53 protein-coding genes and 5 pseudogenes (1 of these 58 cut by a window edge) are annotated in these 57089 nt (G+C 69.3%); 30 read left to right on the top strand and 28 right to left on the bottom strand.

Going from position 1 to position 57089, the window contains the following annotated elements; translation table 11 throughout:
• Positions 1 to 174: 174 nt before the first annotated feature.
• The 3 genes and pseudogenes from QC180_RS25495 to QC180_RS25485 all read left to right on the top strand — a co-directional run bounded on the left by QC180_RS25495 (position 175) and on the right by QC180_RS25485 (position 3922).
• Positions 175 to 2318 (top strand): annotated as a pseudogene (locus QC180_RS25495) (catalase).
• Between the two features lie 67 nt (positions 2319 to 2385).
• Positions 2386 to 3195 carry a nucleotidyltransferase gene (locus tag QC180_RS25490; protein ID WP_278265348.1) on the top strand — a complete coding sequence of 270 codons (810 nt, stop codon included), beginning with the start codon at positions 2386 to 2388 and terminating at the stop codon, positions 3193 to 3195.
• Positions 3196 to 3202: 7 nt separating this feature from the next.
• Positions 3203 to 3922, top strand: coding sequence for a metallophosphoesterase family protein (locus tag QC180_RS25485; protein WP_278265347.1), 720 nt, complete (start codon positions 3203 to 3205; stop codon positions 3920 to 3922).
• Between the two features lie 43 nt (positions 3923 to 3965).
• Here QC180_RS25485 and QC180_RS25480 read toward each other — a convergent pair whose 3' ends face one another.
• Entirely contained in the window at positions 3966 to 5540 is a 1575-nt protein-coding gene (locus QC180_RS25480; RefSeq protein WP_278265346.1) for an ABC transporter permease, read from the bottom strand.
• Between the two features lie 50 nt (positions 5541 to 5590).
• A pseudogene (locus QC180_RS25475) lies at positions 5591 to 6274 on the bottom strand (ABC transporter ATP-binding protein); the annotation flags it as partial.
• A gap of 132 nt (positions 6275 to 6406) precedes the next feature.
• Here QC180_RS25475 and QC180_RS25470 point away from each other — a divergent pair.
• Positions 6407 to 7189 (top strand): helix-turn-helix transcriptional regulator, encoded by a 783-nt coding sequence (locus QC180_RS25470; protein ID WP_278265345.1) that lies wholly within the window; start codon positions 6407 to 6409, stop codon positions 7187 to 7189.
• Positions 7190 to 7314: 125 nt separating this feature from the next.
• Complete coding sequence (gene gdhA, locus QC180_RS25465) at positions 7315 to 8664, top strand: NADP-specific glutamate dehydrogenase (RefSeq protein ID WP_278265344.1); 1350 nt, start codon at positions 7315 to 7317, stop codon at positions 8662 to 8664.
• A gap of 26 nt (positions 8665 to 8690) precedes the next feature.
• Here gdhA and QC180_RS25460 read toward each other — a convergent pair whose 3' ends face one another.
• From QC180_RS25460 to QC180_RS25450, 3 genes are all read right to left on the bottom strand, one after another.
• Positions 8691 to 8981 (bottom strand): hypothetical protein, encoded by a 291-nt coding sequence (locus QC180_RS25460; protein ID WP_278265343.1) that lies wholly within the window; start codon positions 8979 to 8981, stop codon positions 8691 to 8693.
• Between the two features lie 17 nt (positions 8982 to 8998).
• Positions 8999 to 9694, bottom strand: a complete 696-nt coding sequence (locus QC180_RS25455) for a PAS and ANTAR domain-containing protein (protein ID WP_278265342.1) — start codon at positions 9692 to 9694, stop codon at positions 8999 to 9001.
• A gap of 308 nt (positions 9695 to 10002) precedes the next feature.
• A complete protein-coding gene (locus QC180_RS25450) occupies positions 10003 to 10533 on the bottom strand; it encodes an STAS domain-containing protein (protein ID WP_278265341.1) in 531 nt (176 codons plus the stop codon).
• A gap of 329 nt (positions 10534 to 10862) precedes the next feature.
• Here QC180_RS25450 and QC180_RS25445 point away from each other — a divergent pair, with 329 nt between their 5' ends.
• Together QC180_RS25445 and QC180_RS25440 are read left to right on the top strand one after the other, a co-directional pair.
• Positions 10863 to 11030, top strand: coding sequence for a DUF4236 domain-containing protein (locus QC180_RS25445; RefSeq protein WP_278265340.1), 168 nt, complete (start codon positions 10863 to 10865; stop codon positions 11028 to 11030).
• Positions 11031 to 11047: 17 nt separating this feature from the next.
• Positions 11048 to 11725 (top strand): hypothetical protein, encoded by a 678-nt coding sequence (locus QC180_RS25440; protein WP_278265339.1) that lies wholly within the window; start codon positions 11048 to 11050, stop codon positions 11723 to 11725.
• Between the two features lie 319 nt (positions 11726 to 12044).
• On the opposite strand, the gene QC180_RS25435 is transcribed toward QC180_RS25440, so the two are convergent.
• Positions 12045 to 12476 (bottom strand): anti-sigma factor antagonist, encoded by a 432-nt coding sequence (locus QC180_RS25435; protein ID WP_278265338.1) that lies wholly within the window; start codon positions 12474 to 12476, stop codon positions 12045 to 12047.
• A gap of 280 nt (positions 12477 to 12756) precedes the next feature.
• Here QC180_RS25435 and QC180_RS25430 point away from each other — a divergent pair, with 280 nt between their 5' ends.
• The 3 genes from QC180_RS25430 to QC180_RS25420 all read left to right on the top strand — a co-directional run bounded on the left by QC180_RS25430 (position 12757) and on the right by QC180_RS25420 (position 14537).
• Positions 12757 to 13173, top strand: a complete 417-nt coding sequence (locus tag QC180_RS25430) for a phage holin family protein (protein ID WP_278265337.1) — start codon at positions 12757 to 12759, stop codon at positions 13171 to 13173.
• A complete protein-coding gene (locus QC180_RS25425) occupies positions 13170 to 13475 on the top strand; it encodes a DUF3618 domain-containing protein (protein ID WP_278265336.1) in 306 nt (101 codons plus the stop codon). Before QC180_RS25430 ends, QC180_RS25425 begins: the two co-directional genes overlap by 4 nt.
• A gap of 381 nt (positions 13476 to 13856) precedes the next feature.
• Entirely contained in the window at positions 13857 to 14537 is a 681-nt protein-coding gene (locus tag QC180_RS25420; protein ID WP_278265335.1) for an AIM24 family protein, read from the top strand.
• Positions 14538 to 14562: 25 nt separating this feature from the next.
• Here QC180_RS25420 and QC180_RS25415 read toward each other — a convergent pair whose 3' ends face one another.
• Positions 14563 to 15537, bottom strand: a complete 975-nt coding sequence (locus tag QC180_RS25415) for a hypothetical protein (RefSeq protein WP_278265334.1) — start codon at positions 15535 to 15537, stop codon at positions 14563 to 14565.
• Positions 15538 to 15742: 205 nt separating this feature from the next.
• Positions 15743 to 15958, bottom strand: a complete 216-nt coding sequence (locus QC180_RS25410; protein WP_474646532.1) for a hypothetical protein — start codon at positions 15956 to 15958, stop codon at positions 15743 to 15745.
• Between the two features lie 12 nt (positions 15959 to 15970).
• Here QC180_RS25410 and QC180_RS25405 point away from each other — a divergent pair.
• Positions 15971 to 16507: pseudogene (locus QC180_RS25405) on the top strand (aldehyde dehydrogenase family protein); the annotation flags it as partial.
• Positions 16508 to 16602: 95 nt separating this feature from the next.
• Here QC180_RS25405 and QC180_RS25400 read toward each other — a convergent pair.
• Genes QC180_RS25400 through QC180_RS25385 form a run of 4 tightly spaced genes read right to left on the bottom strand, consistent with a single transcriptional unit; the run spans position 16603 to position 22772 of the window.
• A complete protein-coding gene (locus QC180_RS25400) occupies positions 16603 to 17679 on the bottom strand; it encodes a family 2 encapsulin nanocompartment cargo protein polyprenyl transferase (RefSeq protein WP_278265333.1) in 1077 nt (358 codons plus the stop codon).
• On the bottom strand, positions 17676 to 19067 hold the full coding sequence (locus QC180_RS25395) for a family 2B encapsulin nanocompartment shell protein (RefSeq protein ID WP_278265332.1): 1392 nt from the start codon (positions 19065 to 19067) through the stop codon (positions 17676 to 17678). The genes QC180_RS25400 and QC180_RS25395 overlap by 4 nt, the downstream gene beginning before the upstream one ends.
• A complete protein-coding gene (locus QC180_RS25390) occupies positions 19064 to 21346 on the bottom strand; it encodes a terpene synthase family protein (RefSeq protein ID WP_278265331.1) in 2283 nt (760 codons plus the stop codon). The genes QC180_RS25395 and QC180_RS25390 overlap by 4 nt, the downstream gene beginning before the upstream one ends.
• Before the next feature lie 4 nt (positions 21347 to 21350).
• Positions 21351 to 22772 (bottom strand): family 2B encapsulin nanocompartment shell protein, encoded by a 1422-nt coding sequence (locus QC180_RS25385; protein ID WP_278265330.1) that lies wholly within the window; start codon positions 22770 to 22772, stop codon positions 21351 to 21353.
• Between the two features lie 303 nt (positions 22773 to 23075).
• On the opposite strand from QC180_RS25385, the gene QC180_RS25380 reads away from it, so the two are divergent.
• On the top strand, positions 23076 to 23246 hold the full coding sequence (locus QC180_RS25380; RefSeq protein WP_278265329.1) for a hypothetical protein: 171 nt from the start codon (positions 23076 to 23078) through the stop codon (positions 23244 to 23246).
• A gap of 697 nt (positions 23247 to 23943) precedes the next feature.
• On the opposite strand, the gene QC180_RS25375 is transcribed toward QC180_RS25380, so the two are convergent.
• Positions 23944 to 24696: a bestrophin-like domain gene (locus QC180_RS25375; protein ID WP_278265328.1), complete on the bottom strand. Its 753-nt coding sequence runs from the start codon at positions 24694 to 24696 to the stop codon at positions 23944 to 23946.
• A gap of 699 nt (positions 24697 to 25395) precedes the next feature.
• Here QC180_RS25375 and QC180_RS25370 point away from each other — a divergent pair.
• Entirely contained in the window at positions 25396 to 26295 is a 900-nt protein-coding gene (locus QC180_RS25370; RefSeq protein WP_278265327.1) for an AraC family transcriptional regulator, read from the top strand.
• A 528-nt stretch (positions 26296 to 26823) separates the two neighbouring features.
• On the opposite strand, the gene QC180_RS30430 is transcribed toward QC180_RS25370, so the two are convergent.
• On the bottom strand, positions 26824 to 27090 hold the full coding sequence (locus QC180_RS30430; protein WP_474646537.1) for a DUF2510 domain-containing protein: 267 nt from the start codon (positions 27088 to 27090) through the stop codon (positions 26824 to 26826).
• Positions 27091 to 27356: 266 nt separating this feature from the next.
• Here QC180_RS30430 and QC180_RS25365 point away from each other — a divergent pair, with 266 nt between their 5' ends.
• Positions 27357 to 27908, top strand: coding sequence for an SRPBCC family protein (locus QC180_RS25365; protein ID WP_347567354.1), 552 nt, complete (start codon positions 27357 to 27359; stop codon positions 27906 to 27908).
• A gap of 3 nt (positions 27909 to 27911) precedes the next feature.
• Here the strand turns inward: QC180_RS25365 and QC180_RS25360 are convergent, their stop codons facing one another.
• The 8 genes from QC180_RS25360 to QC180_RS25325 form a co-directional block, all read right to left on the bottom strand.
• Entirely contained in the window at positions 27912 to 29084 is a 1173-nt protein-coding gene (locus QC180_RS25360; protein WP_278265325.1) for a lipase family protein, read from the bottom strand.
• Positions 29085 to 29386: 302 nt separating this feature from the next.
• Positions 29387 to 29764, bottom strand: coding sequence for a DUF5313 family protein (locus QC180_RS25355; protein ID WP_278265324.1), 378 nt, complete (start codon positions 29762 to 29764; stop codon positions 29387 to 29389).
• Positions 29761 to 30222, bottom strand: coding sequence for a MarR family winged helix-turn-helix transcriptional regulator (locus QC180_RS25350; RefSeq protein ID WP_278265323.1), 462 nt, complete (start codon positions 30220 to 30222; stop codon positions 29761 to 29763). The genes QC180_RS25355 and QC180_RS25350 overlap by 4 nt, the downstream gene beginning before the upstream one ends.
• 50 nt (positions 30223 to 30272) lie before the next feature.
• The gene (locus QC180_RS25345) at positions 30273 to 31082 is read right to left on the bottom strand and encodes an ABC transporter ATP-binding protein (protein ID WP_278265322.1); all 810 of its coding nucleotides are present in this window, start codon (positions 31080 to 31082) and stop codon (positions 30273 to 30275) included.
• A complete protein-coding gene (locus QC180_RS25340) occupies positions 31079 to 32110 on the bottom strand; it encodes a FecCD family ABC transporter permease (protein WP_278265321.1) in 1032 nt (343 codons plus the stop codon). The genes QC180_RS25345 and QC180_RS25340 overlap by 4 nt, the downstream gene beginning before the upstream one ends.
• Positions 32107 to 33063: an iron chelate uptake ABC transporter family permease subunit gene (locus QC180_RS25335; RefSeq protein ID WP_278265320.1), complete on the bottom strand. Its 957-nt coding sequence runs from the start codon at positions 33061 to 33063 to the stop codon at positions 32107 to 32109. Before QC180_RS25335 ends, QC180_RS25340 begins: the two co-directional genes overlap by 4 nt.
• A 97-nt stretch (positions 33064 to 33160) precedes the next feature.
• A complete protein-coding gene (locus QC180_RS25330; protein ID WP_278265319.1) occupies positions 33161 to 34138 on the bottom strand; it encodes an ABC transporter substrate-binding protein in 978 nt (325 codons plus the stop codon).
• Between the two features lie 32 nt (positions 34139 to 34170).
• On the bottom strand, positions 34171 to 34827 hold the full coding sequence (locus tag QC180_RS25325; RefSeq protein ID WP_278265318.1) for a TetR/AcrR family transcriptional regulator: 657 nt from the start codon (positions 34825 to 34827) through the stop codon (positions 34171 to 34173).
• A gap of 58 nt (positions 34828 to 34885) precedes the next feature.
• On the opposite strand from QC180_RS25325, the gene QC180_RS25320 reads away from it, so the two are divergent.
• The 12 genes and pseudogenes from QC180_RS25320 to QC180_RS30425 all read left to right on the top strand — a co-directional run.
• A complete protein-coding gene (locus QC180_RS25320) occupies positions 34886 to 36718 on the top strand; it encodes an ABC transporter ATP-binding protein (protein WP_278265317.1) in 1833 nt (610 codons plus the stop codon).
• Positions 36715 to 38424, top strand: a complete 1710-nt coding sequence (locus QC180_RS25315; protein WP_278265316.1) for an ABC transporter ATP-binding protein — start codon at positions 36715 to 36717, stop codon at positions 38422 to 38424. The genes QC180_RS25320 and QC180_RS25315 overlap by 4 nt, the downstream gene beginning before the upstream one ends.
• A gap of 131 nt (positions 38425 to 38555) precedes the next feature.
• Positions 38556 to 39506 (top strand): ATP-binding cassette domain-containing protein, encoded by a 951-nt coding sequence (locus QC180_RS25310; protein ID WP_278265315.1) that lies wholly within the window; start codon positions 38556 to 38558, stop codon positions 39504 to 39506.
• On the top strand, positions 39503 to 40312 hold the full coding sequence (locus QC180_RS25305; protein ID WP_278265314.1) for an ABC transporter permease: 810 nt from the start codon (positions 39503 to 39505) through the stop codon (positions 40310 to 40312). The genes QC180_RS25310 and QC180_RS25305 overlap by 4 nt, the downstream gene beginning before the upstream one ends.
• Positions 40309 to 41106, top strand: a complete 798-nt coding sequence (locus QC180_RS25300; RefSeq protein ID WP_278265313.1) for an ABC transporter permease — start codon at positions 40309 to 40311, stop codon at positions 41104 to 41106. Before QC180_RS25305 ends, QC180_RS25300 begins: the two co-directional genes overlap by 4 nt.
• Before the next feature lie 420 nt (positions 41107 to 41526).
• Complete coding sequence (locus tag QC180_RS25295) at positions 41527 to 42690, top strand: type III PLP-dependent enzyme domain-containing protein (protein WP_278265312.1); 1164 nt, start codon at positions 41527 to 41529, stop codon at positions 42688 to 42690.
• Positions 42687 to 43952 carry a GNAT family N-acetyltransferase gene (locus tag QC180_RS25290; protein ID WP_278265311.1) on the top strand — a complete coding sequence of 422 codons (1266 nt, stop codon included), beginning with the start codon at positions 42687 to 42689 and terminating at the stop codon, positions 43950 to 43952. Before QC180_RS25295 ends, QC180_RS25290 begins: the two co-directional genes overlap by 4 nt.
• A gap of 3 nt (positions 43953 to 43955) precedes the next feature.
• The gene (locus QC180_RS25285) at positions 43956 to 45401 is read left to right on the top strand and encodes a class I adenylate-forming enzyme family protein (RefSeq protein ID WP_278265310.1); all 1446 of its coding nucleotides are present in this window, start codon (positions 43956 to 43958) and stop codon (positions 45399 to 45401) included.
• Positions 45398 to 46576, top strand: coding sequence for an FAD-dependent oxidoreductase (locus QC180_RS25280; protein WP_278265309.1), 1179 nt, complete (start codon positions 45398 to 45400; stop codon positions 46574 to 46576). The genes QC180_RS25285 and QC180_RS25280 overlap by 4 nt, the downstream gene beginning before the upstream one ends.
• A gap of 11 nt (positions 46577 to 46587) precedes the next feature.
• On the top strand, positions 46588 to 47118 hold the full coding sequence (locus QC180_RS25275; RefSeq protein ID WP_278265308.1) for a hypothetical protein: 531 nt from the start codon (positions 46588 to 46590) through the stop codon (positions 47116 to 47118).
• A gap of 61 nt (positions 47119 to 47179) precedes the next feature.
• Complete coding sequence (locus QC180_RS25270) at positions 47180 to 47725, top strand: hypothetical protein (protein WP_278265307.1); 546 nt, start codon at positions 47180 to 47182, stop codon at positions 47723 to 47725.
• 122 nt (positions 47726 to 47847) lie between these two features.
• Positions 47848 to 48052: pseudogene (locus QC180_RS30425) on the top strand (hypothetical protein); the annotation flags it as partial.
• 129 nt (positions 48053 to 48181) lie between these two features.
• Here the strand turns inward: QC180_RS30425 and QC180_RS25265 are convergent.
• Both QC180_RS25265 and QC180_RS25260 read right to left on the bottom strand, forming a co-directional pair.
• On the bottom strand, positions 48182 to 48787 hold the full coding sequence (locus QC180_RS25265) for a DUF8020 domain-containing protein (protein WP_278265427.1): 606 nt from the start codon (positions 48785 to 48787) through the stop codon (positions 48182 to 48184).
• 179 nt (positions 48788 to 48966) lie between these two features.
• Positions 48967 to 49623, bottom strand: coding sequence for a MerR family transcriptional regulator (locus QC180_RS25260; protein ID WP_278265306.1), 657 nt, complete (start codon positions 49621 to 49623; stop codon positions 48967 to 48969).
• Positions 49624 to 49850: 227 nt separating this feature from the next.
• Between QC180_RS25260 and QC180_RS25255 the strand changes: the two genes are divergently transcribed.
• Together QC180_RS25255 and QC180_RS25250 are read left to right on the top strand one after the other, a co-directional pair.
• A complete protein-coding gene (locus tag QC180_RS25255) occupies positions 49851 to 51518 on the top strand; it encodes an ABC transporter ATP-binding protein (RefSeq protein ID WP_278265305.1) in 1668 nt (555 codons plus the stop codon).
• Positions 51515 to 53347 carry an ABC transporter ATP-binding protein gene (locus tag QC180_RS25250; protein WP_278265304.1) on the top strand — a complete coding sequence of 611 codons (1833 nt, stop codon included), beginning with the start codon at positions 51515 to 51517 and terminating at the stop codon, positions 53345 to 53347. Before QC180_RS25255 ends, QC180_RS25250 begins: the two co-directional genes overlap by 4 nt.
• A 186-nt stretch (positions 53348 to 53533) precedes the next feature.
• Here QC180_RS25250 and QC180_RS30420 read toward each other — a convergent pair.
• Positions 53534 to 54190 (bottom strand): annotated as a pseudogene (locus QC180_RS30420) (glycosyltransferase 87 family protein); the annotation flags it as partial.
• A 244-nt stretch (positions 54191 to 54434) separates the two neighbouring features.
• Here QC180_RS30420 and QC180_RS25245 point away from each other — a divergent pair.
• Positions 54435 to 54959 carry a hypothetical protein gene (locus tag QC180_RS25245; RefSeq protein ID WP_278265303.1) on the top strand — a complete coding sequence of 175 codons (525 nt, stop codon included), beginning with the start codon at positions 54435 to 54437 and terminating at the stop codon, positions 54957 to 54959.
• A gap of 66 nt (positions 54960 to 55025) precedes the next feature.
• Here the strand turns inward: QC180_RS25245 and QC180_RS25240 are convergent, their stop codons facing one another.
• On the bottom strand, positions 55026 to 55613 hold the full coding sequence (locus QC180_RS25240) for a TIGR03086 family metal-binding protein (RefSeq protein WP_278265302.1): 588 nt from the start codon (positions 55611 to 55613) through the stop codon (positions 55026 to 55028).
• A 75-nt stretch (positions 55614 to 55688) separates the two neighbouring features.
• On the opposite strand from QC180_RS25240, the gene QC180_RS25235 reads away from it, so the two are divergent.
• On the top strand, positions 55689 to 56282 hold the full coding sequence (locus QC180_RS25235) for a TetR/AcrR family transcriptional regulator (protein ID WP_278265301.1): 594 nt from the start codon (positions 55689 to 55691) through the stop codon (positions 56280 to 56282).
• A 121-nt stretch (positions 56283 to 56403) separates the two neighbouring features.
• Here the strand turns inward: QC180_RS25235 and QC180_RS25230 are convergent, their stop codons facing one another.
• A complete protein-coding gene (locus tag QC180_RS25230) occupies positions 56404 to 56949 on the bottom strand; it encodes a hypothetical protein (protein ID WP_278265300.1) in 546 nt (181 codons plus the stop codon).
• Positions 56946 to 57089, bottom strand: the 3' portion of a protein-coding gene (locus QC180_RS25225; protein ID WP_278265299.1) for an alpha/beta hydrolase. Its footprint extends 837 nt past the window's final position; the window shows 144 of its 981 coding nt (coding positions 838–981); its start codon lies off the right edge, out of view; its stop codon occupies positions 56946 to 56948. The genes QC180_RS25230 and QC180_RS25225 overlap by 4 nt, the downstream gene beginning before the upstream one ends.

Genomic DNA, 57089 nt, shown 5'->3' with positions numbered 1-57089 from the left:
CCAGCAAACGGGCGAGCCACACTGCTGGTCGTTTGCTCGCGGGGATGCGGGGAATGCGCCGTGTTGACCCGCCGGTGGCGACCACAGCCCCTCGCTCCGACGGTTCGGGCGTGTTTCCGACCGACCCGAGAACGGACCCTCTCGTTCTCGCCCCGCGCGAAGGGACGACCGACCATGACCGACGTACCCGCCGAATTCACCCGCCCGCTGCCGCCACCGGACGAGGACCCGGACAACCCGTGCGGTGAGCCGGGTCCCGCCCCCGACCAGGAGGGGCCCGCCCTGCGTGGGCCCACCGGTGAGCCGATTCCCGGCGACGCTTCCGTCCGCGCTCAGCAGGGCGGCGCGCTGACCACCGCGCAGGGCCTGCGCATGGCCGACACCGACCACGCGCTCAAGGCGGGCCCGCGTGGCCCGGTGCTACTGCAGGACTTCCACCTGCGCGAGAAGATCACCCATTTCGACCACGTGCGCATCCCGGAGCGGGTCGTGCACGCGCGCGGCGCCGGTGCCCACGGCGTCTTCGTCGCCAATGGCGCGGCCGCGTCGCTCACCCGCGCCCGGTTCCTCGCCGCCGACGCGCGCACGCCGGTGTTCGTCCGATTCTCCACCGTGCTCGGTTCCCGGGGTTCGGCCGACACCGTGCGCGACACCCGCGGCTTCGCGGTGAAGTTCTACACCGAAGAGGGCGTCTACGACCTGGTGGGCAACAACATCCCGGTGTTCTTCATCCAGGAGGCCATCAAGTACCCCGACGTCATCCACGCGGGCAAGCCGCACCCCGATCGCGAGATCCCGCAGGCGCAGTCCGCGCACGACACGTTCTGGGACTTCGTCACGCTGCACACCGAGGCGACCGCGCACACGTTCTGGAACATGTCGGACCGGGGGCTGCCGCGCTCCTACCGGATGATGGAGGGCTTCGGCGTCCACACCTTCCGGCTGGTCGCCGCCGACGGCACGACCAGTCTGGTGAAATTCCACTGGAAGCCGCGCCTGGGCGTGCACTCGCTGCTGTGGGAGGAAACCCAGCTCACGGCCGGATTCGATCCCGATTTCCATCGGCGCGACCTGGCCGACGCGATCGCGGGCGGATTCGCGCCCGAATGGGACCTGGGCGTGCAGGTCTTCCCGGACACACCCGAGCACGTCTTCGAGGGGATCGATCTGCTCGACCCGACCAAGATCGTGCCCGAGGAGATCGCGCCCGTGCAGGTGATCGGCACGCTGCGCCTCACCGCCAATCCGGTGAACTACTTCGCCGAAACCGAACAGGTCGCGTTCTGCGCGAGCCATCTGGTGCCGGGGATCGAGGTCACCGACGACCCGCTGCTCCAGGGCAGGCTGTTCTCCTATCTGGACACCCAGCTCAGCAGACTGGGCGGTCCGAACTTCGCCCAGCTGCCGATCAACACCCCACACACCGGCATCGACGACATGTTCCGCGACGGCATGCACCAGACCGCCGTGCACCCGGGCGTGGCCCCCTACAAGCCGAATTCCCTGGGCGGCGGCTGCCCCTATGCCGCGAGTCTGGCCGGTGAGGCCTACGTGGAATCACCGACACCCATCCCACCGCCGACCGCCAAACTGCGGACCTCCGCCAACACCCCCGACACGGTCTCCTTCGCCGACCACTACTCCCAGCCGCGCCTGTTCTACCGCAGCCTCACCCCGGGCGAACAGCGACGTCTGGCCGATGCTTTCGCCTTCGAGCTGGGCAAATGCTCCGCCCCCACGATCCGTCAGCGCGGTCTCCAGATGCTCGTCAATGTCGATGAGGAACTCGCCGCCTACGTCGCGGGCCAGCTCGGCCTGGACACCCCTGCTCCCGATGCCGAACGCGTCGAGCTGGCGCCGAGCCCAGCACTGTCGCAGCGAGACGCGGCGCGTTCCCGCTCGACGGCCGCACAGTCGCGATCGTCGTGGACGACGCGACCACTTCCGCGACACTCGAGCAGGTCCGTACCGCGCTGCAACAGGCACACGTCCGACCGCTGTTGGTCGCCGCGCACGGTGGGGAGATCGCCGGTGCCCCGGTGGATCGGACCTTCGCGACCATGCGTTCGGTGGAATTCGACGGGGCGCTGTTCCTGTCGGGTCCGACCGATCCTCGAGTCGATCTGCTCGTCGCCGAACTGTGGCGCCACGGCAAGGCGATCGCCGCCGTCGAGACGGCGGTACCGGTCCTGCGCGGCGTCGGCGCCGATCCGGAGGCACCGGGCGTCACCGTCGGTGAGCCCGGCCCCGCCACCGATCAGCTGCTGACCGACGTCGGCGAGCACCGCGCCTGGGCTCGAATCGAGGAGTCCTCGTGACCTGATCGAACGCACCGTCGCCGGGTAGGGCGAAGGTGTGGCCGTCCAAGCGAAAGGTGGCGCGGCGATGAGCGCCGATATGGACCAACTCCTGCACACCGCGACCCTCGTGATCAACACCCTGCACGACAACGGCATTCGCTTCGCCGTTGGCGGGGGTTGCGCCGTGTACGCGCGGGGCGGGCCAGCCTCCGACCACGATGTCGACATCTTCGTCCGCCCCGAGGACAGTGCAGTCGCCCGATCGGCGTTGGTGGCGGCCGGTCTGCGCGCGGAGGACCCGGCCGAGGACTGGCTGACCAAGGCGTACCACGGTGACGTCCTGGTCAACCTCATCTTTCGGACCAACCACCACACCGTCGACGACGCCCTGCTCGACCGCGCCGAGACCATGCGCGTCGGGCCCGCGACCGCGCCGGTCCTGACCGGAACCGATCTGTTCATCGACAAACTGATGGCCCTCGACGCCCACCGCCTCGACTTCACCCGACTGCCGCAGTCGGCCCGCGCGCTGCGCGAACAGGTCGACTGGACGCAGGTGCGCCGAGAATGCGCCGAGTCCCCCTATGCCAGGGCATTTCTCGCGCTGATCACCGATCTCGGCATCCAGGTGCCCGACACGACCCGCGACGAGCCGCCACAGTACGTGGTCGCGAATCTGCGCAGGCTCTTCGCCGAGGATCCGCGGACCGCGACGATGACCGTCCATGTGACCGTGCGCGGCGACGTGGTGGTCCTCACCGGTGAGGTCGCCGATGAGCAGAGCAGGTCGGCGCTGGAGACGGTGCTGCGCGAACGGGTCGGCGGGCTGCGGATCCACAACGATGTCCGGGTCGGTCGGCCGGACACCCCCACCGACCCTGAACTGCTCAGATGAAGGAAATATGAGGATAGCCGCCGTAGGAGACGTCCATCTCGGTGCCGAGTGTCGGGGCCGGGTCCGGCCCGCGCTCGCCGATCTCCCTTCCCGTGCCGACGCGTTGCTGCTGGCGGGAGATCTCACCCGGCTCGGCACGACAGAAGAAGCCCGCTCCGTCGCCACCGAATTCGGCGATCTGGGCGTTCCTGTCGTCGCCGTGCTCGGCAATCACGACTACCACAGCGACCAGGTCGAGGCGATCACCGCCTTGCTGGTCGAGCACGGCATCATCGTCCTGGAGGGCACCGGCGTCACGCTGACCATCGGCGACCGGACCCTCGGCATCGCAGGCACCAAGGGTTTCGGCGGCGGCTTCGCCGGGAAATGCGCGAGCGCGTTCGGCGAACCACTGATGCGCGAATTCGCCGGTCACACAGTGGAACTGGCCGAACGTCTCCATACCGCGCTGCGCGCCTTGCGGACCGACGTGACGATCGCGCTCACCCACTACTCCCCCGTCTCGGACACCCTGCACGGCGAACCACCCGAGATCTACCCCTTCCTCGGTTCCTACCTGCTCGGCAAGGCGATCGACGCCTGCCCGGTCGACCTCGCCCTCCACGGGCACGCGCACGCGGGCACCGAGCGCGGCACGACCCCCGGCGGGATCCGGGTCCGCAATGTCGCCCAGCCGGTCATCGGCACCGAATACGCGATCTACGACCTCGAACCGCGACCGTCCTAGTCCTTCGGTCGACGCTCACGTCTATCGTTCGAGACCCACAGCGTCAGTCCAGGTCGCGCCGGGCGAATCCGATGATGCCGAGCAGGGCGAGGGCGACACCGGCGGCGCCCACGGTCAACGTCGGCAACACGTCGACCGCGACACCCGGGAGGTGCGGAATGTGGTCGAACACGGACAGATTCATCGTCGCGGCCGACAGCTTCATCGAAGGACCGAGAACCGACACGACAGCCGAACCGGCCAACACCACCCAGGGCACCCACGCGAGCCGTGGCGCGACACCGATGACCGCCATGGTCACCCCGATCAAGAACAGCAGGGCGGGCAGGTAGGCCAGCGAAGCACCCAGCACCCGGAGCACCTGGCCCGGATCACCGCTGCGAAGTCCGTGCGCGACACCGATTCCGAGCCCGGCCGCCGTCAACAGCACACAGCCCATCGCCACCGAGATCGCGAGGTGGGTGGCGGCCAGTCGCCGGGCACGCAACGCCCCGGACAGCAGCAGGTCGGCCCGACCGGCGAGTTCCTCGGCACGCAGCGTCAGGACATGGGCGATGACGGCACCACCGGCCACCAGGGCCGTCAACAGCACCGACATGGCGAGGAATCCGTCGATGACGTTCACATTGAATCCGGCCAGCAGGTTCAACATGCCCTGGGTGCCCGCGGCCACGTCGCCCGCGTCGCGGGCGGCGGCCCCGAAGCCGAGACCGAGTCCGGCCGCGCTCGCCGCCCACATCGCGGTCGCGGTGCGGGCGTTGCGGGTGATCAATCCGGGGACCGTCCGCGTGAATCGCCCGGCGGTGGCCGCGCCCGGCGACGGCCGCAGCACCCCCGCGTCGTAGTCACGCACGCGCTCGAGCAGCAGCGCGACCGCCAGGGCCGCCACGGCCACGCCGGAGCAGAGCAGCAGCGGCCACCATCGCGTCTGGCCGAAGGGATGGATCGCCTGCGCCGCGCCAAGCGGCGATATCAGCCGGGCGATCTCGGAGTCGGAGGCGTCCCCCGAAGCCCGCACCACATACGCCGCACCCAGTGCGCCGCAGGCGATTCCATAGGCCCCCTTCGCGTGCTCGGTCACCTGCGCCGCGACCAGGGCGAGCGCGGCGAACACGGCACCGATGGCGGCGGTGGCGATGCCGAAGGCGACCGCGCCGGAACCATCCGCACCGGCGGCCACCAGCGCCCCGGCCACACCGAGACCGAGGAGAACGTCGACGCCGACCGCCAGCAGCAGCACCGATACCGAGTTCGCGTGCACGCCGAAGCGCCCGGCGCGCAGCAGCTCGAGTCGTCCCGCGGCTTCCTGCGCCCGGGTATTGCGGATCACGACGACGATATTGATCAGCGCCACCGCGATGGTCAGATACCAGCCGACCTCGAAGACCGCGATGCCCCCGACCGTGGTGAGGCCGACCCCGGGCCCCTGCAACGCCTTCTGCGAGATGAGATCGGCCGCGATGGAGGCATACGCGGTGCGGTCCAGCGCGGTCGGATAGAGCGCGCCGATCCCGCGGGCACCGGCGTACATGCAGCCGATCACGGCGAGGACGGCCGCGGCCAGGCCGCGATAGTTGAGGCGGATGCCCACCGTCAACGCGGTGGCGAGCCCGGTCATCGGCCCGCCTCCCCGGTCTCGGCGGTGATGTAGTGGCGTAGGAAGAGCTCTTCGAGTTCGACCGCACCGCCACCCAGCGATCGCAGGTCGTCGAGACTCACCGATTCGACGGTGGCTCCGGCCCGCACGATCGTGACCCGATCGCAGAGCTTGTCGACCTCGGACAGGATGTGGCTCGACAGCAACACCGTCCGGCCCCGGTCGGTGGCCTCGCGCACGCACTCGGTGAATCGGCGTTCCATCAGCGGGTCGAGTCCGCTGGTCGGTTCGTCGAGCACGAGCAGTTCCACCTCGGCGGCGAACGCGGCCACGAGTGCGACCTTCTGCCGATTCCCCTTGGAGTAGGTGGCGCAGCGACGCGTCGGGTCGAGTTCGAACCGTTCGATCAGTTCCCCACGCCGCACCTGGTCTACGCCGCCCCGGAGTCCCGTCAGGATGTCGATCACCTCACCGCCGGTGAGGGCGGGCCACAGATTCACGTCACCGGGGACGTAGGCGAGGCGGGCGTGGATGTCCATGGCGTCGCGTCGGGGGTCGGCCCCGAACACCCGCACCACGCCGCTGTCGTAGCGGAGCAATCCGAGCAGCGTGCGGATCGTCGTGGTCTTGCCCGCGCCGTTCGGGCCGAGGAATCCGTGCACCTCCCCGCGCCCGACCCGCAGGTTCAGACCGCGCAGCGCCACGACCTTCCCGTAGCGTTTCACCAGTGACTCGACGTCGATGATCAGCGACATCACACCCCTCCTCGGTAGGTTCCGAGGTCAGTGTGTGGCGCGAAACAGGCTGGGCGCTTGTATGAATCGGGCATCGACGGAAGTCGTCGAGCACCTCGACCACCTTGCGATAATTAGGGTAGCCTAAATCGCATGACCGGCGAATGGATCGGCGACTGGCGCCTCGGCCCCGGCCGACTGGCGATGATCGGGCGCTTCGGCTCCACCCACCCGCATCGCCACCCCGCGGTGCAGGTGACCGTCGCGCTGACCGGCGAGTTCGTCGCCTCCGACGACAGCGAAAGCCGCACGTGCCGAGCGGTTCTGATCCCGAGCGGGGTGCGCCACGCGCTGGCCCCGGCGGACGACGCCACCCGCGTGCTCTCGATCTACCTGCACCCGGCCTCGGTGGATGCCAGGCGCTCGGCCGCGCTCGTCGGCGAACGCACCGGTCCCGCGGCCTGGTCGACGGCCGCCGACGCCGCCCTGGGCGCCGAACTCGACGAAGACCTGTCACTCGACGCGATGACCGACGCGGTGCTGGCCGCACTCCGCGGTCGGACACCCGCCCCCGACACGGTCCCACCCAAGCTGCGCAACGCCTTCGAACTCCTAGGCGCCGCGTTGCCGCGCACACTGTCCCTGCGCGATCTCGCCACCGCGGTCGCACTCTCCCAGAGCAGCCTGAGCAGGCTGTTCGCCGCCGAGACCGGCGCCAGCTTTCCCGCCACCGTCCGGTGGGCCCGGTTGCTGCACGCCATGGGCGAAGTCGGCGCCGGGCGCAACATCACCGAGGCCGCCCACGCCGCGGGCTTCACCGACAGCGCCCACGCCACCCGCGTCTGCCGGGAGATGACCGGCGTCGCTCCCGGCGTGCTGGTCCGCGCGACCAGACGCCCGGTCGACGCCGCAACGCGATCTTCGAAAGCGCGCTGACCTGGGCGAACACACCTGTGACCCCGACCTCACAACCCGGACGGCTAGCGTGTGAGGTGCGGCCGGTACCGGATGACCGAAGGCGGTCGGGCCGCGAGCAACGACGACGACAAAGGAGTCCGCGGGTGCCTGTCCTGGACGCGAAGCTGAGCGACATCTACGACGAGGTGTTGCGCCGCAACCCCGGCGAAACCGAGTTCCACCAGGCGGTGCGTGAGGTGCTCGACAGCCTCGCGCCGGTGGTCGCCAAGCACCCGCACTACGCCGACGCGGCAGTGATCCGTCGCCTGTGCGAGCCGGAACGTCAGATCATCTTCCGGGTGCCGTGGGTCGACGATTCCGGTGCCGTGCAGCTCAATCGCGGCTTCCGGGTGGAGTTCAACTCCGCGCTCGGCCCCTACAAGGGCGGGCTGCGCTTCCATCCCTCGGTGTATCTGGGCATCGTGAAATTCCTGGGCTTCGAGCAGATCTTCAAGAACTCGCTGACCGGGCTCCCCATCGGCGGCGGCAAGGGCGGCTCGGATTTCGACCCGAAGGGCCGCTCCGAGGGCGAGGTGATGCGGTTCTGTCAGGCGTTCATGACCGAGCTGTACCGGCATCTCGGCGAGCACACCGATGTCCCGGCCGGTGACACCGGCGTCGGTGGCCGCGAGATCGGCTACCTGTTCGGCCAGTACAAGCGCATCACCAACCGCTACGAGTCCGGTGTCCTCACCGGCAAGGGCTTGACCTGGGGCGGTTCGCAGGTGCGCAGGGAGGCCACCGGCTACGGCGTGGTCTTCTTCGTCAACGAGATCCTGGGCGCGGCGGGCCGGACGCTGGAGGGTCAGCGGGTGGTGGTGTCGGGCTCGGGCAATGTCGCCATCTACGCGATCGAGAAGGTCCACGAGCTCGGCGGCACGGTGGTGGCCTGCTCGGATTCGAGCGGCTACGTCGTCGACGAGCAGGGTATCGATCTGGCTCTGCTCAAGGAGATCAAGGAAGTCCAGCGCGGCCGGATCGCCGACTACGCCGAGGCCCGGCCGGGTTCGGCGCGCTTCATCGCGGGCGGTTCGCTGTGGGAGGTGCCCTGCGATATCGCGCTGCCCTGCGCGACCCAGAACGAACTCGACGGCGCCGCCGCGGGCAAGCTCGTCGCCAATGGCTGCCACATCGTCGCCGAGGGTGCCAATATGCCGTGCACGCCGGAGGCGGTCCGGGTCTTCGGCGAGGCGGGCGTGACCTTCGCACCCGGTAAGGCGGCCAACGCCGGTGGCGTGGCGACCAGTGCGCTCGAGATGCAGCAGAACGCCTCGCGCGACTCGTGGAGCTTCGAACACACCGAGGAGCGGCTGGCCGAGATCATGCGCGGCATCCACGACCGCTGCCTGGCCACCGCCGACGAATACGGCGTGCCGGGCAATTATGTGGCCGGTGCCAATATCGGCGGGTTCATCCAGGTCGCGGACGCGATGCTGGCGCTCGGCGTCATCTGAATCCGGCGCCCGCGGGTATCGGGGCCTTACTCTCCCGCTACCCGCAGGGGCTTGCCCAGCGTCACCCGCTTCGCCGCGGCGGATCGATCGGCCGGGCTGACCGGCCAGACCGTTTCCGGGATATTCGTCCCGGCTTCGGTCCGGTAGGACTCGACCACGAGGACATCCTCGCCCCGCGCGTCGGCCTGCACCGTCGCGCGGGCCGTGCGTCCGTCGATGAACTCGACATCGAAACTGTCGGCGGGCAACTCGATCGTCAGCCCCGGGAACAAGTGGGTGTAGGCGACGGTGGCGGCGGGCACTTCGGGCTCCGGCATCGATCCGTCCTCTCTGTCTACGAAGCCTCCCCGGCCGGGTCGGATTCGAGCGGCAGGTGTGCGGTGAGCAGTACGTGATCGAACCGCGTCCGCAGTTTCGCCTCGTCGCCGGAGATCCGCGGCAACTCCGCGACCACGCGCTCGGCGATCTCCCGCAGCTTGACATTGGTCTCCTGCGAACGCCATCGCAACACGCGGAAAGCCTGGTCGGCGTTCACGCCATAGGCCAGCATCATCGCGCCCTTGGCCTGCTCGATGACGACCCTGGCCTCCACCAGGCGGGGCAGCATGTCGTCGATCACCTCGCGGCGGTACTCGTCGACGGTCTCGGTGACGTCGACGTAGTACCCCTCCGTCCCGATCACGCTGCCTTCCTCGTCGATCATCAGATCCGACACGACGAGCACCTCGTGCACCTGACCGGCGGTGTCGATGATCCGATGGCGGCTGGAGAAGGCTTCGCCGTCCTCGACCGAGGTGATGGTCGCCTCGACCCGATCGCGGTCGTCGGGATGCTTGTGCGACAGCAGCAGCTCGGTGGTGGGCACGGTCCCCGGCGGGTAGCCGTGCATCTGCGCGACCTCCTCGGACCACTCCCACTCCCGCGAACCGAACCGGTACTTGAACCGGCCGACGGCGCGCGGGTCACCCACGCCGACGACTTTCTCGACCTGCGCGCGCTCGGTGTCGGAGGTTTCCGATCGGTCGGTCATAGCTGACATTATCCCCGCGACGGACCTGTCGCTCGCTCAGTCGGCCCGGGACCGGTCGGGCGCGGGGTCAGATCTCGCGGTCGACGCTGTCGTGGCGTGGTCGCGACGACCGCGATTGTCCCCCGTCGCGGCGGTTCCTGGGCGGGATGACGTGATCGTGCACGACCTGGTCCCACCACGACTGCAGGGGGCTCGGGTCCGGCCACGACACGATCGGGTCGTCGTCGGACGAGGCCGGTGGATGTTCGGACTGTTGCGGCATACGGTTTTCTCGATTGCTCCGGAAGTTCCCGCCGAGGCGGCCGACTTCAGCGACGGATGATCGGGACGGATCGCAGCCGTTGTCGTCGACGTGGCCGCAGCCGTGCCAGCCCGTGCTGCACGATGATCTCGCGAGGTCGCGGAACTCCGTTGCCGGTCGCCGCGAGGGCCTCGTCGAGGTCGGGGTAGATCGACAGGTACTCCGTCAATCCGGCGATCTCGACGACCCGGCCCGCGGTCGCGTAGGGCTCGGCGTCGATCACGGCGATCGCCACGCGCCGCCGATTCCCCTGCCTGGCGAGTTCGGCCAGTGCCAGGACAGCGCGCAACGACAGGAACTCGACATCGGTGAGGTCGATGATCAGCTGGCGGCCGTTCTCGTGCGCGGTCGCGCCGATGGCCGAGTCGAGCAGGCGCCGGAATCGGGGCAGGGAGTAGGCGTCGACGGGGCCGTGGAACTGCAGGATCGCGACACCGGCGCAGTATCGGGTGTCGGCGTGCACGCGCAGCGGCTGCTCCGAGATCTCGGGGGCGACGAAGCTCGACCAGCGACGTGGATGGCGGGTGGTGGTGTACATCGAGTACTCATTTCCTCGGCACCGGCAGACCAGCTACCGCCCGACCACTGCTGTAAGCCTCAACAACCGCCGGTCACCCATTCCATCACACTCCCGACGATCGCGCCGCCGGTGTAATCAATCCGCCACCATTCACGCTGGTCAGAGCCATGTTTTCGCAAGATTGCGGACGGGCGGGAGGGGCCTGTCCAGCGCATTCGGAACACGTCTCCGGACCAGCCGCGAGCCGGTGCGCGACCGGCTCGACAGCCCCCTCGACACCAGCCCAGCTCGGAACCGTTTGCGCCCCAGGCAGATCGGATACCCTGACAATGATCCAGGAGGTTCCCATGCCCATCCGCTTCCGTCAGCGCAAGTCCTTCGGCCCACTGAAGTTCAATTTCACCCAATCGGGCCTGTCCTCCTGGGGCATCAAGATCGGCCCCTGGAGCTGGAACTCCCGCACCAGAAGAAACGCCGTCGACCTCCCCGGCCCCCTCAGCTGGCGCCAACGCTGACCGCCCACCGGGCGGTCATGGTGCCCACCCCCGAGCAGGTTCGCCTGCTGTCCGCGGCTTGTGAACGGTTCAGAGGCGTCGAGGCACCGATGGGCTATCCCAACGGCCTTGCCCTGTGCGTCATCGACTCGATCCAATCGACCGGCGTCACCTACTCCAGCGTCGAGAACGTCATCGGCAGGTACTGCGATTTCCGTCGAGAACTGGGTCGCGATCCCTATACCGACGGCGCGCACGATCTCATCGCCACCTTCGAGGACGTCGGCGGTTCCGCCGCCTGGGCAGGCCGAATCGGCAATCGGAACAAGACATCTACCCATGCGGGCGCACCATTGAAGGCGGTCGCTGTTCGCCTCGCGGCGCAGGCGATGATCGACGGATCGGTGGTGACCGCACAGGATCTCCGCGACGCCGCGGTGGATACCGCGCGCCTGCAGCAGATCCGGAACTCGTGGCAGAAGGTTCCCGGCCAGCGGTCCGGTGTCACCTGGCATTGCGTTCAGATGCTGGCCGGGATCCCCGGAGTGAAACCGGACAGGATGATCATTCGCTTCGTGGCCGACAGCCTCGGGATGCCACACAAAGACGTGACAGCCCAGTTCGCATGGGAGGCCGTTCATTCCGCGGCGGAAGCGTTGGACATGTCCCCCAGGGATCTGGACCACGGGATCTGGCAATGGCAGCGCCGCCACTGACGCGAGACGGGCACCGAGGCGAACGTGGATCGCAGGGCCTGAGCCAGGCGATCGGGTTCGGTGTCGGTGGGACGCGCTACGCTTCACGAAATTGCAGTTCATCTACTATTTTTCAGGGGGACGAGATGACCGACCCGTTTTCGACAGCAGCTGGTGCCGTGCCAGAGTCGGCCGGGCTACCGGTGTTCAGCTCACCCGGTGACAACGAAGGAACGCCGCTGCCCGTGGGGTCGGCCACCGACAACGCGTTACCGGTTTTCTTGGCCGCCCACCATGATGGCGCGGCCTGAGCGGGGTGCCGCCAATCGCGTGGACGCGCTCACGCGCCGGGTGCCAGTGGGAGATGTGTGGTCAGGGCTTCGGGCAAAGAGGTGTGGATCGGTAGCCAGGTGCTCAGGCCCGCTACGTCGATGATGCGGTTCACGACGCCGGGGACCGGGTTGTAGATCGCGACCCGGATGCCGCGGGTGAGGGCTTGTTGTGCGCGGTCGGCGAGGTCCAGGATCGGGCGGCAGCCGAGGAACTCGGTGTCGCTGAGGTCGACGACGAGGTAGCCGGTGGTGGCCTCGGCGAGTGCGGCGTCGAGGATACGGCGCCATCGCGACAGGGTGTAGGCGTCGGCTTCGCCGTGGACGTGCAGCAGCACGGCCTGCGGGCGCAGTTCGAGCTCGGCTTGCAGTCGCAGACAGAGGTCGGCGGATTCGCCGACGGCTGGTGGGAACGGGGTCACCCGGTGAAGGCGGGGCCTCATCGACGACACTCGGCATCCTCGAAGCAGGGGCACGCTTCGACATTGCGTGGCCGGTCCTGTGGTACTCAAGACCGGCCGACACCCTATTTCAGCACGTCATCGGATCATCGGCCACCCTTGTGATCGTGTCGATGCTGGCCCGTGGGCCGACAGCGACACCGGTCAGAACTCCGCGCTCGCGCAGGCGCGCACGAGGCGCCGGATCGTCCGGGTGCGTTTGGATCGCCGTCTACGTGGCATGGCCTGAGAAAGGACCGATTGCCGACAAGGAGATGACGACATGGCGGATACGCGGACGGGACCGCCCACCACGCACGACCGATCGGTGTCCGAACTGGTCGGGGACGCGTCCCAGCAGATCACCCGGCTGGTGCGCGACGAGATCCAGCTCGCCCGGATCGAGATGCAGGACCGGACCAAGGGCCTCGCGCTCGGTGCCGGTATCGCGGGCGCGGGCGGCCTGCTCGCCTTCTACGGCGGCATCGCCCTGACCGCGGCCGCGGTCTTCGCCCTGGCGCTGGCCGTGCCGGACTGGGCCGCCGCCCTCATCGTCGGTGCCGCCCTGCTGATCGTCGGCGGGGGCCTCGCGCTGTTCGGCAAGAAGAAGGCCACCGACGCCGCGCCGCCGGTTCCCCGCGACGCCGTTCATGGCGTGAAAACCGACCTCGACACGATCAAGGAAGGAGTCGCGCGATGAGCGAACCCGTCGACCCCGAGGACCTGCGCCTCGACCGCGACCTGACGCGCCAGGAACTCGGTGAGACCGTCGCCGCACTCACCGACAAGCTCGACGTCCCGGCCCGGGCCAAGGACAAGGTCCACGCGACCACCGAAGCCGCGAAACAGCAGGTCACCGACGCCAAATACCAGGCGCTCGCCACCGCCGACCAGGCCCGCGATATGGCCGGTCAGGCGGCACGCACGCCCGCGATCCCGCTGGCGGCCGCCGCGCTCGCCGCCGGTGTCGCGGTCTGGCTCATCGCCCGGCGCCGACGCTGAGCGCGCGGGGCACTCGGCGACGCCCGCGCTTTTCGCAGCGACGCCGCCTACAACCATCACCGGGGCCACACCGCACTCGGTGGACACCCACCAGCCACCCGCGTGCCTAACCTCTCGGGTCAGTACAGGTAGGCGGTGGATTTCTCCGGCTCCGACCACATGCCCTGCTTCTCGCGCATGGCGATGAGCTCGTCGGCACCGGACATGATGTGGTCGCGCATCGGCTGCTCGCCGTCTTCGCACGCCGCTTCTGTAGTGCTTCGTGGATGCGCGGCCCACTCCCCCGAATCCCTAGCGACCCGCACCGACCTCTGACCGCGCCGATCCGGTCGATCGGTATCGTGGCGGCAGTTATCCCCACGGTCAGGAGCGCCGACGCGCATGCGCAGTGACATCTTCCACGCGAACAACACCGCCCAGCAGGCCACCCAGCTCGGTATCACGCTGCAACACTCGAGGTGCGTGAAGGCGTGCGTGAACGGCGAGGTCTTCGCCCGCCAGGGCGCCATGATCGGCTACCGAGGACAGTTCGCGTTCGAGGTCAAGAGTCAGGGATTGGGCAACCTCGTCAAACGGTTCGCCACCGGCGAGGGTGTGCCGCTGATGACCTGCCGGGGACAGGGCGAGGTGTGGTTCGCGCACCATTCCTCGGACTGCTTCCTGATCGATCTCGATCCCGGCGACGCGCTCTCGATCAACGGCAAGCACATTCTCGTCTACGAGCCCTCACTCCACTACGACATCCAGATGGTGGCCGGGGCGGGGGCTTTCGTCGGCGGCGGCCTGTTCAACTGCGTCTTCCAGGGGCAGGGCCGCCTGGCGATCACCAGCCACGGCCAGCCGATCGTCATCCCCGTCAGCCCCCAACAACCGGTATTCGCTGATTCCGACGCCCTCATCGGCTGGTCCGCGGGCCTGCAAACCTCCCTCGTGCGCACCCAGAGTTTCGGGTCCATGCTGCGCGGCGGCTCCGGCGAGGTCGCCCAGGTCCGCTTCGACGGCGCGGGATTCATCATCCTGCAGCCCTCGGAGTTCAACTTCGGCCTCGCCGCCGCCCGCTAGCCGTTGCGCGATCGTCAGCGGCCGCTCAACCCTGTTCGCCGAGCATGGCATCTGCCCAGTCCGCTTCGACCAGAGATCCGTCGCGAAGCATCTCGATGCCACGTTCACGAGCGGAGTCGATGCAGTGGTCGATCTGCTCACCGAGACCGATAGTGCGCCCAGAGGACGCATGGTCTCGGACCAGGTCAGCGATCTCATGCAGTATTCCGACCTTGACCCCGAACCCGCCGAAGTGCGCCTCCTCGACCAGGGTATTCGACACGCGAGCAGGTCGATCCCCCGCCTCGATCGCCTCGAGGAATGGCAGATAGTAGGCGTACAAGTACTTGTCCCTCGTCAGCTGGTCCAGAACCACCGCGTCCTCAGCCGGCTCCTCGGGATCGAAAGCGTCGACAACCATGTCTCGGCCGTTGGGAAACGAGGCGACGCACCCCAGCGCAAGCCACGGTGGGGTCGATTCGATCGAGCGCACTGTTCGCTTCTGTTCTACGAGTTTCGTACGCAGCGCCCGCTCCATCGCGCGTGAACGACCTCTGGCTTCGGCCACCACCCAGCCCGACGGAGAACGCCCTATCAAGTCCGCTCGCTTGCGTCCGGGACTGAAATCGACCCCGTAGGTCGATGCGTAGCGATCGATGTGCAGCAGATGACTGACGCCCAGCACTTGGTCGCAGAAAATCGCCGTCATGGCCGTCCCGAGGGCGTAGGACAGCCCCACAAGCTCTGATCGGTCGAGTTCGGCTGCCAGCCGGGAACGCGTGAGACCGCCATCGTGGCCGCGGCGAAGGTACGCCGGGATCAGCGATGCACGGTGCAACCACTCCCACGTCGATGCTCTGCCGTACCGGAAGCGGTCCGCGGGAGCACGACCGGTGGTGAACAGCGCATGCGCCAGGTCATCGGTGCGGAACGTCAGTTCGCCGCTCGAAACGATCGAAGATGGGAAGTCGAATGCGTTGTACTCCACCCAGAATTCTGGCGATACCGGAATGGTGGTCATGCTCTGACTACCCCTGTCCCCAACGCACGCGAATCGCCGACGATATCGCGAGCGTGCCCTCGTCTACGCGCAGAATACCTACTCTTCCAATAGGATTGGGCACTGGCGGGACCTTCTCACACAAATCCGCGCGTGCTTGTGGCACATGTCTGACAGGGAGACGCGGTAAGGCGATGGCGCTCTGATCGCAGGCCGTAGAAGCCGGTTATGAGCGAGGCCGAGCCGTCGACCATGGCGGCGTCGACGGTTTGGCCTGGCGGCCGGACGTGCGGGCTTCGCGGCGGGCGGCGACGACGCCGAGGGCGAGATACAGGGAGCCGCCACCGAAGTCGCCCGCCAGGTTGAGCGGGATGGTGGGTGGTTCGCCCGCCCGGCCGACGAGTTTCCGTACGGCGGCGGACTTCTTCAGGTCGACCATCACGCGGCGTCGGCGCCGGTCACCACCGGCTGCACCGCGGTGCTCGAGCCCGCAGAGGAGACCTCGCTCTCGGTGCTGTGCATCGCGGAAGTGATGGCCGAGGCTGGCGTGCCCGACGGCGTGATCAATGTCGTCACCGGCTACGGCGCCGAAGCCGGTCAGGCGCTGGCCGAGCATCGCGATGTGGACCGGTTCGCGTTAACCGGCTCGGTCGGCACCGCGCGCTCGATCGTGCGAGCCTCGGCGACCAGCTTCAAACGCCTGCAGTTGGAGCTGGGCGGTAAGTCGCCCGATGTCGTCTTCGCCGACGCCGACCTGGACAAGGCGGCGCTCGGCGCCACGATGCGCGTTCACACCAACAGCGGCCAGGTCTGCGTCGCCGGTTCCCGCATTCTCGTGCAGCCTCCGATCTACGACGAATTCGTCGCCCGCATCGGCGAATTCACCAAGACCGTGCGTGTCGGCGACGACCTCGACCCGACCTCCCAGCTGGGTCCGCTGATCAATCAATATCAGCTCGATCGGGTACGGCACTACATCCGGGTCGGCCGCACCGAAGTCGCGGAAGATGACGTCGACGACGCCCTGCGCATCGCCAACGACACCGAATACGGCCGCGCGCGGGGTATGGCCGACGCACCACGGTGTCAGCAGTTCCGGTCCGCGGCCAGCGCCGCGAGCAGGTCCAGATCGGCGCGGGCTTCGGCGTCGGTGCCGACCTCGCTGATGGCCGACATGGCGTCCTCGTACAGACGCCTGGCCTGCAGTCGACTCCATTCCCGGCCGCCCGCGGCTTCGACCAGTTCGGCGGCACGGGTCAATTCGTCGTCGTCGAGTGGCTCGTCTCGGAAATAGAGGTCGGCGAGCGCGCCCGCTTCGGGGGTGTCCGAGCGCAGGGCGAAGACCACCGGCAGCGACTTCTTGCGGCTGCGCAGGTCGGAGAACACCGATTTCCCGGTGACGTTCGGGTCGCCCCAGATGCCGAGCAGGTCGTCGGTGTGTTGGAAGGCCCGGCCGAGGCGCCTTCCGAATTCCTGCAGCCGCACGAGCTCGCCGGGGTCCGCGTGCCCGAACAAGCCGCCGAGCGCGGCCGAGCACCCGAACAGCGCACCGGTCTTCTGGTCGACCATGGTGAGGCATTCCTCGACCTGGACATCGGTGCGCCGCTCGAATCCCAGGTCCGCGCACTGCCCCTCGACCAGGTGCAGGATCGACCGGCTCATCAGATTCGAGGCTTCGACGATCGGGGTGTGCGCCTGCGCGGCGAGCAGCGAATACGCCTGGGCGACCAGCGCGTCACCGGCGAGGATCGCGGGCCCGATCCCGAACGCGGTCCACGCCGTCGGCCGGTGCCGTCGGGTGGTGTCGCGGTCCATCACGTCGTCGTGGAGCAACGAGAAATTGTGCACCAGTTCGACCGCGACGGCGGCGCGCACGGCCTCGGCCGCCTCGCCGCCGGTCAACCGGGCGGCTGACAGGACGAGGGCCGGGCGAATGGCCTTGCCGCCGTCGTGCTTCTCCGGCCGTCCCGTCGGGTCCCACCAGCCGAAGTGGTATCCGACGATCGTGCGGATCGTGGCGGGCATCATCTGGACGGTCGCGTGCAGGGTGGCGGCGCACGCCTCACGGCACTGATCGAGGACGTCGGCGGCGGTGCGCGGGCGCGGCGGAACCGCCGGTGCCCGCACCGGAATAGATGTGGTCGCGACACGCGGAGTGCTCATCGGTACACCCGCACTTCGGTCAGCGCGCCGAGCGCGTCCGGAACCAGCACTGCGGCAGCGTGATTGGCGCTGACGAGATAGGAGGCGATCGCGCGGTCGTCGATGCCGGTGAAGCGCACGTTGACGCCCGGCTCGACTTCGTCGGGCAGTCCGGTCTGACGCAGGCCGATCACGCCGTCGTCGGACTCACCGACCCGCATCGCCAGGATCGTGCTGGTCCCGTTCGGCGAGATGGGGATCTTGTCGGAGGGCAGCAGCGGTACATTGCGCCACGCGTGCACCCGTTTCCCCTCGAACTCGGTGTGCTCCGGATAGACGCCCCTGGCGGTGCATTCGTGGCCGAACTGGGCGATGACGCGGGGATGGCCGAGGAAGAACGCGGTCTTGCGACGACGCGCCAGCAGGCGATCGAGGTCTTCGGGAGTGGGTCGGCCGGTCGCCGAGCACAGCCGCTGACTCGGGTCGACATTGTGGAGCAGTCCGTAGTCGTGATGGGTCAGCAGGTCTCGTTCCTGACGTTCCCGCAGTGCCGCGATCGACAGGCGCAGCTGCTGGTCGAGCTGATTCATCGGCTTGTTGTAGAGGTCGGTGACCCGGGTGTGCACGCGCAGCAGCAGTTGCGCGACGCTGAGTTCGAGCTCACGCGGTCGCTGGTCGTAGTCGACGTAGGTGCCGGGCAGGGTCGGCTCACCCTGCTGACCCGACAGCAGTCCGATCGCGGCCTGACCGAATTTGTCGGCACCGGCGCGCTCGGCGGCGACCGTCGGTCCGAGGTCGGCGATGTGGGCGGCCAGACGCGGTGCCCGGGCGCACAGCGCGTCGAACACGGCGCGCGGCAACGCGAGGACCGTGCAGGCGGTGTTCGCGGTGGCCGTGTACTCCCAGATGGCCTGCCCACCGAGGAGAGTGGCGGCACCGAGGTGACTGCCGTCGTCGAGCACATCGAGCTGTACCTGCTGGCCGTAGTCCCCCGGTCCGGTCAGCACGACCCGGCCGTGGGCGAGCACATACGCGGCGTCGATCTCGTTGCCGAATTCGCAGATCGTCTCCCCCGCCGCGAACTCCTGCTGGGTGAACAGGCGGGCGAGTTCGGCGAGCGTGTCGTCGTCGTCGAAATCGCGCAGCGCGCGCAGTTCGCGGAGTTCGGCCGGAACGATCTGGTACTGCCCACCGGCCAGCGTGCAGGTGACGTAGCCGTCGCCGACGGTGTAGGTCAGGCGCCGGTTGACCCGGTAGGTGCCGCCGTCGACCTCCACCCAGGGCAGTGCGCGCAGCAGCCAGCGGGGGGTGATGCCCTGCATCTGCGGAACGGATTTGGTGGTGGTGGCCAGGGTGCGGGCGGCGGCGACACCGAACGCGGTCGGCGGGTTCTGGGCGGTGCTGGTCACGAGGGAATCCTTCCCGGCGAGGTGGCATGGGTGGCGACGGCTCCGACGCGCGGACGAATACGGGCGGCGGCCGTGCCGATACCCGACGGTCCCCACGGGCGGACCGCGTGGGCAGCGGGATGCGGCGGCACGCCACCCGGGGACCGCAGGTGCTCCGGGCGGTAGCGACTGGTGCCGCGGTGCCAGTGCAGAATGCCCGCGATCCAGTCCCGCAGTTCGTCGATATAGCTGGTCAGGGCCGCGCGAGCGGTGTCGTCGAGCCGGTGGTGCTCGAACAGGACGGGCAGTTCGTCGTCGACGAGTCGCTGGAACTGCCGCATTCTGGCCCGCATCAGGTCGTCGACGACGGAGGCGGCGACATCGCGGTCGCAGTCGAAGAACGACTCGACCACCAGGATCGCGTTGTGCAGCTCGTCTTCGTACTCGATTTCCTTCTGATAGGAGTAGAAGTCGTTGATCAAGCAGCCGTAGTCCTGCGCGGCGTGTTCGATGCCGCGCAGGGTGGTGGACTCGAACACCGCGTCGGGGATCAGGCCGCCGCGGGCGATCTTCGACAGCGCGATCGTCAGGTCCGAACCGAAGGTGCGGCGACGCATCTCGAGATAGTCGACCGGGTCGGGGACCCGGTGCTGGATGTGGTTGGCCAACTCCCACAACCAGCTCTCGGTCATGGATTCCACCGCGCTCCGGAAGGTCTGCCGGGCCGCGTGCGTCATCGACCGCGCGGTGCGCGACCACAGATCCGCCAGCGACCGCTCCAGGGGATTGACCGGAGTGTCCACCACTTTCAGGTCGAGCGGCATGAAGGCCGACAACCTCGCGTTGCACGCTTTCGCCCCCGCCATCGCCGCGGCGCCCTGAGCCGGAGCGAAGACCGTAGGAAAGTAGTCGTCGCCCCAGGTCCCCCAGGTGAGCCACTCGGCCGACAGCGTCAGCGCCTCGACATCGGCGTCGGGGTCCAAACCCGCGGAGCACAGGGCGAAATCGAACCCGACCGTGTCCTGTCTGGTCCACAGCCGCCGTCCACCGAGCTCGGGCAACGGGTCGTGGAAACCGACCTGTTGCGCCCAGTCGACACTGGCCGTGCGTGCCACCGGTAGGTGCGGTGACAGGCTGAGCTCGAACGGCACATCGAACTCCGGCAGCGGCAACTGTCCGCTGCGGCGCACCGGGGTTCGGCGGTGGCTGCGCATGCCGCCCGGTCCGGCGAGTCCCTTCCAGAATCCGGGTCTGGCCAGTTCGGTGCCGATCCCCGCGGGACCGAAGGCCGGACCCGTGGACGCGGAGCCGTTCATGTACCGATTGGACCGCAGGTGCCATTCGTGACCGCCCGACTGCCAGTCCTGTAGACCGTGCGCGTACGAGAGAGCGGCCGCGCGCTGTACCGGATCGAGCCCGTGTTCGTCGAACAGCACGGGCAGTTCGGTCAGCACGGTGTTCTCGAACTGATGGATCCGCGAGGTGAGCTGGTCGTTGACGATGTCGGCGGCCTGCTGGGGCGAGCAGTCGAAGAACCGCTCCACCACCAGGACCCCGTTGTTCACCTCGCCTTCGTCCTCAGTCTCGCGCTGATAGGAGAAGATGTCGTTGCGCAGGTGCACCGCGTCGGAGAACGTGTCCTTGAGTACCCGCATCGGGCGGGTGCCGACGACGGCTTCGGGAATCTCGATGCCGCGCGCGTACTCCACCAGATCGGCCGACCACGGCGCGCCACCGACGCGGCGCCGCATCTCGATGTAGTCGATGGGATTGGGAATCCGGGCGGTGTTGATGTTGCCGATCTCCCAGACACAGTCGAGCAGCAGGTTCCTCGTGCTCTCACGGAACCGTTCACGCCAGCACTGCGACATCGACGGCACCGTCCGCTGCCAGAGGTCACCGAGACCGCGCTCGTCGGGATTGGTCGGTATCGGCATCGCGGCGCCCTCGGGTGGCATGAACGTGGCCAGGCGGTCGAGATATCGCCGGGCGCCGTCCATGTCGCCGGTGCGTTTGAACGCGTCGAGAAAATGGTCGTCGAAGTAGAACACCCAGGTGTACCAGTCGGTGACGGTGTCGAGGACCGGCGCGCTCGCTTCCGGATGGGTGTAGGCACACAGCCCTGCGTAGTCCATGCCGTCGAAACTCGGCTCGTCCCACACCACGTCGCCGCCGACGGTATCGCCGAGCATCCCCATCTCGTAGGCCCACTGTTTGGTATGTGCCCGTGCCTGTTCCACGTGCGCGTTGAGCCGCGCGGGATGAGCGACGTAGAACTCGGGCAGCTCGAAGGGCTGCACGGTCTCAGCCCTCGGCGCCGAGTTGCACGTTCTCGAGGATCGCGAGGGCGTCGGGCACCAGCACGGCGGCCGAGTAGTAGGTGCTGACCAGGTAGGAGATGATCGCCTTGTCGTCGATTCCCATGAAGCGCACGTTCAGGCCGGGCTCGTACTCGTCGGGAATCCCGGTCTGACGCAGGCCGATCACGCCCTGCGCCGCTTCGCCGGTGCGCATCAGCATGATCGAGGTGGTCCGGCTGGCCGAGGTACCGATCTTGTTGCACGGCAGGATCGGCACCCCGCGCCACGACGGCACCCGGTGCCCGTTCAGCTCGGCGCTCGTCGGGTAGATGCCGCGGCGGCTGCACTCGGCGCCGAAGGCGGCGATGGCCTTCGGATGGGCGAGGAAGAACGCGGGTTCCTTCCAGACCAGGGCGAGCAGTTCGTCCATGTCGTCGGGTGTCGGCGCGCCGGTGCGGGTACTGATCCGCTGCTGGGGTGCCGCGTTGTGCAGCAGCCCGAAGTCGCGGTTGTTCACCATCTCGTCTTCTTGGCGCTCGCGCAGGGCCTCGATGGTCAGCCGCAACTGTTGTTCGATCTGGTCCATGGGCTTGTTGTAGAGATCGGCGACCCGACTGTGGACCCGCAGGACGGTCTGCGCGATGCTCAGCTCGTATTCGCGCGGGGACAGGTCGTAGTCGACGAAGGTGCCCTGCAGCTGCGGCTCACCCTCGTGGCCGGAGGCCAGCTCGATCGAACTCTCACCGTAGGGATTGGCTCGCTCATCGGCGACGGCATCGTCGAGCTGGGCCACCCGAACGTGCTCGCGCAGCTCTTCGATCCGGGCGCTGACCTCGGCCAGCGCCTGGTCGGTGAGCACCAGACAGGTGCACGCGGTGACGGCTTTGACGGTGTAGTCCCACGGCTGCGCGTCGGCACCCAGGATCCGTTCGCCGATGAAGCGTCCGTCGGTCATGATCTCGAGGACGGTCGACTCGCCGTAGGCGCCGGTGCCGAGCTTGTCGGCCTTGCCGTGGGCGAGCACCACCAGTTCGTCGGCCGGTCGGCCCGCTTCGGCGATGATGTCGCCGGGCGCGTACTGACGTTCGACGAAGGAGTCCGCGACCGCCTGCAGGGCCGCGTCGTCGGAGAAGCCGCGCAGGTAGCGCAGTTCACGCAGGTCCGGCGCGAGGACCCGGGCCTGGCCCGCGGTGTCGTAGCAGGTGATCAAGCCGTCGCCGACGGTGTAGGTGAGGCGGCGGTTGACGCGGTAGACGCCACCGTCGGCCTGCACCCAGGGCAGCAGCTTCAGCAGCCACCGCGAGGTGATGCCCTGCATCTGCGGCACGGATTTGGTGGTGGTGGCCAGATTGCGCGCGGCGACGGTGCTGAGGCTCAGCTGCGCGGCGGCGATGGTTCCAGAGAAGGGTTCAGCCAGATCAGTCATGGGTTCTTCCTGCTTCGTGAGACATGGGAGAAACGAGATGACACGCGACGGGGAGCGAAAGAATCGGTTATCCACCGGTTATCTGTTGCGGCACAACGACTGTAGCGGATTCGACGTGGTCCACGGAGGAGAACGAGCTGAATTCTGTTGTGCGATAACCGAATACACAGATGAATGCGCGACCGCAGGCCTTCGATCCCCCCGGTTCGACCTACCACGCAGCACTGCCGCGAGGATTGCCTCCTGCTTGCTGTAGTCACTCATGAGCGCCTCGATACCGCTCTGATCGCGCCCGCGCTGCCGATGATCACCAGCAGGGCGGTCAGCGCCCAGCGCCGCTGTTCGACGGTCACGGGCTGGGCGGCCACCGCCTCCGGCTTCGGCTCGGCGGGCAGCGGAAGTCTCAGCGACGTGGTGGTGACCGGGGCGGGTGGACTCGGTGACGGCTCGACGGGCGGTGGGAGTGGAGCCTGAGCAGGGCTTTCCGGCACGCTCGGTGATGGCGGTGGGGGTGCTTGAACCGGTGTTGGTTCCGGGGCGGGCGTCGCCGTCGAGGATGGTGGAGGCGTCGTCGCTGGCACCGGCAGTGCGGGAGTTGGCGATGGAGGCGCGGGAGCTGGCAACGGCGGTGCGGGCGCTGGGGCGGGCAACGGGAGCGCGGGCGCCGGAGCGGGCAGGGGTCGCGGGCGTGGGGGCTCCGGAGCTGGCTCGTCCGGAATATCGAACGGGCGCGCCGGGACGGGCAACTCCAGACCTCCCATCGGCGGTAGCGGTGCCGGAACGACCGGTCTTTCGTGTGAGTGATCGGGAACGGGTATCTCGAGCTCGAATGTCGTTCTCGGCGTGGACTTCTCCGGGCGCTCTGCCTGACCGGGCAGCCGCGGCTCCACGAACGGGCGCGGCTCACCGGGGACCTCCGATCCGTCCGGCCCGGTCGCGGTGCCGGGCGAGACGCGAGGTGTCTGCGTGGGCTGCGTGGGCTGCGTGGGCTGCGTGGGCTGCGTGGGCTGCGTAGGAACGATCGGCGGCGTGGCGAGCCGCGGTGTGTTCAGCGGAACGGTGGCGGTCGGCTCGACCGACGACCCATCGGGTACAGCGCCGACGGCCCCCGGCGCGAACAAGCCCAGGCCCGCCACGGCGGCCATCCAGATCCCGTTCCGCACGGTCGCTTTCATCTCAGTTGCGCCAGTACGGCATCGAAGGCCGTCGGCGCGACCGCCGCCGCCCGACCGTACGGGTTCTGTAGCTCGAAGATGGTGAAGATCATGAACGTCACCACCGCCGCGAAACTGGCCACCACCGCGACGTGCACGCGCGCGCTGGTGCCCGCGAACAGCAGCGACAGTCCCACTGAGAGCACCGCGCCCAGTGCCAGCGCCAGCCACATCATCGGCGACAACGCGCTGCCCGCGGCCTCGATCCTGGCCTGCCTGGCCTCGTAGACCTCCCACAGCCGATCGGCCGCCGCGATCTGACGCGACCGTTGCCATTCGTCGGTGGCGGGCGTGGCCGAGATGCTGGTGCGCACCGCCGACAACTGATTCCACGCCTTGTCATCGACCTCAGCACCCGAGGTCATGGCGGGCCACTCGACCTCGATCACCTGGCCGGTGTAGGCGTGCACGGCCCTGGTGACGGTGCCTCGTGCCGGTTCGGACAGCGCGTCGCCCGCCCACTGCAGGGCGAGCAGTCGGTCCGCCTCGTCCGAGGCGGCCTTGGCCGCGCCCGCGTTGGTGTCGAGCACGCCGATGAGCAGGAACGACGCCAGCACCACCTGCAAGCCCCCGACGAGGGTGAACACCTGTCCCACCGACTCGTTGGTGAACTCGCCCTCGCGGCCTTTGCCGCGTGCGCGCAGCAGGTAGGCGGCGGTCCCGGCCAGTCCTGCGGCGACCATCACCCACAGCAGTGCTTCCCACAGCATGTCAGCAGTCCTTTGTCGTCGTCGAGGTGAGGCGATGATGCGCGCCGGAATTCACAGAAAGAAGCGGAATGGCAAGGGAGCCAACGGTGTCGAGGCTAGGCCGCCGACCCCGGGGTCGCAATGATCAAGCAAACCGGCGACGAGCTGCGAAGTAGGCCACCCGATGACCGAAATCGGCAGGCGGGGCCCGCCTTCTCGCCGGTCCACCGACCGGACCGCGCACACGGCTCTGGCACGACACCCCGGTGAACCTGGCACGGAATACGGGTGTCGTCCGCGCGGCGATTTCGCGATCCGACGGAGCGTCCCATGTTCCCGAATTCCACTGTTATCCTTGGCCTTTCGAGAGCGATTCCCAATGTCGACAGGTGCAGGCAACCGGCCACGGATCCGCGTCCTACCCGTTTCCGGCGACCGCGCACCCCTGCGCGGAGGTGGAATATGCACAGCGAGGCAGACGCGCACAAGATCGAAACCGGACCGCAGGCCGAGCGTGGCGGACCGTATCCGGACCGAATAGAAGACGATCCGAGGGCCTCGACGCGGGGAAGGTCCGATTTGTTCGGATCAGGGCAAGCGACGAGCGAATTGATTCGGCCGAGAACGCTCTGCCCACTGGAGCGGCCGGTCAAATCCGACGATCAGGGCGTACCCCTGCGCGGATCGGGCGATCTCCAGCGAGTGGGATTCGGCTGTCGGATGCGCGCCAGGGAGGATTTCGCCGCCACCCTGTGGACTTCGAGCACAGGATCGGTGCTGGCCGCTCGCCTACGGTCCTCGGATATCACCGCCGAGCGCGACACCGATGCCGACGACGACCACTACAGCCAGTATCTGCAGCTGGGGCTGGTATTGGCCGGGCGCGCCACGCTCGAACAGCGCGGCCACCGCGCGACCGCCGCGCCCGGTGACGCGTTCGCGGTGTGCCTCGACAGTCCGTTCCGGTCCACGTTCGCGCGCTGCGGGGCTCCGGCCACCGATGTGCTGTACCTCTACCTCCCGGTGAATTCACTGACCGCGTGGGGCCTGGAGGCCGCCGCGGCGGGAGGCCGGTCGTGGACGCTGTCGCAAGCGGCGAGATCGGCGCTGATGTTCGCCCGCGATATCGCCTGCGGCGCCTCCGGACCCCGTCATCTGAGGATCGTCGCGCGCATCGACGAGATCCTCTTCCGGGCGGCGGTCGTCGCGCTGCTCGAACGGGATCTCGCGGACGCGACGCGGGAGCTGACGGCCGAGGACGCGCTGCGCCGCCGCGCCGCCGACTTCATCGACCGCAACTTCGCGGACCCGGCGGTCAACCCGGACGCGGTCGCGGCCCGATTGCACGTGAGCAGGCGGACCCTGTTCCGGGCGTTCGAACTCCAGGGCCTGTCGGTCGGGCGGCTCATCCGCACCCGCAGGTTGGCCGCCGCGGCGAGCGCGCTCGGCGACGGCACGCGCGGACTGCGCGACATCGCCGACAGCTGCGGTTTCCGCACGGTCGACCAGCTCTCTCGCGCATTCCGCGCCAAGTACGGCGTGACACCCGCCGCCTATCGCACAGCCCGACGTCGGGACGCCATGGCAGTGGCGACTGTCGCGCCGCGCCGCGACAGCTGAGCAGGACCTCGCGCCGATCCTCTCGGACTCTTGCGCAGCGCTGCCGTGGATGCCATCCACTATCAAGCATATTTTGGATCGCGATGAGGCGCCCGGCGTCCTGTCGTCCACGCCACGCATGGACGGCAGCGAGAGACCATGTTGCGTTTTGACGGGAAGGTCACCATCATCACCGGCGGCGGTTGGTGTCTCCCCCGATCACACACGCGCTGCCGCTGGCCGCGCGGGGAGCATAGGTCGTGGTCAACGACTTCGGGTCCTCTACCGCGGGGCAGAGTTTCGACACCTCCCCCGCCGACGACGTGGTCTCGGAGATCATCGCGGCGGGGGGCACGGCCGTGGCGAACTACGAGAGCGTGACCACCGGAGCGGAGGCGATCGTGCGGACGTCCATCGACGCGTTCAGTCGGCTCGACAGCGTCGTGAACAACGCCGGAATCAATCACATGACGCCGTTCGGCCAGGACGCGGTCGAGGGATTCCGCCAGCAGCAAGCTGGTCGGCATCATCGGCTCGGAAAACGAGGGCTCACTCCTCGACCTCTTCAACTGACGCGCCCCCGACCTTCCCTGAGCCCGCCACGCCCGGGGAAGACGGTGGGGGTGGTGGTGCGACGACGTCGGTCCATCCATGTCCGTTGTGCCATCGCATCCGGCCACCTGGGTCGACATACCAGCCCGGGGGCGGTCCGATCGCTGGTGACGTCACCGCGCTCGCGGTGTACGGCTCGGGTCTGTCCCCGAGACGCTGCAACGCGCGAAACAGCAAATAGACGAAATAGCATGCGCCACCCATGATCACTACTGTCACGGTCTCGGGTGTTCCCCCACCGCGTTGATGGATGATGAACGCGATCAAACCGATCAAGAACAATCCGGCGAGCCCCTCGTGCCGCGGGTTGCGGTTTCGCACCGCCCTGCCGGATTGTCCGGATGTCCGGCCTGAAGGTGGTGTTCGAGGGAATTGGTTCAAGGGGGCGATCCTCAGCGCTGAAAGAGTTTCCCACACCATCGCGTGGAATCACCCGGCGTTACCCGTGAGCTGGTGTCCTTCCGGATCGAATGCGGGGCGCTGGGCGTCTTGCTGTCCCTCTTGTCGGATATGTTCGGGTCATGAGTCGCATCATGTCTGTGTCCGACAGTGTCCGTGTCGGGGTCGATCCGTTGACGGTCTATGGGCAGATCAGTGATCCGACGTTGATGGGGCGGTGGAGTCCGGAGAATCGGGGGGCGAAGGTCGCGCGGCCGAGGGAGGGGGCCTATGTGGGGATGGAATTCGAGGGGTTCAACAAGCGGGGGTTCGCTCGGTGGGTGACTCGGTGTGTGGTGACGGCGGCGGAGCCGGGTGTGCGGTTCGCGTTTCGGGTCGAGGCGATCGGGGCTCGGCGGCCGTGGTTGCGCGGGGGGATCGCGAGCTGGGAGTACCGATTCGAGGCGGAGGGCGGGGGCACGCGGGTCACCGAGACGTGGCGCGATGATCGGGTGCGGTGGCCGGACGCGGCGGTGCAGGTGTTCGACCGGATCGTCACCGGTGGTGACACCTTCGTGGAATTCCAGCGCGAGAACATTCGCCGCACGCTGCGCAATCTCCAGCAGCGGATCGAATCGGTCTGAGGCTCAGCGCCCGAAGCGGGCGTCGATCCAGCCGAGGGCGTCGTCGAATCCGGCCTCCAGGACGCCGCGGTGATCGCTGCCCTGGTAGGTCCGGGAGTCGACGGCCTGGCCTTTGACGCGCTGTTCGGCGAGCATGGCCTCGGTGGCGAGGGGGAACACGACCGTGTCAGCGCTGCCCTGCTGAACCAGCAGCGGCACAGTCGGTTTCAGTGAGCTCGGGTCGTTGTCGTCGAGGACCTTCTGAAGTGGACGTAGGTCGGCATTCTCGACGAACACGTCAGCGGGAGCGGCACCGCCCCAGGAGTCGGTGGCGCGTAGCTGGGCGACGCAGGCGTTGTCGGCCTGGGCGAGCAGGTCGAGACCGCGTGGGGTGAGGAAGGTGGCCGGGTCGACTTCGCCGGTGGTTTCGGCGCCACGGATGATCAGCGGCAGGAACGCCAGCAGCCCGGGAGGCAGGGCGCGACCGGTGCTGATACCGACGTTCCTGACCGCTCCGAGTCCCTGAACCAGAGCGCCCAGATGCGAGGCGGGCGCCATGGCGACCGCGCCGCGCAACTCGAGCTGGGGCGCCCACGCCTGCGAACGCGCGGCGGCGAAGATGGCCGCCTGACCACCCTGTGAGTGGCCCATCGCGACCCATTCGGTTCCGATCCCGGGAACCAGTTCACGGGCGGCCAGCGCCATGTCGGCGACGGCCCGCTGCTCGGCCTCGCCGATCAGATAGCCGTGTGCGCCGTCGACGCCGAGACCCTGGTAGTCGGTCATGGCGACGGCATAGCCCGCGGACACGTACCGGGCGAGCATCTCTCGGACGCGGGCGGTGTAGTCGTGCGCCGGGAATCCGTCGGCGGTGTCGCGGCTCGGCGCGCACACATCGGCGGTGCCGGTGGTGCCGTGCGCCCACGAGATCATCGGCCAGCCACCGGCGGGGGCCGGTCCGTCGGGCACGACGACCATCCCCGATACGGCGACGGGGTTGCCCGCGACGTCGACCGACCGGTAGAGCACCAGTTCATTGCGCGCGCCGGGAATGGCGGGGTCACCGGTGATCGGCCGCGACCAGATCACCGAGCCGTGCTCGCCCGCGATCGCCGAAGCGCTCGGAGAGTAGAAATCGACCCAGTTGGGCGTGGCGCCCGCGACGGTCACTCCCGTCGCGGTGACCGCGACGGACACGAGAGCCGAGAACAGTAGCCGCCCACCGTTTCGGCTGGCAGGGATCGTCGTGTTTCGAGGCCACATCGCCACGCGCTCGAGTATCAGTTCGACGAACGCCTGCCGCAGCAGTCGGCGACTCCGCCGACTCCGCCGATCCTCGGCCACCTGGAGATCCTCCGCCCGTCCACTCGTCAACGCGTCAGCATAGTCCGTACCCGCACGGCGGGTCTGTCACAGCGGTTCGCGGCCAGGCTGGTTGTGCACGACGACGAGCACCCGGGCCTTGCGACGACCGCGTGGGCGGATGCGGTGCGCGCGGGTCAGCCGCGCTGGTGGCGGCTCTCGTAGGCGATGCGGTCGGCGTCGGCGCGGCGGAGTTGGGAAGCCCGAGCGAGTTCGGGGTCGAAACCATGGCTGACCAGGCGGTGCCTGCGGTACACGTAGACCAGGGCCACGGTGAAATACACCAGCGGCAGGTACAGCAGCGCCATCATCGACAGCCCGATCCACAGCGGGCCGGGAGTCAGCAGGAACAGACACAGCACCGGCAGCACCGGCAACAGGAACCGCATCAGGTAGCGCCGCGTCGCGCCGGGGCCGGTGAGGTCCTGAAGTACCCAGTCCGACATCGACGGGGGCAGGGTGCCACCGAAGACGTAGCGCAGTCGCTGCCAGGCGCCGGGCGTCGTGCCGGTCATATCGTCTCCCTCGTCTCGCACGCGCGTCGGGCGGCCGCGTTCACCCGGCCGAGCACGTCACGCAGTTCTTCCAGATCCGCCAGGCTCACCCCGAGCCGCTCGACCACCGCGGGCGGAATCTTCTCCGCTTCGGCGCGCAGCGCGCGACCTTCGACGGTGAGGTCGATGAGCAGGCTGCGCTCGTCGCCGGGGTCGCGACGCCGGGTGATGAGCCCGGCCGCCTCGAGGCGTTTGAGCAGCGGCGAGAGGGTGGCCGAGTCCAGCTGGATCGACTCGGCGACGGCCTTCACCGACATCGGCGCCTCACCCCACAGCGCGAGCATCACCAGATATTGCGGATGGGTGAGTCCCAGCGGATCGAGCAACGGCCGGTACACCGCGAGCACCGAGCGGTTGGCCACCGCCAACGCGAAGCACACCTGCCGGTCCAGCCGCAGCGGGTCGTCGATCTCTCGCATGTCCACCTCCCTCGTCCAGATGATTATTACACTAACAGTTAGTGCACTAACTACTGGGCCTCGAGCGCCCGATCGCGGCGGCCACGGGGAATCACGAGCGGGGTTCCGGTGACGGGGTCGTCGAGGACCGTGCTCTCGATTCCGAAGACGCGGCGGACGAGTTCGCTGGTGATGATCGTGCGCGGATCGCCCTCGGCGACGACCTGTCCGTCGGCCATGGCGATGAGGTGCGAGGCGTACTGGGCGGCGTGATTGGGCTCGTGCAGCACGGCCACGATGGTCCGGCCCCGCTCGCGTAGTTCGTGGAGCAGGTCGAGGACCTCGAGCTGGAAGGCGATGTCGAGGAAGGTCGTCGGCTCGTCCAGGAGCAGGATCGGGGTCTGCTGCGCGAGCGCCATCGCGATCCAGACCCGTTGGCGCTGACCACCGGACAGCTCGTCCACCGGTCGATCGGCGAGTTCGTCGGTGCGGGTGGCCGCCATGGCCGCCCAGAGCGCGTCTTCGTCACGAGGCGTCCAGCGGTGCAGCGGGCCCTGGTGTGGAAAGCGGCCGCGGGCCACCAGATCGGCGACGGTGATGTTGTCGGGGGAGGTGACGGATTGCGGCAGGAAGCCGACGGTGCGGGCGAACTCCTTGGCCGGGTAGGACTGGACGGTGCGGCCGTCGAGCAGGACCGCGCCGTCGGAGGGGGACAACAGTCGCGCGAGCGCGCGCAGCAGCGTCGACTTCCCGCACCCGTTCGGGCCGATGATGACCGTGAACGAGCCGTCGGGAACGGACAGGGAGAGTTCACGCGTGATGACGCGGCGGTCGTAGGCCAGGGTCGCCGCGTCGACGTGCAGGCGTCGGTCGGTGGTCATGATCGGGTTCTCCAGATCTCGTGCAGGAGCAGCCATACCAGGTATCCGCCACCGAGGACGACCGTGGCGACGCCGACCGGCAGCGGGGTCCGCCACAGGTGCTGGGCGGCGAGGTCGGCGACGGTGAGCAGCAGCGAGCCGGTGAGCGCGGTGGCGGTCAGCAGCAGGGCGTGGCCGCGTACCAGCAGCCGGGCGATGTGGGGTGCCGCGAGCGCGACGAAGGCGATCGGTCCGGCCACGGCCGTGACGATCGCGATGAGAGCGACCCCGACGACCACCAGTGCCAGTTTGGCCGGTTCGACGCGCAGCCCCAGCGCGCGGGCCGCGTCGTCGCCGAGTTCGAGGTGGCGCAGCAGCGGCGCGAGCAGCCGGAGCACCACGAGCAGGACCGCGATCACGATCATCGCGGGCACGATCCGCTCCCGGGTGACCGTACTCAGCGAACCCGCCTCCCAGGCCGCGGCCGTCACGGCGACCTCGATATCGGCGCGCAACACCATCCAGGTATTGAGCGCGCCCAGGCTCGCCGCCAGCGCGATGCCGACCACGATCAGCCGGAAGCCCCGCAGTCCGGATCGGACGCTGAGCGTGTAGACGAGCGCGGCGGCGAGCAGGCCGCCGAGCAACGCGCCCGCCGCGACCTCGGTGTGACCACCGGAGAAGACGATGATGACGATGAGCGCGCCGGTGTAGGAACCCGCGGAGAACCCGAGGATATCGGGGCTGGCCAGCGGGTTACGGGTCAGCGATTGGAAGATCGCGCCGCTCAGTGCCAGCGCGGCGCCGAAGGTGAGCGCGGCCAGCACCCGTGGGAGTCGCCAGTCGAGCACCACGATCCGATCGGTGCGCCCACCACCGCCGAGCAGTGCCGCCAGCACCTCGGTGGGCGACAGCGTGATGTCGCCGGTGCCGAGCGTCACCACGCAGACTCCGGCCACGACGACGGCGAGCGACAGGCACACCGCGACCGGCCGAGGCCGAATCGCCCGGCGGCGCGGGCCGATGCGCGGGGGCGCCGCCGATTTCACCGGCCCACCGCCGTGCGTCGACGCGCCAGCATCATCAGCATCGGGCCGCCCAGCACCGCGGTGACGATGCCGACGGGCACCTCGGCGGGCCGCATCACCAGCCGCCCGACGACGTCGGCCAGCAGCAGCAACGAGGGCGCGAGCAGTCCGCTGAGCAGCAGGATCCAGCGCTGATCGGTACCGACCAGCCAGCGTGCCGCGTGCGGAATCATGAGCCCGACGAACACGATCGGTCCGGCGATCGCGGTCGCGGCACCGGCCAGCAACGTGATGGCGGCGATCGACAGGGCCCGGGTGCGCCGCACCGACGCGCCGAGACCGGCGGCGGCGTCGTCACCGAGTGCCAGCGCGCTCAGCGCGGGACCGAGCAGCAGTGCGACCAGGATGCCGAGGCCGAGAAACGGCGCCGTGGCGCGCAGCACGCCGAGATCGCGACCCACCAGCGTGCCCGCGTTCCAGGCCCGCATCTGCGCGAACGCGTCCGGGTTCAGCAGGGTGATCGCGGTGACGATGCCGCCGAGGACCGCGGCCAGCGCGACGCCTGCCAGGACGAGCCGCACCGGATCCACGCCGCGTCCCGCGGATCCGAGGACGTACACCAGCGCGGCGATCAGCCCGGCCCCGCCGAGGGCGAACCACACGTACGCCGTCGGCGCGGTCGATCCGAAGACGCCGACGGCGAGCGTGACCGCCACCGCCGCACCGGCGTTCACGCCAAGCAGTCCCGGATCGGCGAGCGGATTGCGGGTCAGCGCCTGGATGATCGCGCCCGCGACGCCGAGACCGAGACCGGCCGCCACACCGGCGACCGTGCGTGGAACCCGCAGATCCCGCACGATCCGGAAGTCCTCCCCCGACCCGACACCGCGCAGCGCGTCCAGGACCGTGTCCGGCGCGATGCCGCGGGCGCCGACACACAGGCTCACGCTGACCAGCAGACACAGGATCGCCACCGCACCCAGCGCGGCACCTCGCCGACGACGGGCAGACCGTCGCTGTCGCCGGGGTGCGACGACAGCGACGGTCTGCGAAGTGGTGCGGCCGTAGCGATCAGCCAAGACGGGCGAAGGTGGCGTCGAGATCCCCGGGCGCCCAGGTCTTGCCGAGGATGCCCGCGTTGTTGATCGCCTCGCCCTGCGCGTCGCTGAGCCACACCACCCGCTTGGACAGGTTGCCCGCCCAGGCCGGTGCGGCTTCCAACCGCGGGATCGCGGTACGCGGCGACGGGAGCAGCAGCACGAGCTCGCCGTCGACGTCTCCGGCGGTCTCGCCCGAGTAGACGGTGCGCGCGTCGGCGTCCTCCACCGCGGCCTGGTCGGTGGCGGGCCGCATGCCGAACAGGCGCAGGATGTTTCCGCCGGAGGCGAGCATGATGTCGGAGTTGTAGTAGAGCCCGAACGAATACGGCTTCGCCGCGAGACCGGGATGCCGAGCGCCCACCGTGGAGAACGCGTCGACGGCGGCGGTGATCAGTTTCTCCCCCTCGTCGACCTTGTCGAAGGCCTGGGCGACCTGCCGGACCCCGACCCGCCAGTCCTTGGCGGCGTCCTGCATGTCGAACACCAGGGTGGGCGCGATCTGCTCGAGTTTGGCGACCACGGCCTTGTCCTTGAACTGCGGCCAGGCGGGCGCGACGATCAGATCGGGGGTCAGCGCGAGGATGCCCTCGTAGTTGATCTCGTTGGCGTACACGTCGGCCAGTTCGCCGTTGATCGCCTCGTGTCCGGCGTACTCGGCGAGGTAGGGCAGTTTCTCGATGTTGTTCACGCTGGCACCGACCGGGTCGACACCGAGCGCGAGCACGTTCTCGAAGGCCGGATTGCCCAGCGTGACAACGCGTTCCGGCTTCTTCTCGATGGTCGTGTCACCGGTGGCGGTGGCGACGGTGAGCGGATACGCCCCGGCGGTGGCGCCGCCGGGGCTCTGATCGGAATCGGACGAGCAACCCGTGACGACCAGCAGGCCGAGGGCGGCGGCCAGGATCAGGCCGAGGGATCTGGGGCGGGAGAGGAGCGACACGATTGCCACCCTAGCAATAATAGGTAAGGGTGTCCTATGTTCTAGGGGTGAGAATCGTCGTCCGCATGGGTCCAGGCCGCGTCCGGCGTCGGGACGGCCTCGGGGAGGCGCCCGGCCGTGATGAGCTGATCCGCGCCGATCAGGAACGCCTCGATGGTCCAGGCGACCTGTTCGGCGTGCAGTTCGGCGCGGGGATACTTCCCGTTCGGATAGCGGTTGCGTTGCGGCGGCCGCAGGGCGGCGGTGAGGGTGAGCAGGCGCGAGCCGAGGATGTGGGCCGCCTTGCGATCCAGGCGTGGGTCCCGCCGCATGAGTTCCTCGATGATCCGCTCGAACGCGCCGAGGGTCGTGCGCTCGTACGGTCCGCGCAGCACGTAGTCCTCCAGGCCCGGATACCGTTTCAGCAGCTCCGCGAACCGATCGGCCAACACCCGCAGGTATCCCTGCCAGGACGGTTCCTCGGGCACATCGAGGCGAAGGCCGTCGAACACCCGGGCACACGCCAACGCGTAGAGGCGGTCGATGGACTGCACGTGGTGGCGGATGGTCGCGTCGGAGACACCGAGATCGCGGGCCACCGCAGCGCGGGTGAGTCGGTCGAGGCCAACCCGTTCGGCGGCGTCGAGGATGTCGCCCACCGATGTGGTCGGTCGCCGCCCCAATCGTGGCGAGAACTGTCGCTCGCTCCCGGAAACCATCGCACCACCGTATCGCCACGGCGCACCCGGTCCGCACAGACAAGGTCCTCGAACTGCCATGCACAACACTGTCCTCGGATCGGCGCGCGCGGCGGCGGCACGGTTGCGACGGATCGACGCGGTCCCGTCGGTCGACAAGACCGCGCTGCGCCGCTACACCGCGCCCGCGACGATGCTGCTGCGGGCCGCGACGATCATCCAGATCGCCGCGTCGGCGCTGACCGTCGCCACGCTCGGCGGTGTCTGGCTCATCGCTCGTGCCGCCTACGACGCCTATCGGGACCCCGACCATGATCCGCGCACGGCGATCGTCACCGGGATCGCGATCGTCTGCGTGGCCGTCGTCGCCGGGTTCCTGGCGACCTCGCTGGCCTACTACCTGACCCATGTCGCCGATCTGCGGGTCCGCCGACACATCCGCGCGCTGGCCGCCGAGCACATCTCCCGACTCCCGGTGGGCTGGTTCACCTCCGACGCGTCGAAGAAGGCGCTCACGGTGCTCGGCGACGAGGTGGAGACGCTGCACAGCGCGGTCGCCCACGGGCGGATGGAGTTGCTGCAGGCGTCGGTGGCACCGGCCGCGGTGTGGATGTGGCTGCTGCTGATCGACTGGCGTCTCGCGCTCGCCGTCGCGGTGCCCACCGCCACCTATTACGTGCTGCAGCAGGGCATCTACCAGCGGGCCATGGCCTACCACGCCGAGCAGGGACCGGCCATCGCGGAACTGCGGGCCGCGGCGCACGAGGAACTGCGTGACGCGGTCACCTTGCGACTCGGGGCGGCGCTGGGCGCCACCCCCTCCCGATTGCTGAGGGCGCACGCGCGACTGCACCGGGTGATCGTCGAATCCCATCGCGAGCAGGAGACCCGTGGCACCAGGGTCGGCGCGCTCGTCGACCCGGTGTTGACACTGCTGGTGGTCCTGGGCATCGGCTACCCGCTGCTGCGCGCGGGCACCCTCGCTCCCGCCGATCTGGTGCCGTTCGTCATCGGCGCGCCGCTGCTGGCCGCCGCGCCCGCCGCGATCACCCTGTCGCGCTGGGGTGTCGTCGGGGCCGCCAACGCCGCCACCAGCATCGCCGGATTCCTCGCCGAGCCGCCGCTGCCGGTGCCCGAACGGCCACGCATGCCCGCTGACAACACGATCTCCTTGGTGGACGTGCGCTTCGCCTACGCCGACGACACCGTGCTCGAACACGTCACGCTCGACATCCCGGAGGGCTCCTTCACCGCGGTGGTCGGCCCGTCCGGGTCGGGCAAGTCCACGCTCGCGGCGGTGATCGCGCGTCATCACGACGTCAGCTCCGGCTCGGTGCGCCTGGGCGGTGTCGACGTTCGCGAGATCGACCCGGCCGAGCTGAATCGCCGGATCACCGTGCTGCCCCAGCGCGCGATCCTGCTGCGCACCACCGTGGCCGACAACATCCGACTCGCGCGCCCGGATGCCTCGCTCGACGACGTGGTCGCCGCGGCCCGCATCGCCCGGATCGACGAGCGGATCCGCGCGCTGCCCGACGGCTACGACACCGTCGTGGGCGGCGACATCGGCTTGTCCTCGGGGGAACGCCAACGCCTCGCGTTGGCCCGCGCCGTCGTCACCGACCCGGCCGTGCTCGTTCTCGACGAACCCACCGCCAATGTCGATCCCGAGTCGGCCGCCGCCATCCACGAGGCGCTGGCCGTGGTGGCGCGGGACCGCACGGTGGTCTCCATCGCCCACCATCTGCGTTCGATCGCCGCCGCCGATCAGATCGTGATGGTCGAATCCGGCCGGATCACCCAGGTCGGCGGGCACACCGAACTCGTGGCGGCGACGGGCACCTATCAGAGCATGTGGAGGGCAACCATGAACAACGCGCGCGCCACGGCGGGTCGGGGAGGTCGGCCGTGATCAAGGATCTGCTGTCGGTCCTCGACGCGAAGACCGTCGCCGAGTATCGCGATCAGATCGTCCGGGCGGTGGGTTATGCCGTGCTCGAGGGCGTGACCGTCGGGCTGACCCTACCCACGCTGGCCGCGATTCTGCGCGGGTCGTCCGCCGCCGTCTGGTGGCTGCTCGGGCTGGCGATCGCCACCGCGATCACACTGATCGCCAATGCCTGGACCACGCGAAAGGCGACCAGGGCCACCTTCGACGCGATGGCGGGTATCCAGGAGCTCGAGATCGCGCACCTGCGCCGGGTGCCGCTGGACTGGTTCTCGCCCCGGCACAACGCCGAGCTGATCACCCTGCTGTGGCCGGGCGCGATCAGCAGCACCCGCAATGTGCTGCTCAACCTCGCCGCGCTCGCACGAGGTGTGCTCACCCCGGCGATCGTGCTGGTGTTCGCCGCCTTCGCGAGCCTGCCTGCGGCGTTGGTCATGCTCGCCGCTCTGCCTGTTCTCTATGGAGTCCACCGGGTCACCACGCGCACGCTCGAGCGGGTGGAGCGGGCCGATCACGCCGCCGACGTCGAGGCCACCGCGCGCATCATCGAATTCGCCGAGTCCCAGTCGACGCTGCGGACCGCGCACCGCGACACCCTCGGCAAGACGCTGCTGACCGACGCGCTCGACGACCTGGACCGCACCTCCCGGGTAAGCGTCGGCACCGAGATCGCCGCCCGCGCCGCCTTCGGCACCGCGGTCAATCTGACCGTCGCCGCGCTCATCGCCGTCACCGGCTCGCGACTGCTCGACTCGCCCACCGACGCGGTGGTACTCCTCATCGCGGTGCTGACCATGGCACTGCGATTCACCGAACCGATCGACACCGTCGCCGCGACCGCCCGGATGCTGCGCACCTCCCGGTCCACCATCGACCGGACCACCGAATTCCTCGGCACCCCACCGCTGCCCGAGCCCGCCGAGCCCACCCGGCTGCCCGCCGACGACGCCCTCGGCGTGCGACTCGAGAAAGTGAGCTTTCGTTACACCGGGGCCACGGAACCCGCGCTGCACGACATCTCCCTCGACATACCGCCGCGATCGACTGTGGCCTTGGTCGGCGAGTCCGGGGCAGGCAAGAGCACGCTGCTCCGGCTGATCCTGCGCTTCGCCGACCCGAGCGCGGGGTCGGTGCGGGTGGGCGGCGTGGACGTGCGCGAGGTGGGGTTCGCGCGGCTGTGCGCGCGGGTCGGCGGCGTGCTGGCCGAGACGGTCCTGCTCGACGCGTCGATCGCCGATAATGTGCGGCTGGCCGAGCCGGACGCCTCCGACGCCGAACTCGACGCGGCCGCGCGCCTTTCCGGCCTCGACGAGGTCATCGAGCGGCTGCCCGACGGCTGGAACACCGTGGTGGGCGCGCACGGCGCGCGACTGTCCGGCGGCGAGCAGCAGCGCGTGCACCTGACCCGGATCGCGGTGCAGGACCCGGCGGTCATCGTCCTCGACGAAGCCACCGCGGCGCTCGACCCGATCTCGGAATCGGTCGTCCAGCAGTGGTTGTCCGGGATGGCCGGACAGCGGACTCTCGTCATCGCCGCCCATCGCCTGCACACGATCATGTCCGCGGACCACGTCGTCGTGCTCCGCGACGGCCGGGTGGTGGAATCCGGCGCACCCCACCTGCTGGCGAGCCGCGACGGCGCGTTCACCCGCATGCTCGGCGCGGGCTGACTTCTACCCTCCTGCGGACCTACCTCACCGTGCCGGTGTCGATGACGGTCAGGGCGGTGGGTGCGCCGATGCGGTCACCGGATGCCGTGACGCCCTGGCCAATTCAGGCAAAGTTAGGTTAGGTTTACTTCATGGTGGACTATGCCGTGGAGGCAGAAGGTCTCGTCAAACGGTTCGGCGGGGTGACCGCGCTCGATGGGCTCGGTTTCGCGGTGGAGCGGGGCACCATCGCGGGGGTGCTCGGACCGAACGGGGCGGGAAAGACGACGACGATCGATGTACTGACCACATTGCTGGTCCCCGACGAGGGGCGGGCGCGGGTGGCCGGTCACGATGTGGTGGCCGAGGCCGGGGCGGTGCGGTCGGTGATCGGGCTGACCGGTCAGTTCGTCGCCCTGGACGAGAATCTCACCGCCCGCGAGAACCTCACCCTGTTCGGGCGGCTGCTGAAACTGGGACGCGGGCAGGCGGTTCGGCGCGCCGAGGAACTCCTGGAGCGCTTCGACCTCACCGAGGCCGCCGACCGGCGCAGCGGCACCTTCTCCGGCGGGATGCGGCGACGACTCGACCTGGCCGCCTCCCTGATCGGCAAGCCCGAAGTGCTGTTCCTCGACGAACCGACCACCGGCCTCGACCCGCGCAGCCGCGCGGTGCTGTGGGACGTGGTCCGGGATCTGCGCGACGACGGCATGACCATCCTGCTCACCACCCAATACCTCGATGAGGCCGACGAATTGGCCGACCGGATCGTGGTGGTCGACCACGGCCGGGTCATCGCCGACGGCACCGCCGACGAACTCAAGGACCAGGCCGGTGGTTCGGTCTGCCACATCACCGCGGCCGAGGACGAGCGTCCCCGGATCGCCGCCGTGCTGGCGGACATGACCGGGTTCGCCGAACAGTCCGACGGGATCGCCGTCGCCGCCTCGGGTGCCGCGACGCTGGTCGAGGTCGTGCGCAAGCTCGACGCCGCCGAGATCGCCGTCGACGACATCGCCCTGCGCCGCCCGACCCTCGACGACGTGTTCTTCCGCCTGACCGGGCACCCGAGCGTCTCCGGCGAACCCGAGGACACCCCGTGACGAGCGCCGCGCCGGACACCGTCGGCGCGACGCCACGCCCGCATCCCTCGGCGTTGGCCGACACCGCGATCCTGGCCGGGCGCCACCTGCGGTTGATGAGCCGACGGCCCGCGTCGATCATCGGTGCCGTCGTGCTGCCGCTGGTGTTCGCGACGATGTTCTATGTCGTGTTCGGCACGGTGGTCGAGCGCCGCATCGGCAGTGACTACGGGCAGTATCTGCTGCCCGCGGTGATCCTGCAGGCCATGTTGTTCACGGCCATGTCGGCGGCGATCCTGTCGGTCGAGGACGTCACCGGCGGCATGATCCGCAGGCTCCGCTCCATGGCGGTCTCTCCGCTCGCGCCCGTCCTCGGTCTGGTCGGCGCGGAACTGAGCCGTGCGCTGCTGACGATCGCGGTGCTGCTGCCCGCCGGGGCCGTCATGGGTTTCCGGCTCGGTGGCGGGGTGCTCGCGTCGATCGGGTTCGTGCTCGTCGCGCTGTTCTTCGCGGCGGTGGTGTGCACCGGGTTCATCGCGATCGGTTTCGCGGCGGGCAAGGTGGATTCGGTGCAGGTGATCACCAATGTCATCTTCTTCCCGTTCCTGCTGGTGTCGAACGCCTTCACCCCGACCGAAGCGTTCCCCGGCTGGCTGCAACCGTTCGTCGCCAACCAACCGCTCAGCCGCACCGCCGACGCGTTGCGCGCGCTGGCCGACTCCGACGCGGCCGTCGCCAAGCCGGTCACGATCGCCCTGCTGTGGCTGGGCGGCGGATTCCTCGTGTGTGTCGCGCTCGCGGCCCGGACCTATCGGAGGTCGCTGTGAACGAACCCCACACCGCGACGGGACCGCGCCCGCAGGTCCTGCTCGACGGATGGTCGCTCACCGTCCGTGCCATCCGGGTGACGTTGCGCAATCCCGTCCTGCTGATGATGGCGACGTTCTTCCCGCTCATCCTGCTGGTGCTGATCACGGTGTCGTTCGGCTCGCTGGTCGCGCCCGGCGGGAGTCGGGCCGACTACGTGAACTTCAGCCTGCCGCTGTTCGCCGTGATGGGCATCATGTTCGCCGGGCTCGGCACCGCCATGACGACCTACGACGACCTGCAATCCGGTTTCGACCGACGGCTGCGGGCGATGCCGATCGCCCGGTCGGCGCCGCTGATCGGGCGCATCGCCGGTGACGCGGTCCGCAATCTCATCACCCTGCTCGCGGTGGTCGGCGTGGGGTACCTGCTCGGCTTCCGGTTCACCGGCGGGGTTCTCGGCGCGCTCGGATTTCTCGCGCTGCCCTTGGTCTTCGGTACCGGCGTCGCCTGGATGATGGTGGCGATCGCGGTCCACGCCAAGTCCGGCGAGGCGGTCGGTTCGGCCCTCAACGCGATCCTGCTGGTGGCCTCGTTCCTGTCGACGGGCTTCGTCCCCCGCCAGGATCTACCCTCGTGGATCCAACCCGTCGCCGCCGCCAACCCGGTGTCGTCGGTAGTGGAGGCGATGCGCGGGCTGGCATCGTCCGGCCCGATCGCGGCGCCCGCCGCACGCGCGTTGGCGTGGACGGTCGGGTTGACCGTGGTGTTCGCGACGCTCGCCATTCGCGGATACCGTCGACACGGACGCTGAGCTACGCCTCCTCGGAAACCGCTGTCGCCCGGACGAATACGTCGCGGACAACCACGCGCCGACGCAGTCCCCGTTCGGCGAGGGCGGCGTCGATCGGGCCTGTCAGCTGGAGCACGTGGACCACTCCCCCGCTGGACAACGACTGACCCAGCCGAGATACGCGGCTCAGCCTCGCAGGTAGGTCTCGATGCCATCGAGGATCCGCGCCAGACCGAATTCGAAGCCGTCCTCGCGGCGCTACCACCCGGACTGACGGCGGTCTGGGGCGTCGCCGAGGCGGGCGAGGCAACGGGCGACACGAAGGTCACCGGGAGGTAGCTGGGCTGCGCGTAATCGTCGGTGGTGACGCCGTGTAGGGTGCGTTCGGTTTCGAAAGTGCTTGTCCTGCCGATGCTCTGCTCACCGGAAGGAGATCCTTGGATGCCGAGTGACCGATTGCGTCGCTTCGCCCGGCTGGAATCCGAAACACCCTACGCGGCTCTCGATATCGACGCGGTGGAGCACGCGCACGACCGATACCGCACCGCACTCGCCGGACGTGGACGAGTGCAGTTCGCGGTGAAGGCCCGACCGGAACCACAGGTACTCACGGCGCTGCTGCGAGGCGGCGCGAGCCTGGATGTGGCGTCCACCGCGGAGATCCACCTGGCGCTGGCGGCGGGTTGTCCGCCGGAACGGATCTCGCACAGCAATGTGGTGCGCGACGAGCGCGAGATCGCCGAAGCGTTCGCACTCGGCGTCCGGATGTTCTGCGCCGACTCGGCGGCCGAACTCACGCGACTGGGTCGGCACGCGCCCGGCGCCTCGGTGCTGCTGCGCCTGGTCTGCGCGCCGAGGGGCGCCGCGCTGTCGATGACCGCCCGATTCGGTTGCGGCGCGGACGAAGCGGTGGAACTGGCGCGGCTGGCCGAGGGGATGGGCCTGGATATGGCCGGGCTGACATGGCATGTCGGCAGTCAGCAGACCGATCCGAGCCAGTGGCGAATCGCCGTCGAGCGCGCGGCGGGCGTGTGGACGGCGATCCGCGCGGCGGGCGTGAGCAGCCTGCGCGTGCTCGATGTCGGTGGCGGGATCCCCGCGACGTATCGGCGGGCGGTGCCCTCGGTGGCGGACTGCGTGGCCACGATCTTCGCGGCGATCGACGACCACTTCGACGCGACCGACCTCGATGTGGTGTTCGAGCCGGGACGCAGCCTGGTCGCCGAGGCGGGAATCACGGTGGCGCGGGTGAAGTCGGTGGTCGAGCGCGACGGACTGGTGCGGGTGGTGCTCGATGCCGGGATCTGGAACGCGGGGCTGATCGAGTGCCTGCTCGGCGACGTGGAGTACCCCGTCGAGGCCCTCGACCATGCCGCGGACGCGCCGGATCGTCCGGTGGTGCTGCACGGCCCGTCCTGCGATCCGCTCGACGAACTGCGGGTCACCACCCCGTATCGGCTGCCGGTGGCGCTGGCACCGGGCGACCGGGTGCTCATCGGGTCGACCGGCGCCTACTGCGCCACCATGGTCACCCCCGACTTCTGTGGCTATCCGGCGCCGCCGCTCCATGTCCTGCCCGCCCGAGCGATGGAGGTCAGCCGATGACACGTGCCCTACCCACGGAATTCGAGTACCTCGAGGGCATTCCGGAGGACCGCTACCCCGAGTGGCTGAACTGCTGGCTCACCGCGCTCGCCGAACCGCTGGGCACCGACCCCGCCGTGCTCGACTTCTACCGGCGGACCTTTCCGCCCGAACGCGGACTCGCCATCGCCGACGCCGACGGCATCGTCGCCACGAACACCTCCCTGCACACCGAACTCGTGCTGCCCGGCGGCGCCCGCGTGCCCGCGGCCATCGGCACGGGCGGGTTCTGTCACGCGACGCAGACGCGGCGCGGTCTGATGACCCACCTGCTCGACCGGATCTACGCCCGCGCCGTCGACGAGGGCAAGGTGACCTGCGCCGACTGGCCCTCGGAATGGCCCATCTACCGGCGCTTCGGACACGGGCCCGCCGCGTGGTACGAGGGGATGCGCATCGACGTGCGCCGCGCCGGGCTGCGCGAGGACACGCCGGGCGCGGGCATCCGGCCGCGTCGCGTCACGGGCGAGCGGGCCCGCGACGCCGCCAGGGACGTCTTCACCCGCCGCGCGCGCCAGGCGCCCGGGGAACTGATTCCGCCGCAGGGGTTCTGGGACAGGTTGCGCACCGACCCGTCCTCCCCCACGCTCGACGCGCTGTGCACACTCGGCGATCCCGGGACCGGGGTCCGGCAGTGCGCGGTGATCGACGGGCGCGGGTTCGTCTCCTACCGCGTCGTCGCCGACTGGTCCGTCGACAAGGCACCCGACGGGGTCGTGCACGTGATCGACTTCCTGGCCGTGGATCCGGAGGCGGCGGGCGCGCTGTGGCGGTTCCTGTTCTCGATCGACATGGCCAGCGAGATCCGAGTGCCGCGACTGCCCGTGGACGATCCGCTGCGCTGGTGGGTCACCGATGCCCGCTGGCTGCGCGGCCGTCGACGGGACGCTCTGTGGCTGCGCCTGCTCGACGTCCCGGCGATCCTGTCCGCCCGTTCCTGGGCGGCCGACGGCGCGCTGACCCTGCGCGTGCACGACGCGCGCGGCTGGGCCGACGGCACCTATCACCTCGACGTCGACAAGGGAGTCGGCGTATGCCACCGCACCACCACCGCGCCCGATCTGGAACTCGATGTGTCGGCCATGGGCGCGATCGTGCTGGGCGGTACCCCGGCGGCCGGGCTGTATCAGGCCGGGCAGATCCGTGGCGAGCACCGGCAGGTGCGGCTGTGGGACGCCATGGCCACCCCGGAACGCGCGCCGTTCCTTTCCTACGTTCTGTGATCGGTGTGCCGAGACCACCCCGACAGGAGGTTGTTCGTGCTGGTGACGGACTCGGGCCGCTACGACGACGCGGTCCTCGAACAGCTGGTGGACACCGCCACCCGTGAGCTGACAGCCGTGGGCGTCGGGCCCGGCACCACGGTGGTGCTGTGTCTGCCCGACGACATGGGCTGGGTGGCGGTCTATCGCGCGCTCGCCGCGCTCGGGGCGGTGAGCGTGCCGATGAACGCGGGATCGGCGATCAACGAAATCGCCCATGTGCTCGAGGATTCCGGCGCCCGGCTGGCCCTCGTTCCCGCGCGCATGGTCGGGGCTCTGGCCGCCCGGTTCCCCGATCGGGTGTTCTGGCCGGACGGCCGGGCGACCCGTGCCACGATCACGCCGGGACCGGAATGCGCGCCCGACACCGCGACCATCGCCTACACCTCGGGCACCACCGGGCGCCCGAAGGGCGTTCTCCAGTCTCGGCGAGCCATCGCGCTCGGCGGCGACAACCTGGCGGAACGGCTGGGCTGGCACGCCGACGATGTCGTCGTCACCGCGCTCCCACTCGCGCATTCCTACGGGACGAATGTGCTCAATGCCGCGCTCGCGTCGGGGGCGACGCTGGTGCAGCTGGCCCGGTTCGACGAGGCCCGCCTGCTCGAAGCGGCGGATCGCTGGGGTGCGACGGTGCTGGCCGGGGTGCCGACCATGTACCGGCGGCTGCTCGACGTGGTTGCGAGGTCGACCCGAGGCGCCGACACCGCGCCGAGGTTGTCGCGCCTGCGGTGTGTGGTGTCGGCGGGGCAGGGCGCCGGTGCCGATCTGGCCCGGGAATGGGAGGCGAGGATGGGCGGCGCGTTCGTCGAGGGGTGGGGGATGACCGAACTCGCCGGGTTCGCGACACTGGCCGCGCCGGACCTGCCCGACCGGCACGGCACCACGGGCACCGCGATGCCCGACGTGCGCCTACGGACAACCGCTGTCCCCCAGGATGATTCGGGCATCGGTGAATTGTGGATCGCCGGTCCGATGGTGACGGCGGGGCACCTCGGCGCGGGCCCGGTCACGGTGGACGGGTGGCTGCCCACCGGCGATCTGGGCAGCGTCGATGCCTACGGACGGGTTCGCGTGGTGGGCCGCACCAAGGAAGTCGTGCTCAGCGGCGGGTTCAGCGTCTATCCCGCCGAGGTGGAGCGGGTGGTGGCGCGACATCCGGATGTCGCCGAGGTCGCCGTCGCCGGACTGGCGGACCCGGTGCGGGGCGAGATCACCTGCGCCTGGATCGTGCCGAGGGCAGGCACCCGGCCGTCCCTGACGCAGATCACGGAATTCTGCCGCCCGCATCTGGCCGCCTACAAACTGCCGCGTCGGCTCGTGCTGCTACCCGAACTGCCGCTCAACGGCACCGGGAAGGTGCTGCGGCGGGAGCTGCCCGCGCCGATCGCCGTGGGAGCGTCCGCGTGAGACACAGCGATGTACTCGTCGCGGGCGGCGGCCCGGTCGGACTGGCGACGGCGTTGTTCTGCGCCGCGCGGGGTTTGGTGGTGACGGTGCTGGAAGCCGAGTCCGAGACCGCGGTGCGGGCGGGAAGCCGGGCGATCTTCGTGCACGGTGACTCGCTGCGCGCCTTCGGGCAAGCCGATCCCGTCCTGGCCGAGCGCCTCGCCGAGCGGGGGATGGTCTGGAGCGGCAAGCACACGCTGTGGGCGGGGCGCACCGTGTTCCGCAAGTCGTATCCGCCGTGCCGGAGCGACGCTCCCCCGTTCACCTGTCTGTCGCAGCGCGACCTCGAGACCGAACTGCGCGGCGCCTGCCGCAACGCGGGCGTGCGGCTGGTCTGGCAGACCCCGGTCGAGACGGTGACGGTGGCGCACGGGCATGTCGAAGTCGGCAGTGGGCATCGGGCGAGTTTCCTGATCGGCGCCGACGGCGCGCGCTCGGCGGTACGCACCGCGATCGGCACCCGCCTCGCCGGGACACGCGGTGACGCTTCGTTCGTCGTCGTCGATGTCGCCGACGACCCCGACCGCGCGCCGCGCGAGCGGGTGTTCCACTACCGGCACCCGGCGGCCGGACACCGCCACGTGCTGCTCGCGCCGTTCCGCGGCGGCGTGCGTGTGGACCTACAGTGCCACCCCACCGACGACATCGCCGCGCTGACCGCCGACGCCGCCACCTGGGTCGCGCCGCTCCTGCCGGAGGGCACCCGACCCGAGCTCACCTGGATCTCGCACTACCGCTTCGAGCAATCGGTCGCCGAGACCTTCGTCGACGGCGGGCGCCGAGTACTGCTCGTCGGCGAGGCCGCGCACCTGTTCGCCCCGTTCGGCGCGCGGGGGCTCAATTCCGGCGTCGCCGACGCGGCCGCGGCCGCCGACGCCGTGGTCGACAGCATCACCGCGGGTGGGAGCCGCACCGAGGCGGTCCTGCGGTACGACGCCCTGCGGCGCGGCGCGGCCGTGCGCAACCGGGCGGCCAGCGATCAGGCGTTGCGCCAGTTGCTCGCGGCGGATACCGCCACGCGGGCCCGTCAGCGCGGCGCGGCGGCCGTGGCGCGATACCGGGGTTCGGCGGGCGCCTGGCTCGACCGTCTCCCCTACGGTCCCGCCGATGCCGGGATCCCCGACAGCCGCTACTGACCAGGAGTCCCATGACGACCACGCTCGAACCCGTGTCGATCCCGGTCACCGACTTCGCCGACCGCACCACCCGAGCCCTGCTGGCCTGCGACGGCTCGACCACCGTGCTGCTCGAAGCGGTACTGCGCGTGCCGGTGACCATCGACGTGCGCGAGCAGTTCCGGCAGCGCGCCGACGAACTGCCCCGCGAATTATGCGGTGCCCTCGGCGTTTCCGGCGATGATCCGGTGCTGTCGCGGTATTCGACCCTGCTGACGCCGGACGGTGGCCTGGTGTCCTGGAATCACGCGGTGGTCGTCGAGGCGGCCGACAATCCGCTGTATCGGCTCAGCCTCGATCGGGTGCGGCCGCTCGGCTCGGCCATGGCCGCCGCCGGTGTCACCCATCGCAGGCGCCTGCTGCGCACCGGACATCACGTCCGTCCCGACACCGGATCGGGTCGCGCCGCGGGCAAGAGCTATCTGATCTACACCGACGACCGGCCCCGTCTGCATCTGACCGAGATCTACCATCCCGCACTGTTTTCCGCCGACCTCGCCTGACGCGCGGCGGCTCGGTTCCCCCTCACACCGGCCATCGTGGCCATGAAGAAAGGAACGATCCGTGGTCATCTCTTCCTTCGTCACCGGACATCACCTCGGCCACCGGGCGGTTCGACTCGGTGTCTGCTCGGCCGTCGCCGTCGCCGTCGGCGGCGCCGTCGTCGTCGGCGGCGCGCTCGTCCCGACCGCGGCCTGGACGCAACCGGCGCCCGACGCGCCGGTCGAGGCGATCTGTGTCGCCCAGACGACGCTCGTCCCCGCGCTGTTCGGCGGTGGCATGACCGGACAGGACACCATCACCTGCACCGACGCCGCGGGCGCGCCGCTGCTCGCCGGTCGTTCCGAACTCAGCGGCACCGGCGCCGCGTGCGGTGACAGTACGACCACGATCAAGACCCGGTGGGACGACGGCACCGAGACGGTCACCGAGACGACCGGCCGCGTCTCCGTGGACGCCCACACCTACACGGCCACCGGCCGGGTGACCGCCGACAGCACCCGCTTCGCCGACGCGACGGTCTCCATCACCGGCACCGGGATCGAACCGAGCTGCGAGAACCCGCACCTCCCGTCCGCCGCGGCCTACCTCGTCACCTTCCACGGCTGAGCGGAATACCGGTGGGGGTGGCCTCGGCCGCCCCACCCGGTACGAGTCCCCGCCGACCAACCGGTCGCCGACACCGGGTTCGCGATCCCCTTCGCCGGTGACCCCGCCTTCGCACACGTGGCACCAATACGGTCGGTCGCCCCGTCTATCCGATGTCGACGTGCAGAACACGCCCTCGGTCCTCGCCAGCTACGGCCTCTACGTGAACCCGGCCGGATTGCTGGAGAGCCCGGCCAACGCCGACGCGCCCACCCGGCAGGTGAACACCTGAACACCTTGATCGCGCCCGGCGGTTTCGTCGGGAACTGGTTGCGGGACAACGGCGCGGGCCCTGATGTGCGCATCGGGCAGGCGGCGATCATCGTCGAGCACCCGCCGGGCGCATCGGTGAGGCGGCCGAGATCGCCTCGGCCGCCGTGGTCCGTGTGTGGATCGGGCGCGGTGTCATCGCACCGATCAGGTGACGATCTCCGCGATGATCCCGCCGACGAGTGTGCCCGCCGCGCCGCCGATGAACAGCCCCGCGGGGATCGTCACCACGCCCGCGAGCTCGAGGGTGGGCAGTGCGATGATCCCGCCGATCACGGCGCCGATGAAGGCCCCGGTCGAGAAGCCGATGCCCATGATGCTTCTCGTCAGATCCGATTCGCTCCGCGGACTCCGCAGGGCGATTCCCGGCGCCGCCGCCGCACCCGCGGGCGCCGCGGGACGCACCACCGGCTCGCCGTCCATCGAGGCGAGGGTGAGCTTGAGCCGGTTCCCCTCTTCCAGGATCTTCGGCGTCAACACGAAGTCGTGCCCGCTCACCTGCAGCTGGAGCGGCCATTTCTCGATGACATCACCCTCGTCGTCGCTGACGAGCACATTCGTCCCCTTGCGGTTCACACTGAACGTGCCACCGGCCAACCGGGTGACGACGCTGAGCCGATCGGCGGTGTGCCCGGTGGCGTGCGAGACGCCCTGCGCGTGCCCCGTCATCAACCGCTGCAAGGTCAGGTCGCTCGTGCGGACCTTGGGGTAGGCGTCCCAGAGATCGGGGACGACCAACTTGCCTGTAGTCATCAGGTGCCCTTTCGCCGTTCCGGTCCCGCGCCGATGCCCTCACGAGCCACGGGATCACCTGTCGAGATTCGCATTCCCCCCGCGATCCCGGGCGACTTTCGGTGGAATCGAGCCCACCGGTGTAGATCCGATTCCGTTGCACCACACTCTATTTCAGATTCTCCGGCCGGAAGTCGCGATCATTGCGCCGCATCGGTCGACTGCCGCGCCGCGGCGGTTTCCCGGTAGTGCCGCTGCCGACACGCGCGCGAACAATACCGGCGCCGTCGACCCGTGCCCGGCTGAGCGAAGACGCTCGCGCAGATGACGCAATGACCGAGAGTCGGGCTTGTTTCGACACACGGAGCCGCTGTTTCGTCACATCGCTCCGCATGATCACGGCGAGGCGACACCGCCTGCGCCGCCGCCACGAAACCCGCCACCGGAACACGACCCCTCGGGGTGCGGCTCATCAATTCCCCATCGAGCCAGGGGCACTCGTCCACGATGTCGTCGTCGGCGCACTCCAGCAGGTGCGTCAGATAGTCGCGCGCGCTCTGCAACTCCTCGATCTTGCGCGCGAGCGCGGCCGCATGGCTTCGCACCGTCCGCTGCCACAGCTCATTTCGACGACCCACCGTCACGACGGCCGCCTGCTCCAGCGACATCGCGCTGGTGACACAGCACAGATAGGCCAGTCCGATTCTGCGGAGATCGCTCTCGTCGTAGACGCGGCGCCCGTTGACCCGAGCCGGTTCGGGCAGCACCCGCTGCGATTCCCACCATCGCAACGTCGACGGGGCCACGTCGTAGAGGGCTGCCGCCTTGCCTATCGAAACACCGACCGGATCGCTCATTCTGTCCATTTGACATCAAGTCGACTTCACGATTCAAGATGGACGGTGTAGTTAGGCATACCTTACCAACCCACGGGAGACGCACGGCCTTGAGCACCACGACAGCAGACCCACGCGCGGACACCCCGTCCGAGCCGATGCCGGATCCCGAGGCCCCCGGTCTCGCCGCACCGGGCGCCTTGGCGAGGCTCTTCGCACCGATCAGGTCGTCGCTGATCCTGTGCGGAGTGCTCGGATCCCTGTCCGCCGCAGCGGGAATCGTGCCCTATATCGCGGCGGCCGAGATCGCGCGCGTCATGCTCGACGACCCGCACGATCCGGCGGCGACGGTCGGGACGTGGGTGGGGATCGGCGCCGTCGGTGCCGCGCTGTGGCTCGTGCTGCTGGTGCAGTCCTCCCGCCTGGGGCACTACGCGGACGCGGTCATCGTGCACGACCTGCGGGTGCGGATCGTGCGCCACCTCGGCGCGCTCCCGCTGGGTTGGTTCCGCGCCGCGGGATCCGGACGGGTCACACGGGCCATGACCGGTGACATCGAGGAGATGCACGAGGTCATCGCCCACGCGCTGGGTCAGCTGGTGGGCGCGGTCACGGTGATCGTCGTGTCGAGCGTCTACCTGTTCACCGTCGATGTCGCGCTGACGCTGGTGGTGCTGGGTGTGATGGGCCTGATGAGCATCAGCTACCGCGTCTCGATGCGGTCGATGACGACGCATGTGAACCGGCTGATCGCGGCGGAAGGCCGGATCAGTGCCGCGAGCATCGAATACGCGGACGGCATCCAGGTCGTCAAGGCCTTCGGCGCGGGCGGCCGCGTGCTGCGCCGTTTCGACGATGCCGTGAACGAGTACGCCCGCGCGTTCGCCGCCTGGGTCGACGAGGTGCGCTACAGCTCGGCGGTGACCAGGCTGCTCGGCTCGGAGATGGCCGTCCTGACGGCGGTGACGGGCGCGGGGCTGGTCTTCATCGACCGGGGGTCGCTCACCGGTGCGGAACTCGTGGCCTTCCTGGTCGTCGGGGTCGGACTGCCGACCTCGATCATCCCCGCGGTCTCGGGCGCCCAAGCGGTGCGCAAGGGCCGGATGGGCGCCGCCAACATCGAACAACTGCTGTCGCGCCCGCCGCTGCCCGAACCCCGGCGCCCGCGCGTTCCGGCGGACCACGGCGTCGAGTTCGACCACGTGTCGTTCTCCTACGACGGCACCACCCGCGCGATCGACGACGTGAGCGCCGTCTGCCCACCGGGCGCGATCACCGCGGTCGTGGGACCGTCCGGCGCGGGCAAATCGACGCTGGCCAGCTTGCTGCCACGCTTCTACGACGTGACAGCGGGGGCCATCCGGGTCGGCGGCGTCGACCTCCGCGAGATCGGCTCGACCGAGCTGTTGGCGTCGATGTCGCTGGTGTTCCAGGACGTCGCCCTCCTGCGCGACAGCGTGGCCGAGAACATCCGCATCGGCCGACCGGGCGCCAGCGACGAGGAGGTCCGCCAGGCCGCGATCGCCGCGCATATCCACGACGTGATCGACACGCTGCCGCGCGGCTACGACACACCGCTGGACGCGGGCGGCGGTGGCGGCTTGTCCGGCGGCGAACGTCAACGCCTGACCATCGCGCGAGCGATGCTGTCCGGAGCGCCGATCGTCGTCCTCGACGAAGCGACCGCCGCACTCGATCCCGACAGTGAGACCGCCGTCCAGAACGCCTTGGCCCGGCTGGCCGTCGGCAAGACGGTGATCGTCATCGCGCACCGCCTGCACACCATCGCGGGCGCCGATCAGATCCTCGTGCTCGACGAGGGACGGCTGGTCGAGCAGGGCCGCCACGAGCAATTACTCGCCCGCGACGGCCTGTACGCGCGGATGTGGGCCGCCCAGGAAGGAGTCACGCGATGATCCGCCGCCTCTACCAGCTGTGGCCGGACCCGCGGCTGCTCGCCCGACTGTGGTCGCTGACCGCGATCCAAGCCGTGCTGCAAGGGCTGCTGCTCGGAGCGCTGGTGCCGATCCTGCACGCCGTGGCGCGACCGGAACCCGACCTCGCCGCCGCCACCCCCTGGCTCGTGCTCGGCGGCGTCGGCGCGGTGCTCTACGCGGTACTCAGCGTCGTCGCCGACCCGGTCGGCTACGCGGCGGCCGGTGCCCTCGCGGCGCAGTTGCGTCAGCAGTTGATGCGCCACGTCAGCGCGCTGCCGCTGGGGTGGTTCACCGCCGCGAACAAGGCGCGGCTCGCCCGTTGTCTCACCGCCGATGTCGGTGACGCCGCGCATCTGGCGGTGGTGATCGGCAAACCGGTGATCATCTCGACACTGCTGCCCGCCACCGTCGTCGCGATCGTGTTCGTCGTCGAGTGGCGGGTGGCCGCGGTGCTGTGCGTGATCGCGCTGATCGCTTTCCGGGCGCTGGATCGCGCGGCCCGGGTCGCGACCGAGGCGGAGATCGCGCTCGAGCGCGCGTCGGCGAATGTCGCGAGCCGGGCCATCGAACTCGGCCAGGCCCAGCCCGTCCTGCGGGCCGCGGGCCTGGCCGACGGCACCCCGCGCATGCACGCCGCGCTGAGCGAGCACCGCGATACCTATCGGGCGGGCATGGACCGGGCTCGTCGGCCGTTCTTCCGCTACACCGGCGTGGTCGCCGCCGGGTTCGTCATCGTGCTCGCCCTGGTGGCCTGGCTGATGGTCAGCGGGCGCGTCGAGGTGTCGACCGGTGTCGCGCTGCTCGTCCTCACCGCGCGTTTTCTCCAGCCGCTGGGCAATCTCATCGACCTCGTCGGCGCCCTGCGCGCGATGACGAACAAGATCACCCGGATCGAGGAGTTGCGCACCACGCCGGTCCTGCCGGTCCACGCCGACTCGACCCGCCGCACCGACGCGCCTCGCGTGGAACTGTCCGGGGTGAGCTTCACCTATCCCGGTGCCGACGCGCCCGCAGTGCGCGAGGTGTCGATGCGCTGCCCGGCGGGCACCACCACCGCGCTGGTCGGCCCGTCGGGTTCAGGGAAGACGACGATCACCCGCCTCATCGCCCGCTTCTTCGACGTCGATTCCGGCGTCATCCGCATCGACGGCGTCGATACCCGCGCCCTGGCTCCGGAGGCCGTGCTCGACGACATCGCGATCGTCTTCCAGGACGTCTATCTCTTCGACGACACCATCGAGAACAACCTGCGCCTCGCCCTGCCCGAGGCGTCGTGGGACGACCTGCGCGACGCCGCCCGCCAGGCGCGGCTCGACGAGGTCATCGAACGGCTGCCCGGCGGCTGGCAGACCCGCGTCGGCGAGGCCGGGGCCCAATTGTCCGGCGGCGAACGCCAACGCGTGGCGATCGCCCGAGCGATGCTCAAACGCGCGCGCATCGTCCTCGTCGACGAGGCGAGCTCCGCGCTCGACCCCGAGAACGAGGCCGCGGTCACCCGCGCGATCGCCAACCTCGGCGCCGACCCCGACCGCACGGTCATCGTGATCGCGCACCGACCCGCCACCCTGGCCGCCGCGGACCAGGTCGTCTCCCTCGAGGCGGGACGAGTCGCCGAATCCGGCACGCCGAGCGAACTCCTGCGCACCGACGGCACCTTCGCCCGCATCCACCGGCAATACGAGCAGGCTCGACACTGGCGCATCGAACCCGTGCAGCCGGGCGCCGGTGAACTGTCGGTGGGCCACGATCAGCGCCAAAGCCGCCAAGGCGAGCCACCGCGCGGCGAGAAGGACGAGGTAGAGCTGTGACGAGACGGTGTGCCCACCGAGGTCGAGATAGCCGTTGATCAGCCACATCACGCCCACGAAATGCGCGTACTCGATCGACATCCAGGCGATCAGCTCGGCCCGTGGCGGCCCGGCGAGCACAGCGAACGGGATCAGCCACAACAGATACTGCGGTGACCAGACCTTGCCGAAGAGTACGAACACCGCCAACAGCAGGAACATCACCGTGGCCGGGTCGAGTGTCCGCGGCGCGAGCCACACGAGCAGCGCCACCGCGAGAAATCCGGCGGCCGTGGCCACGGCGACACCGAGATTGAGCGTCCGCACAGACTCCACGGCGAGCGACAGCGGCGCACCGGCCTCGTCGCCACTGAGCAAGTACCACAGCGTCCCTCGATCGGGCGCGCGTTCGGAACTGTAGGCGTAGAAGACCTTCCACCCCGAACGGAAGTCCGCGTCGACGACGGCCACCAGATTCACCACGACCCACGAACCCACCGCCGCCGCCGCGACCGCGACCACCGCACGCCATCGCCGGGTACGCACAGCGAGCAACACCAACGCGAAGAGGAAAAGGACTGGATAGAGCTTCGTCGCAGTCGCCACACCGAGCCACACGCCGCACCACACCGGTCTGTCGCGTGTCCAGGCGAGCAGTGCGGCCGCGGTCAGCGCGGTGGCCGCCAGGTCCCAGTTCACGAACGCCAAGGGCCCCAATCCCACACAGACCAGGACCAATTCCGTCATAGAGACGCCCGGCATCCGACTGGTGGCCCACACCGTGTACACGCCACACGCCGCCAGCACGACCACACTCACCACGAGAAACCACAGCACCGTCGACGAGTGGTCCGCGAAGTCCATCGGCGTCCACGATTCCAGGCCAGCGGTGACCGCCGCCGTGGCGAGAAACAACATCGCGATACACACCGGGTACTCGAGCAAGTAGTCCCGGTACGGCAGAGCCGGGAAATCGGCGTCCATGGAGCCGAACAGGGCCGAGATATCGGAATAACACAACCGCGACAGCGCTTTGTCGCCCCTCCATCCGCCGTCACCGACGCAGGGAACCAATCGCGCCAGACCACTCATCATGGACAGGCACGCCATGAACAGAACGATCCCCGCGACCGGCCTTCGCATCGGCACTGTATTCGACGGCACGCCGAATGCTAACGACGATCGGCGCGAATGCCGTGGATCCCACGACGCATCGGCGACACGCACAACGACACGTCATCGAGAAACTTCCCGGGTGCGGCGGATAGCGTTCGAAGTTCGGATGCCGAGCGAAGGGATTGCTCGTATGTGGACGAAAATCATCGCCAGTACCGTGGCTGTTGTCGGTATCGCGGGTGGAGCGCTCATCGCGCACACCGCCGTGGGCGGCCCGGAGTGCGCCGTGGAAGTCGGCGCCGCGAGCTGCGACGAAGGGTCGACGGCGGTGCGGATAGCGCAGCCCGCGACCAACCAGACCAAAACCCGCACGCCCGCCCCACCGCCGAAGACCGTCACCAAAACGAAAGCCGTTCCCCCACAGACGAAGACCGGCACCAAGACCATCACCAAAACCAAGCCCGTACCACCGCGATCGAAGACCGATGTCCCCACGGTGACCCGGAAAGTCTCGTAGCTTTCGATGACTTCCTAGGCGCTGCGAACCCGCCTGTTCACGCGCCGCCTTCGTCTACGAGGCTCATCACGTCATCGAAGGACGAGCGCTGGTCGTCGACGGCCCGGTCCAGGCGGGGTCCCGGCCGAGCAGGGCGACGATGTTGTCCAGCGTCGGACGATTCACGTCCTCTGTCAGGCGCGGGGCGTAAGCACCGCCCGGGCCGGTGAGTGGACCGCCGGGAACGGTGATCGCGCGGGCGATCGGCAGCGCCGCCGTGGTGAGGTGCTCCGGAACAGGACACGGCCGGTCGAGGGCGCGGGCGAGGTCCCAGCGGTGCGTGAGCATGTCCACGAAGTGGATCGACAACACCTGGCCGGTGGCCACGGTGCCCGACGAGGGCAGCCGGATCTCCGGCCCCGCCTGTTCCATGGCGACCACCCACCGGGCGGCACTGTGCGCGAAGGCGGCCCGGGCGTCCGCTGCCGAGACGGTCGGTGGGGGCAGGACGCTGGCGATGACGGCTTCGTGGCGCTCGTTCATGTGCGTGAGCAGGTCCGCGACCGTCCAGCCCGCACACGGAGTGGGCCGGGTGAGGTCGGCGTCGGTGAGCACGGCCACGTCGTGGCCGATCAGGGCGAGGGCGATGGCGTCCAGGTGCAGCGGGTCGAGCATGATCACTCCCAAAAATAGCGTCCGATCGTTCGTTATCGAGAACTATAGCGAACGATCGAACGCTATAGTGAGACCATGTCCCCGCGAAGCTCCGCCGCCGACGCCGCCCGCACCAAGGACCGGATCGTCCACATCGCGGTCGAGGAAGCCTCACTGCTCGGCATAGAAGGACTCACCATCGGCGCCCTGGCCGACCGCCTCGACATGAGCAAGGCCGGAATCGTCGGACCGTTCGGCTCCCGCGCCGAACTCCAAGCCGCCGCCCTGGAACAAGCGGGCGCCATCTTCCGCACCGCCGTCCTCGACACCGTGCGCGAACTTCCCCCCGGCGCGACCCGCCTGGCCACCCTCCTCGACGCCTGGATCGCCTACCTGGCCGAATGTCCTTTCCCCGGCGGATGTTTCGTCACCGCCGCCTCGACCGAACTCGATGGCAGACCCGGACCACTCCGCGACCGCCTGCGCACGATCATCCGCGACTGGCGGACATACCTGGCTAACGAGATCGCGTCGGCCCACACCGCCACCCGCCCCGCCGACGAACTGGCGACCGTACTCATCGGCATCTCGATGGCGGTCAACCAGGAGATCCAACTCCTCGATGACCCCACCGCCGCCCGCCGCGGCCGAGCGGCCATGCGAGCCGCCGTCGGCCTTCCCACAGACTGACCACGCCACAGTGCCCAGGTCGGTGCCACCCACATGACGGCTGGCCGGGAAATCCTCCGGTCTGGTTCGCCCGTGCTGGACGACCTGGTCACGCTCACCCGGACGGCCTCCGGCCTGCCGATCAGCGACCCGCCCGCGTGTCCACCCCCGGCCAGTTGCCCGGAATCCCCAAGATCGCGCCGACGCCACGGATCGCCGACATCACCGCGTGGAAGTCATCGAACCCCTGTCCGAACGCCTCGGTGCGGTCATCGATGCGGAAGGGACACAAACACGTGTGCGAACGATTCGGGTCCCGACGCGGCCGTCCGAGGGTGATCACCACCGGGCCCGACGCGGTATGGACCGCGCGCGCACCCAGTGGCGGCCCGAACTCGCGGGCGTGCGCGGCGGAGACCAGCGCAGATGGTCGTCCTTCCATCGCGCTGTCCGGTGGTCCGGCTCGATTCGCCGCGTCCTCGATCGCGAGTAGCGCCGCGTAGACCGCGGCCAACCTGTCCGGGCCACGGACCTTCCGTTCCCGACCCGCACCGACCCGGTAGGTGCAGTGCCAGTCGTGCGTCGTCCGGTCCTGTCGCGGATCGACGATTTCCACGCGCACCCCGCGGTCGCCGTACTGGACGGTGCTCGCGACGACGATGTCACCCGATCCGCTGTCCGGGCTCACGCTGTCCGGCTCCCGATCGAGCGAGCCAGGAACGGCCAGGAACGGCTCAGATCGTCTTCCCAGTATCCCCACGAATGCGTACCCACCGGCCGCTCGTCGAGCGTCACCGGAATGCTCAGCTCGCGCAACCGGTTCGCGAG

Origin of the sequence: Nocardia anocheti (assembly GCF_029675105.1) — a bacterium.
Taxonomy (GTDB): domain Bacteria; phylum Actinomycetota; class Actinomycetes; order Mycobacteriales; family Mycobacteriaceae; genus Nocardia.
Note: the sequence above shows the minus strand (reverse complement) of the source record. Positions and strands in the feature narration are given on the sequence as shown.

Bases quoted from the DNA above. Each gene is read 5' to 3' on its own strand.
- QC180_RS25245 (WP_278265303.1), top strand. From the start codon at position 54,435: ATGAACAGAACGATCCCCGCGACCGGCCTTCGCATCGGCACTGTATTC.
- QC180_RS25460 (WP_278265343.1), bottom strand. From the start codon at position 8,981: ATGCCGGAGCCCGAAGTGCCCGCCGCCACCGTCGCCTACACCCACTTG.
- QC180_RS25295 (WP_278265312.1), top strand. From the start codon at position 41,527: ATGCCGAGTGACCGATTGCGTCGCTTCGCCCGGCTGGAATCCGAAACA.
- QC180_RS25240 (WP_278265302.1), bottom strand. From the start codon at position 55,613: ATGCTCGACCCGCTGCACCTGGACGCCATCGCCCTCGCCCTGATCGGC.
- QC180_RS25370 (WP_278265327.1), top strand. From the start codon at position 25,396: ATGCGCGCCAGGGAGGATTTCGCCGCCACCCTGTGGACTTCGAGCACA.
- QC180_RS25290 (WP_278265311.1), top strand. From the start codon at position 42,687: ATGACACGTGCCCTACCCACGGAATTCGAGTACCTCGAGGGCATTCCG.
- QC180_RS25480 (WP_278265346.1), bottom strand. From the start codon at position 5,540: ATGACCGGGCTCGCCACCGCGTTGACGGTGGGCATCCGCCTCAACTAT.
- QC180_RS25435 (WP_278265338.1), bottom strand. From the start codon at position 12,476: ATGAGGCCCCGCCTTCACCGGGTGACCCCGTTCCCACCAGCCGTCGGC.
- QC180_RS25345 (WP_278265322.1), bottom strand. From the start codon at position 31,082: ATGACCACCGACCGACGCCTGCACGTCGACGCGGCGACCCTGGCCTAC.
- QC180_RS25380 (WP_278265329.1), top strand. From the start codon at position 23,076: ATGATCACCAGCAGGGCGGTCAGCGCCCAGCGCCGCTGTTCGACGGTC.
- QC180_RS25350 (WP_278265323.1), bottom strand. From the start codon at position 30,222: ATGCGAGAGATCGACGACCCGCTGCGGCTGGACCGGCAGGTGTGCTTC.
- QC180_RS25260 (WP_278265306.1), bottom strand. From the start codon at position 49,623: ATGAGCGATCCGGTCGGTGTTTCGATAGGCAAGGCGGCAGCCCTCTAC.
- QC180_RS25470 (WP_278265345.1), top strand. From the start codon at position 6,407: ATGACCGGCGAATGGATCGGCGACTGGCGCCTCGGCCCCGGCCGACTG.
- QC180_RS25420 (WP_278265335.1), top strand. From the start codon at position 13,857: ATGCGCAGTGACATCTTCCACGCGAACAACACCGCCCAGCAGGCCACC.
- QC180_RS25430 (WP_278265337.1), top strand. From the start codon at position 12,757: ATGGCGGATACGCGGACGGGACCGCCCACCACGCACGACCGATCGGTG.
- QC180_RS30430 (WP_474646537.1), bottom strand. From the start codon at position 27,090: ATGGGTGGCGCATGCTATTTCGTCTATTTGCTGTTTCGCGCGTTGCAG.
- QC180_RS25275 (WP_278265308.1), top strand. From the start codon at position 46,588: ATGACGACCACGCTCGAACCCGTGTCGATCCCGGTCACCGACTTCGCC.
- QC180_RS25355 (WP_278265324.1), bottom strand. From the start codon at position 29,764: ATGACCGGCACGACGCCCGGCGCCTGGCAGCGACTGCGCTACGTCTTC.
- QC180_RS25320 (WP_278265317.1), top strand. From the start codon at position 34,886: ATGCACAACACTGTCCTCGGATCGGCGCGCGCGGCGGCGGCACGGTTG.
- QC180_RS25325 (WP_278265318.1), bottom strand. From the start codon at position 34,827: ATGGTTTCCGGGAGCGAGCGACAGTTCTCGCCACGATTGGGGCGGCGA.
- QC180_RS25485 (WP_278265347.1), top strand. From the start codon at position 3,203: ATGAGGATAGCCGCCGTAGGAGACGTCCATCTCGGTGCCGAGTGTCGG.
- QC180_RS25425 (WP_278265336.1), top strand. From the start codon at position 13,170: ATGAGCGAACCCGTCGACCCCGAGGACCTGCGCCTCGACCGCGACCTG.
- QC180_RS25440 (WP_278265339.1), top strand. From the start codon at position 11,048: ATGGTGCCCACCCCCGAGCAGGTTCGCCTGCTGTCCGCGGCTTGTGAA.
- QC180_RS25415 (WP_278265334.1), bottom strand. From the start codon at position 15,537: ATGACCACCATTCCGGTATCGCCAGAATTCTGGGTGGAGTACAACGCA.
- QC180_RS25400 (WP_278265333.1), bottom strand. From the start codon at position 17,679: ATGAGCACTCCGCGTGTCGCGACCACATCTATTCCGGTGCGGGCACCG.
- QC180_RS25265 (WP_278265427.1), bottom strand. From the start codon at position 48,787: ATGACTACAGGCAAGTTGGTCGTCCCCGATCTCTGGGACGCCTACCCC.
- QC180_RS25445 (WP_278265340.1), top strand. From the start codon at position 10,863: ATGCCCATCCGCTTCCGTCAGCGCAAGTCCTTCGGCCCACTGAAGTTC.
- QC180_RS25450 (WP_278265341.1), bottom strand. From the start codon at position 10,533: ATGTACACCACCACCCGCCATCCACGTCGCTGGTCGAGCTTCGTCGCC.
- QC180_RS25250 (WP_278265304.1), top strand. From the start codon at position 51,515: ATGATCCGCCGCCTCTACCAGCTGTGGCCGGACCCGCGGCTGCTCGCC.
- QC180_RS25235 (WP_278265301.1), top strand. From the start codon at position 55,689: ATGTCCCCGCGAAGCTCCGCCGCCGACGCCGCCCGCACCAAGGACCGG.
- QC180_RS25365 (WP_347567354.1), top strand. From the start codon at position 27,357: ATGCGGGGCGCTGGGCGTCTTGCTGTCCCTCTTGTCGGATATGTTCGG.
- QC180_RS25490 (WP_278265348.1), top strand. From the start codon at position 2,386: ATGAGCGCCGATATGGACCAACTCCTGCACACCGCGACCCTCGTGATC.
- QC180_RS25455 (WP_278265342.1), bottom strand. From the start codon at position 9,694: ATGACCGACCGATCGGAAACCTCCGACACCGAGCGCGCGCAGGTCGAG.
- QC180_RS25375 (WP_278265328.1), bottom strand. From the start codon at position 24,696: ATGCTGTGGGAAGCACTGCTGTGGGTGATGGTCGCCGCAGGACTGGCC.
- QC180_RS25385 (WP_278265330.1), bottom strand. From the start codon at position 22,772: ATGACTGATCTGGCTGAACCCTTCTCTGGAACCATCGCCGCCGCGCAG.
- QC180_RS25310 (WP_278265315.1), top strand. From the start codon at position 38,556: ATGGTGGACTATGCCGTGGAGGCAGAAGGTCTCGTCAAACGGTTCGGC.